Source organism: Nostocoides sp. (assembly GCF_037045025.1).
Classification (GTDB): Bacteria; Actinomycetota; Actinomycetes; order Actinomycetales; family Dermatophilaceae; genus Nostocoides_A.
The window spans coordinates 396148-450868 of sequence record NZ_JBAOHM010000016.1 but is presented as its reverse complement, the minus strand read 5'-3'; the positions used below and the strand labels follow the sequence as shown (position 1 = coordinate 450868).

Here is a 54721-nt window from a genome sequence, read left to right as displayed (position 1 = left end):
GCCCGCAGCTCGAAGCCGTCCGGGAAGTGCACGGATGTGGCGGCGTCGGTCGCGGTCAGCTCGCGGGTCATCTTGTGCAGCCGCCGGATGGGCACCAGGTGGTGCCGGGCGGCGAACGCTTGCGCCGCCGGCAGGTTCCCGTGCGCCCACACGGTGTCCGCGTGGGCGTCGCCGTCGCGGAGCAAATCCCGCAGCACCGTGGTTCCCAACCCGAGGCGCCGTCGGTTCGGCGCGACGACCAGTTCGATGGTCCCCTCGGGCAGACGAGCGCCGTATGCCGCGACCGCGCCGTCGGCCTCCCGGCGCGCCACCGTGCGTGCCTCGCCGGGATCGTCCACCAGCATGCGGAAGCGTTCGGAAAGCGGCGCGATGCCGTCGTGCGCGGCCGCCCGGTCGAGCAACTCGCGGATCTGCTCAGCGACGCAGTGGCGATCGGGCTGGTCAAGCGGGGACATCGGCCGAGGGGTCGTTGACGAATCGGTAGCCCACGTTGCGCACCGTCCCGATCAGCGTCTCGTGGTCTCCACCCAGCTTGGCTCGCAGCCGGCGCACATGCACATCCACGGTGCGGGTGCCGCCGAAGTAGTCATAGCCCCAGACTTCCTGGAGGAGCTGTGCCCGGGTGAACACCCGGCCCGGATGCTGGGCGAGGTACTTGAGCAACTCAAACTCCTTGTAGGTCAGATCGAGCGGGCGGCCACCCACCTTGGCGGAATAGCTCACCTCGTCGATCGTCACCTCCCCGGCGGTGATCGGCGCCTCGTCCTGTGGGTCGGCGACCTCCATTCGGCTCTGCGCCAGCCGCAGCCGGGCCTCCACCTCCGCCGGGCCGGCGGTGTCGAGCATCACCTCGTCCACACCCCAATCAGCGGTCAAACCGGCAAGCCCGCCCTCGGTGAGGACGGCGATCACCGGGATCGATGTCCCGGTCGCCCTCAGGATGCGACACAACGACTTGGCGGCGACCAATTCGCGGCGGGCGTCGACGAGAAGGGCGTCACCGGGTGGGGCGTTGACCAGCGCGGCGGCCTCGGCCGGCAACACGCGGACGCTGTGGGACAGTAGGCCGAGGGCGGGAAGCACCTCTGCGCTCGAGGCGAGCGCATTGGTCAGCAGCAGCAGCCGAGCCATAGGGGGCAGGATAGGCCGTGATGGAGAGCGAAGAGATGTCCGATCGGGCTGCGGACGCACCGGTCACGCTGCGCTATTGGGCGGGCGCGCGGGCGGCGGCAGGCGTCGAGAGCGATCGGCTCCCCGCCGGGCGGCTCGATGCCGTGCTCGACGCAGCGACGCGATTGCGGCCCGAGTTGGCGCCGATCGCCCCGCTGTGCTCGGTTCTGGTCGACGGGGTGAGCCTCGATGACGCGGCCGAGATCGCCCCGGGAGCAGTCGTCGAGCTGCTGCCCCCCTTTGCCGGGGGCTGATGGCAAGATGACCGCCGTGGCGCAGGTGGCGGCGGACGGGATGACCCGCGCGAGCGTTGCCGTCACCGTGGCCGGTGCGGCGCTGCTCGCGGTGGCGGGGCTGGCTGGTCTGCCGTATGTCGTGCTGGCGGTGGCCCTCGGCGGCTTTGTCATCGCCTTCGGGCTGGCCCCGATCATGGGCGCCACCAACCGGCACCGCTCGAGTCTCGTCTTGGCCCTGGCCACCTTCCTCGGGGCCGCCGCGGTGCTCACCGTGGAGTCCGAACCGGCGCTGCGGCTGCTTCCGGTGGCGGTCGCCGTCTCGGTGATCGTCATGTTCCTCGTGCAGCTCACTCGGGCGGACAACCGCCCGCGGCTAAGCGCCTGCCTCGCGTGCGACGCGCTGGGGATCGGCGTGATCACCTCCGGAATGACGTTCGCGCCGCTCGCGCACGCCGGCAGCGGCCGCTATCCCGTCACCTTGGCCATGGCCGCGATCGGGCTGTCCTGCCTGCTCGATCCGTTGTTAAAGCGTCCCCGGGCCCAGGGTCTGCTCTTCCCGGCGGCCGCCGTTGCCGGTGCGATGGGCGCCCTGGCCGCCAACGCCTGGGCTGCCGCGCCCGTGACGGCGGCGACGGCCGTCCTGATCGGCGCCGTGAGCGGCGGCATTGCCCACGCCATGCGGCGCACGCTGGCCGAGCAGGCGGTCGTGGAAGGTCGCGGGACGCTGACCGTCGCCGCCGCCGGCCTGCTCACGCCGGGTCTTGCCGTGTTCACGATCGCCCACTTGCTGGGGTGAGGCGTCCCGATTGCTGACCGGCCGTGGTCAGTAGACCAGCGCCTGAACATCGTCGTCGAGGATCTCCTCGACATAACTCGCACTCCCGCGGATCACCGCACCGGGACGCAATTGCTCGGCGGTCAGGTCGCGGCGGACCGCGCATTGGGTGCAGACCGTCACGTTCCCGGCGGCGGCGACCGAATCGATGAGCTCGGCCGCCGGCATCGCGTGCGGGAGCACGAGCTGTTCCGCCCCGCCGGGGGTGGCCAGCCACGACGCCTCGCCGGTCAGCCACAGGCTCACCTGGACCCCGCTGGCCAGCGCTGTGGCCGCCACCGTCAGCGCCTGGTTGGCGCGCTCGGGTGCCTCGAGGCCGGCGGTGAGCATGACAACGAGTCGGGTTCGGGCCACACCCGGAAGGCTACGGGACGCGCGCGTGCGGCATCCGGCATGAGTAGCATCGTGATGTGTTCGCTCTCGATGACACGATCCACCCCGATATCGCCGCACTGGCCTGGCTGGTCGGCCGGTGGGAGGGCGCCGGGGTCGTCGGCTATCCCTCGATGACGTCGCGCAACTTCGGCCAGGAGATCGTGGTCAGCCATGACGGGCGGCCATTCCTGGAGTGGCAGAGCCGGTCCTGGCTGCTGAACGAGGACGGGACCGTCGAGCGCAAAGCGGCCCGAGAGAGCGGCTTTTGGCGGGCGACCCCCGAGGGGGAAGCCGAACTCTTGCTTGTCCACCCGACCGGCATCCTGGAGCTCTACTACGGCACGATCGAGCCGGCCCGGATCACCCTGCAGACCGACGGCGTCATGCGCAGCCAGCACGCCCGCGAGTACAACGCCGCCAGCCGGCTCTACGGCCTGGTCCACGGGAACCTGATGTGGGCGATGGACATGGCGGCGGGCGGGCAGCCGCTGCAAAGCCACCTGTCGGCCGAACTCAAACGCGTCGAGTAGCCGACCAGCTCACGGGCCCGCGGCGACATAGCCGGCGAGGTCGTCCTTCTGCAGGGCCAGGCCCAACTGCTCCATCCGCGCCTCGTCGACCAGGTCGATCGCACCGCCGTCGGGCGCGGTGCCATAGCCGGTGAACGGCGCGGTGACAAAGACGATGTCGCCGCCGCGCACGTTGCGCATCGCCAGCGCCTCGGAGCGCATCAACTTCGGAGTGAGCCGCTTGTCGACGACGAGATTGTCGATCGCGGCGTCCATGAACGAGGTGAGCTTCATCGGGTTGAGCAGCACCCCGGGAGTGAGCGTCTTGACCAACAGCGCCTTGATGAACGCCATCTGCCGCCGCCCGCGCGAGATGTCCCCCTCGGACAGCGAGTAGCGCTCCCGGACAAAGAGCAGGGCCTGCGCACCGTCAAGGTCGTTCCAGCCCTTGGTGATCGTCAGCCCATTGGACGTGCTCGGCTCCTCGGCCCAGACCCGCACGCCCCCGACGGCGTCGGTCATCCGGGTAAAGCCCTCGAAGTCGATCTTGGCGGCGTGGTCGAATTTGACGCCGAGCATCGACTGCAGGGTTGCGGCGAGCAGGGGCGCGCCGCCGAAGGCGTAGGAGGCGTTGATCTTGTTCTTGCCGCGGCCGGGGATACTCACATAGAGGTCGCGGGGGAAGTGGATGAGATAGACCTTGTCCTTGGCCTTGGTGACGTGCGCGAAGATGATGACGTCGGAGCGGCTGAAGGTGTCGCCGGGACGGGCGTCGGAACCGATGACCAGGTAGTTCTCGCCCATGCCGGTCACCAGCGGCTTGGCCGGTTTGCCCGTCGAGTCGGAGCCTTCGGGTACGACTGCTGGGGCGTCGACGCCGAGCAGGTCGTCTTGGACGATGCCGTCGATCTTGTTGCTGAGGAACCACACATAGCCGCCGATAGCGAGCAGGGGCACCAGCAGCAGGGCGATGACCGTGACGAGGACACGCCGCCCGCGCCGTTTGCGTTTGGGCGCGTCGCCGGCAGCGTCCAGCTCGGTTTCGTCGGGGAATTGGTCCAGCACCGGCACAGTTTAAGTCGGTATGCCGCTTATTCCCTCTCCGCTGCTCGCCCGCCCTAGGGCGGTGGTCGGGGACGGGGCGGACGCCGCCGTGGCCGCCCACTATGGGGACCCGTTGCGGGAGCAGCGGATGCTCACCGAGGGCCTTGCCGTCGTGGATCTGAGCCACCGGGACGTGCTGACGATCGGCGGGCAGGACCGGTTGCGCTGGCTGCACTCGATGACCACCCAACAGCTGGCGGACCTGTCGCCGAACACCTCTCGCGAGTCGCTCGTGCTCAGTCCCAAGGGCCATATCGAGCACGCCCTGCACCTGGTCGACGACGGGACCCAGACCTGGATCACCGTCGAGCCCGGCACCGGGGTTTCTCTGCTCGACTGGCTCACTTCGATGCGGTTCATGCTGCGGGTCGAGCCGTTGTTGCGGACGCAGGAGTATGCCGTGCTCGGCGAACCGATCTCCGGCCAAACCAGCGCCGCCGATCCCACCGGGTGGCTGGCCTGGGTGGACCCGTGGCCGCAGCTGATCGGCGACACCGCGGCATACGGGCCGGTGGAGCATCCCGCGAACGGCCGGCGCTGGCGGGAGCTGATCGTGCCCCGGCGGCAGCTGGAGGAGGCGGTCGGCGACCGGCCGCTCGCCGGGATGTGGGCGGCCGAGGCGTTGCGGGTGGCCGCTTGGCGGCCCCGGCTCGGTTTCGAGAGCGACCACCGCACGATCGCCCACGAGGTCGACTGGCTGCGCACCGCCGTGCACTTGCACAAGGGCTGCTACCGCGGCCAGGAGACGATCGCCCGGGTGCACAATCTCGGTCGCCCGCCGCGACGACTGGCCTTCCTCCATCTCGACGGCTCGGGTCACGTGCTGCCTGCGCGGGGCGCGGCGGTGCTGGCCGGGGACCGCCAGGTGGGGCACCTCACCTCGGTGGCCCGTCACTTCGAGGATGGTCCGGTCGCGCTCGCGCTGCTCAAACGCACCACCCCGACCGACGCCCTCTTAAGCGCCGACGGCATCAGCGCCGCCCAGAGCGTCATCGTCGCTCCCTGAGGGCAAGACCGGGGCGGGCAGGCGCGATGATGGCGGTATGACCGCCACGTTGATCACCGTCGCGCCCACCGGCGCCGAGCACGAGAAGTCCGCCGTCCCCCACCTGCCGACGGCCCTGGACGAGCTCATCGAGACCGCCACCGCCTGTGCGGCCGCCGGGGCGGCGATGATTCACGTGCATCTGCGGGACGAGGAGCACCGCCCGACGCTCGATCCGGGCCGGCTCGGCGAGGCGGTTGCCGCCTTGCGCGAGGCGACCGACCTGATCGTTCAGCTCTCGACCGGCGGCTCGGTCCACGACCCGCTGGAGAGCCGGCTGCGGGTCTTGGACGCGGCCCCCGACTCGTGCAGCCTGACCTGCGGCACGCTGAACTTCGGCGACGACATCTTCATGAATCCGTTCGGCTTCATGAGCGACCTCTACGTCCTCGCTCAAGAGCGGCAGGTCGTGCCCGAGTTCGAGCTGTTCGACCTCGGCCACATCGGCGCCCTGTCCCGGCTGATCGACCGGCACGGGCTGCCGTTCGGCGGCAAGGTGCATGTCGACTTCGTCACCGGCGTTCCGGGCGGTATGCCGGCCACCCCCGCCGCGCTGCTCGCCGGCGTCGCGATGCTACCGCCTGAGGTCACCAGCTGGTCGGCGACCGGGATCGGCCGCGGCCACCTGCCCGTGCTCGCCACCACGCTGGCCGCCGGCGGGCACGCCCGGGTCGGCATGGAGGACAACACGATCTATGCCAAGGGCCAACCGGTCGAGCACAATTCCGAACTCGTCGTGCGGGCCGCCCGGCTGGCGACCGAGATGCAGCGCCCGCCGATGGCGACGACGTCGGCGCGGGAGTTCCTCGGTATCCGGGCCGGGTGAGTGCCGGCCGGGTCAGCCGACGGCGGTGTCGAGCAGGATCGTCACCGGCCCGTCGTTGACCAGCGTGACGGCCATGTCGGCGCCGAAGACGCCGGTCTGCACCGGCAGGCCGTAGCGGCGCAGGGCGACCGCGAGCGCCTCGATGAGCGGTTCGGCCACCGGCCCAGGTGTCGCCCCGTTCCAGGAGGGCCGCCGGCCCTTGCGGGTGTCGGCATACAGCGTGAACTGGCTGACGAGGATGACCGGGGCGCCCAGATCGGCGGCGCTGATTTCGTCGCGCATGATCCGCAGCTGGGCGATCTTGCGCGCCAGCCAGTTCACCTCGCGCGCCCCGTCGTCGTGGGTGACGCCGGCCAAGACGACCAGTCCCGGCTCGTCGAAGGCTGCCAGCTGCTCGCCGGCAACGTGCACCGCGGCCGACGTCGCCCGCTGGATCACGGCGCGCACGGCTACAACTCCACGGCGACGATTCCGCCGACCGGCTCGCCGTGGCCAAAAAGCGGCGCGTCCCGCAGCTTCTCGTATGCCGCGGACTCCACCCCGAGCTTCGCCAGCACGGCCGCGAGGATGACCGGCCGGGCCCGCTGCGCGCCGTCGGCGACCTTGAGCGCGATCCCGCGGCCGTCGGGCAGCCCGACGGCGTAGACCGCCTCGGCGCCGTCCTTGGCGATCGCCCCCGGCGTCCCGCGCATGACCGCGGTGACATCCCGGCCGGTCCCGCCGACATACTCTGGGTGGGCGCGCATCGCGTCCGCGATCTTTGCTTCGGCAGTCCCGGGTTCGGCCGCGGCAAGGCGGCCGAAGGCGCGGGCCAGGCCGCTCAGGCTGATCGCCATCACCGGGGCGCCGCAGCCATCCGGGGCCAGGGCCGCGATCGGTTCCCCGGTCAGCTCACTCAGCGTCTGGGCGATCGCCTGCTGAAGGGGATGCCCCGGGTCGCGATAGGTCTCCCGGTCCCAGCCCGCGGCCACGCAGGTCGCGAGCATCGCCGCGTGCTTGCCCGAGCAGTTCTGGTAGATGCTCGTGCGGGGCAGCCCGGCCCCCGCGATCCGGTCGCGCTCGGTCTCATCGAGCGGGTAGTCGGGGGTGTTTTGCAGCTCGGACTCCGCCACCCGGGCGCCCGCGAGGATGGCACGGACCCCCTCGAGGTGCAGCGGTTCGCCGCTGTGGCTGGCGCAGGCCAGGGCGAGCAGGTGTGCCGGCAGATCGAGACCGGAGCGGACCATGCCCAGTGCCTGGATCGGCTTGTTGGCCGAGCGGGGGAAGACCGGAGCGTCGATGCCGCCGAGGGCAAGGAGTCGCGTGCCTTCGCGGTCGAGGGCGACAGCCGAGGCACGGTGAGCGGATTCGCGGAAGCCGCCGCGAACGGCATACGCCAGGATGGGTGCCTCGGTCAATGCAGCGGAAGCGAGTGAGGCGTCGTCGGTGGTGGGATCGGTGGGCGGCACCAGAGCAATCTAGGGCGTGCGGCCCGAAGACGGGAACTGCCCCGTCGAGGCGAACCTCGACGGGGCAGTCACGACGGGCAGCGGGCCCGCGGGTCGGTCAGTCGCCGACCTTGGCACTGGCGTCCTTGGCGGCCTTGCTCGCCTTGGCGGCGGTCTTGCGGGCGCTGGTTGCGGTGGCCTTGGCGCGGCTGGTGGTGGTGGCGGCGCGCTTGCGGGTGGTGGTCGCGGTGCGCTTGGCCGCGGTGCGGGTGCGCTGGACGCTGTCGCGGACCTCGTCGCCGGCCTGCTTGGCCTCCTCGGAGAAGGTGTCGGCGATCCGCTCGGCGGTGTGCCGTGCCTCGTGAGCCGCGGTCTCGAAGGCGTTCTTGGCCGACTCTTCGACAGCGTGCAGCGACTTGCGTGCGCTGGTCGCGGCGCCCTTGGCCTGGGATCGGGTGTTGTCGACCTGGTGGAGCAGGTCCTTGGTGGACTGCTGGTTGCGGATCCGGTCGACGAGCTTCTCGCCGCGAGTCGCCAACTCCTCGTAGGTGTCCGCGAAGTTCTCGCCGGCCTCGCGCAGGGCGTCCCGGAGGGCGTCGGGGGCATCCTCGATCCGTACGCGAAGCTTCTCGACGGCGTCCTTGGCCTTGGCCGGGAGGTCGGCGAACTCCTGGCGGGTCTTGTCGGCGTTCTCGCTGGCCTTGGCTCCGGCCTCGCGGACCTTCTCCACGGCCAGGTCGGTGAAACCGAGGTAGGCGTAGAACGGGGTCCCGTGGGTGAGCGCGGCCTTGAAGTCGAAGTTCGGCTCGTGGTGGGTCTCGGTGACCCGGTGCTTGGTGGCGGTTGCCATTGCTCTCTCCTTCGTGCCCGCCGTGCTTGATCCGGTGGGCGTTGAATCTCACGAACTATTATGCTTGCTCTAGTTAGCGAATGCAAGCTGACGCAAGCAGCTGTGGTGCGAATCACTCCGCAGGCGACCCGCTGACGCACGAGGCCCGGGGATGATGATCTCCCGGGCCCCGCGCGTGTTCAGGGGATGTCCGGCCACGTCGCCGGAGGGGTCAGTCGCCGGTCAGTCGCCGATCTTCTCGGCGGCCTGCTTGGCGGCCGTCGTCGCCTTGGCTGCGCTCTTGCGCGTGCTCGTCGCCGTCGCCTTGACCTTGCTCGCGGTGCTCGCCGCCCGCTTGCGGGTCGTGGTCGCCGTCTTCTTGGCGGCCGTTCGAGTGCGTCGCGCGCTCGCCTTGACCTGCGTGGCGGTGGTTTCGGCGTGCTCTCCGGTCGAGTCGGCGATTGCGGTCGCGGCCTTGTCGGCCTCGGCGGCGGCCGTGTCGACCGTCGCGCGGACGGACTCCTCGACATCAGCCGCCGACTTCCGAGCGCTGGTGACCGCCCCCTTGGCCTGGGCCGTCGCGGTGTCGACCTGGTCGAGCAGATCCTGAGTGGACTGCTGGTTCTTGATCCGGTCGACGAGCTTTTCGCCGCGGGTGGCGAGGTCGTCGTAGGTCTCGGCCGCCCGGGTGGCGGCGTCGCGCAGGGCGCTGGGGGCGTGCTCGAGTTGTTCGCGGACCTTGGTGGCCGCGCGGCGGGCGCGACCGGGCAGGTCGGCCACGTCCTGCGCTCCGCGGTTCGCGCTCTCGCTGGCCTTGCTGCCCGGCCTCGCGGATCTTCTCGATCGCCAGGTCGGTGGCGCCGACCGAGGCATACAGCGGGGTGGGGTCGGTGATGGCCTTCTTCATGTCATTGGCGATGGGCATCGTCGGTGCTCCTTACGGTCCGGGTCGATCCCGGGTTGGGTTGGTGTCAGTCGGTATGGGGCTGGTTGGTCATTCGGGATCGGTTGTGGGCGCGTCCGTCGCCGCAGTTGCCGTCGGGTCGCTGGTCGGCGTCGCACTCTTCTTGGCGGCGGCCTTCTTGCCGACCCGGGCGGGTCGTGGCGGGATGGTCACGCCGAGGGCTTCCGCGGACGGGGTGTGCGTGGCGGGGGTCGCCCGCTTGGCGCCCGTCGCTGGGGCGGGGGCGTCGGCGGGCGCTCCACCGGCGACATAGCTGTCATAGACGGCGAGCAGGGACGCCTTCTGCTGGCTGCTCAGCCGTGGGTCGGACTTGATCGCCGCGCGCGTGCCGGGAAGGTCGCCCTCCTCGCCGTGCTCGCTCGGGTCGAGCAGCCCGGCGCGGACATACAGCGACTCGGCCGAGACCGACAGGCCCTTGGCGAGTTGCTGCAGGATCTCGGCGCTCGGCTTCTTCAGGCCGCGCTCGATCTGGGAGAGATAGGGATTGGAGACGCCGGCCATCTCGGACAGCTGACGCACCGACAGGCGGGCGTTCTCACGCTGCTCACGCAGATACTCGCCCAGGTTGTTGCCAAGGTCACCGAGTGGATTGCGGGTCATGGAGACCATTATGCTTGCCAAAGTTAGCAAATGCAAACCCACGCAAGCAGGAGGCGGTTTCCCAGGCCCACCACGTATCGTGTCCCCATGTTTGCGACGGTCCAAAGCAGCGTCGCGCTGATCCTCGGGATCGGCGCTCTCGGCCTCGAGGTCTTTGCCCTCGTCGACGCCCTGCGCCGTCGTCCCGACGCGTTCGTCGCGGCGAGCAAGAAGACCAAGCAGTTTTGGACCATCGTGCTCGCCGTCGCGGCGGCCGTGGGTTTCGTCTTCCTGTTCAGTCCGTTCAACCTCTTCGGTCTCCTGGCGATCATCGCCGGCGCCGTCTATCTGACCGACGTCCGCCCGGCGCTCGACCAGGTGCAAGGACGCGGCGGCGGAACCCACATGGGCCCCTACGGCCCCTGGTGACCTTGTGGGCCGGGTGACCACGCGTGTCCCGGTCGAGCGGCTGCGGCTGATCGCGGACGGCTGGGAGCGGGTGCGTCGGCCCGACACGCTCGCCGTCGAGGAACCCCTGGAGATCCGCGCCGCCGGCCAGGTCGTCACCGTCACCATGCGCACCCCCGGCGCCGACATCGACCTCGTCCACGGCTACTTCCTGGCCGAGGGCATCATCGCCGACGCGGCCGGGATCCGCAGCGCCCGCTATTGCGCGGGTGCGGTCGCCACCGGGCCGGACGGACGGGAGCAAAACACCTACAACGTCATCGACGTCGACCTCACCGAGCCCGCCCGCGCCGCGGCCGGGCTCTCCCGCACGGCGTTGAGCACGAGCGCGTGCGGAGTGTGCGGCAGCGCGAGCATCGACGCGATCCGCGACCGCCTCCCGCCGCCGCTGGCCGGTCCCCGGGCACAGGTGACCGCGGGCATCGTCGCCGACCTCATGCGCCGGGTTGGTGCCGGTCAGGAGAACTTCGAGCGCACCGGGGGCCTGCACGCCGCCGCCCTGGCCGACGCCGGCGGGAGCATCCACGCCCTCGCCGAGGACGTCGGGCGGCACAACGCCGTGGACAAGGTGATCGGTGCCGGGCTGCGCGCCGGGCTGCTGCCCCGCGCGGACGCCGTGCTGCTGGTCTCCTCGCGGGCCTCATTCGAGATCGTCCAGAAGGCCGCGATGGCCGGCATCTCGATAATCGCGGTCGTCTCGGCACCGAGTTCACTCGCCGTGGAGACGGCCGCCGCGCTTGGGCTGACGCTGATCGCCTTCGCCCGGGGCGATCGGTGCAATGTCTATTCCGGCTTCGACCGGGTCGCGGACTAAGCGGCGCACGGCCGCCAGATCGGCGGGGGTGTCGACGTCCCGGCTCACCCCGGCGCGGTCGGCGACCTCGACAACGGTCGCTGCGGCATACAGCGATCGCATCGATGAGCCGGCGGTGGCGAGCCGGCGGCGCAACGCCGCCCCATCCCAGACGGCGCACAGGAACTGCAGCTGACCATCCCGGACGTATGCCGCCGCCTCGCCGCCGCCGATCGCGGCGCAGAGCTGGTTGAGCGCCGCGGACGTGACGAACGGCTGGTCCCCGGCGAGCACGGCGACCCGTTCGGCCTCCTGCGGGAGCGCCAGGATGCCCGGCCCGTAGGCCGTTGACCGGTCCGAGAAAGGCCGGCTCGTCGGTGACGATCGGCACACCCGACGCCAGGTCGAGGTCCGCCGGGCCGACCACGACGGCGGTCCAGCCGGCGCACGCCGTGAGCACGCGGTTGACCAAGGCGGTGCCGCCGACGGACAGCTCGACCTTGCGGATCGCGCCGAGCCGGCGCCCGCGCCCGCCCGCGAGGATGATGGCCGCGCGCGTCATTCCGCCAGGGTATGGCGCTCGGCGCGGGTCGGCGCGCGCCTACCATCTGGGGCGGTCTGGCACAATAGCTGAGCTAATCGAGTCGCCCGAGGGAGATGCTGTTGTCCAGCCCGCAAGACCCACGCGCCGAGATGTTCACCGAGGTGCGGCCATGGGGTCAGTTCGAGCAATTCGTGGCCAACACTCCCGTCACGGTCAAGATCATCACGGTCTCTCCCGGTCATCGGCTCTCGCTGCAGGCGCACGATCGCCGCGGCGAGTTCTGGCAGGTGCTCGACGTGCCGCTCGATGTGCATGTCGACGGCCGCGATTGGAGCGCACAACCGGGTGAGCAGATCTGGATCCCGCAGGGTGCGGTGCACCGGATGGGCAACTCGGGGACCCGGCCCGGCCGGATCCTCGAGATCGCGCTCGGCGTCTTCGACGAGGACGACATTCACCGGCTCGAGGACGACTACGCCCGGATGTCCGACGCCGAGCGGGTCGGCTAACCGATCACTGCGCCGGGGCCTCGCGGCGCCACCGCCGCCCAGTCGATGGTCAGCTCGCCCAGGCGCCAGCGCGCCGCATCGCGCAGCGGCCACCCGTCGACCCGCAGCGCCGCTGCCGTCGCGATGAATCGTTGCCGCACGCCATAGCCGGCGTGTGCGGCGTGGCGGCGCCACTGGTCGTCGAGGGCGGCGAGGAAGGCGTGGACGGGTTCCCCGGGCAGGTTGCGGTGGATCAGCGCCTTGGGCAGGCGCTCGGCGATCTCGGACGGCGCGTCCAGCCCCCGCAGGCGCCAGGAGAGCGTCAGGGTCTGCGGGCCGGCCGGGGTCAGCCCGATCCAACTGGCGCGGCGCCCAATCTCATCGCAGGTGCCGTCGACGAAGAGCCCGCCCGCAGCAAGCCGGGAACAGACCAACGACCAGTGGGCCGGGACATCGGCCTCGGCATACTGGCGCAGGACGTTGAAGGCGCGCACGATCAGCGGCCGAGCGCCGCCGAGCAGCGGGATCTCGAAGCCGCCGCGCTGGAAGCGCAACCCGGGACCCGCCAGAGCGGCCGCCGCAGCCACCCGCTCGGGGTCGATCTCGATGCCGACGACCTCGACGTCGGGGCGCACCCGGCGCAGCCGGTCGCGCAGTTCCATCGCGGTCACCGGGCTGGCGCCATAGCCGAGATCCACGACGACCGGGGTCCCGGCATACCGGCGTAGTCGACCCGCCTGCGGCCCGGCGAGCCAACGGTCGCAGCGGCGCAGCCGGTTGGGCGCGGTGGTGCCGCGCGTGATCTCCCCAGTGATCCGGGTGGGGGACGGCGGGCGCGGAGGAACACGCGGGGGCGGAGGAACAGGCGGGGGCGGAGGAACTTCTGCTAGCACAAGTTAGTCGACCTCCCCATAGGCAGCACGGTATTGCCAAGCGGGTAACCCCTGTTAGCAGAAGTTACGCGAGGCGGGGACGGGTGCGGCGAGCGGCCGTAATCTGGGTCGGTGGTGAGCCGGCGCGAGGTGAGCAGGAGCATGGTGGTGTTCGCGGTCGCGTTGCTCGGCGTGATCGTGCTCGCGGGCATCACCTGGATCCCGCCGCTGCTCGGCAAGGACAGCGGCGTCCACGTGACCCGGCCTGGACTGCTCACCGTCACTCCGGAGGCCGACGGGGAGGTCATCCTCACCGAGGGAGCGAGTGTGACCCTGTATGGCAGCGGCTTCCGCCTGGAGGATGCCGGCGGGGTCCTGCTCGACACGGTGACCCGCGGCTCACCGGTCTCGGCGTTCACCGGCTCGGTCAGCGGCCGTGGCGGCCAGCGCCGCGAGGAACTGACGAAGGTCGCTTCCAACGTCGCGATCGCGCGCCGGCTCTCGACCGACACGTTGGCCCGCTACACCGGCTACGTCTATAACGACGACGAGACCATCAAATGGCCGCTGACGATCGATATCGCCGAGTCGAAGGGCCGCTTCCGGTTCATCGTCAACGTCGACGGGGCCGATGCGGTGGTCATCCACCTGCGCCACGACGCGGACACTCGGGGCTATCAGCCGAGCGTCCCCGACCACAACCTCGCCGGCCGCGCCTGGTGGCTGCGCAATGTGTGGTCGGCGTCCGCGCCGATCTTCACCACCTATCGCGGCGTCTCGGTCGCGATGGCGCCCGCGACCGTGAACCGGGCCCTCGATCTGCGCGAACTCGGCCGCAACGACGTCCACCTCTGGTCGGGTCGAGCCGAACTCGGCGTCACCCGGATCGCGCCGCCCATGCAAGACTCGGGGCCATGAGCGAGCCAGCCACGCGCGTCCGGCGGGTGGCGATGATCAGCCTGCATACCTCGCCGCTGGCCCAGCCCGGTGCGGGGGATGCCGGCGGGATCAACGTCTATGTCGCTCGAGACCGCCCGGCGGCTCGGGCGGCGCGGCGTCGCCGTCGAGATCTTCACCCGGGCCACTTCGTCGGCCGATGCGCCGCTCGTCGACCTCGGCGACGGCGTCGCTCGTGCGGCACGTCTGATCGCCGGCCCGTTCGAGGGGCTGGACAAGTTCGACCTGCCGGGACAGCTGTGCGCGTTCGCTGCCGGGCTGATGCGCGCCGCGGCGCACGCGCCCGAGGGCCACTATGACGTCATCCACTCGCACTACTGGCTCTCCGGGCAGGTCGGGTTGGCTCGCCGCCGAGCGATGGAGCGTCCCCCTCGTGCACACGATGCACACGATGGCCCGGGTCAAGAACACCCACCTCGCCGACGGCGACCGTCCCGAGCCGCCCGGGCGCGAGATCGGCGAGGCCCAGGTCGTCGAGGCCGCCGACCGCGCTCGTCGCCAACACCGGCGACCGAGGCTGCGCGAGCTGATCGAGCTGTATGCCGCCGACCCGGCTCGCGTCGTCGTCGTCCCGCCCGGTGTCGACCTGGACATCTTCACGCCCGGCGACCGCGCGGCCGCGCGCGCGCGCGCTGGGCCTGGATCCGCGGACTGCCGCTGCTCGCTTTTCGTCGGCCGGATCCAGCCGCTCAAGGGCGCCCGACGTCCTGATCCGGGCCGCCGCGCGAGCTGGCGCCGCGAATCACCGGAGGTCGCGGCAGCGGCTGCGCGTCGCCGTCCTCGGCGGCGCCAGCGGCACCGGGCTACGCATCACCCCGAGGGCCCCCGAGAGCTGGCGATCAGCCTCGGCATCGGCGACCAGGTCGACTTCCTGCCCCCGGTCGACCGGCCCACGCTCGCGCAGTGGTATCGCGCCGCCGACCTGGTGGTCGTGCCGTCCCGCAGCGAGAGCTTCGGGCTGGTCGCGATCGAGGCGCTCGCCTGTGGCACGCCGGTCGTGGCCGCCGACGTCGGTGGGCTGCCCGTGGCCGTCGGCGCCGGGGGAGTGCTGGTCCAGGGCCACGACCCCGGCGTGTGGGCGGCCGTCCTGGCCGAGTTGCTCACCGACCCGGCGCGGCGCGAGCGGCTCGGCCGCGCCGGCAAAACCCATGCGCAGAACTTCGGCTGGGAGGCCACCGTGGACAAGCTGCTCGACGTCTATACCCGGGCCGTCAGCGACCCGAGCCCGATCGTCATGCCCGAACCGACGGAGACCTTCGGCCAAGCCGTGGCGGTGCAGCCGTGAACCAGCCGCTGCACGACCTCGTCCTGGCCACCGTGCAGGACATGGAGCTGGAATGGGAGCCCGGCTTGCGGGACGGCGAGATCGTTATCAGCCTGCCCGGGGAGAAGAAACTCAAGACCGTCGTGTCCCTGTTGGCGAGCGATCAGACCCTGCTCGTGTCGGCGTTCGTCATCCGCAACCCCGACGAGAACCATCTCGAGGTTTACAAGGCGCTGCTGCGCCGCAACCTGCGCCTGCCCGGCATGGCCTACGCCATCGACAAGTCTGGCGACGTCTTCGTGACCGGGCGTGTGCCCGCGCGGCTGGTCGATGCGGCATACGTCGATCAACTGCTGGGTGTCGTGCTGGAAGCGGCGGACGGGCCGTTCAACGAACTGCTCGTGATGGGCTTCCTCACCTCGATGAAGAAGGAGTGGGCCTGGCGGGTCGCGCGCGGGGAGTCGCTGCGCAATCTGGAGGCCTTCCGCTCGCTGCTGGAGGGCAGCGAGCACGACGAGCGGTATGCCGTGCAGGACGACCCCGGTGGGGAGACGGCGGTCATATCGGCGCAGGGGGCGCCTCGGTAGGGTGGCGGTATGACGTACACCCTCATCCTGCTGCGCCACGGCGAGTCCGACTGGAACCAGAAGAACCTGTTCACCGGCTGGGTCGATGTCGACCTGACCGAGAAGGGCCGCGCCGAGGCCGTCCGCGGCGGGCAGCTGATGAAGGACGCCGGCCTGCTGCCCGACGTCGTGCACACCTCGGTGCTGCGGCGCGCGATCACCACGGCCAACCTCGCGCTCGATGCCTGCGACCGGCACTGGATCCCGGTGCACCGCAACTGGCGCCTCAACGAGCGCCACTACGGCGCCCTGCAGGGCCTGGACAAGGCGGCCACACGGGAGAAGTACGGCGACGAGCAGTTCATGCTGTGGCGGCGCAGCTTCGACACCCCGCCCCCGCCGATTGAGCCGGGCAGCGAGTTCGACCAGACCGGCGACCCGCGGTATGCCGGGGTCGACGTCCCGCTGACCGAGTGCCTCAAGGACGTCATCCCGCGGATGATGCCCTACTGGGAAGACGCGATCACCGACGACCTCAAGGGCGGCCTGACGGTCCTGGTCACCGCCCACGGCAACTCGCTGCGCGCCCTGGTCAAGCACCTCGACGGCATCTCCGACGACGACATTGCCGGCCTGAACATCCCGACCGGTATGCCGCTCGTCTACGAGCTTGGCGAGGACTTCATGCCCACCGGCCCGAGCCGCTATCTCGACCCGGAGGCCGCCGCCGCGGCCGCGCAAGCGGTCGCCAACCAGGGCAAGAAGTAGCCGACGCTCGGCCTTAGGCGGTGGGCGAGGCGGCCGCCAGGCGGTCTTCCTGCTCCTCGTGGTCTTCCAGGTCGTCCCACTCGCCGGTGACCAGATAGGTCACCCGCCGAGCGACCGAGACCGCGTGGTCGGCGAAGCGCTCGTAATAGCGCCCGACGAGGGTCAGGTCCACCGCCGCCTGCGTGCCGTGCTCCCACCGGCCGTCGACCATGTGGGCGAACAGCTGACGATGCAGCTCGTCCATCGCGTCGTCCTCCCGCTCCAGGGTGCGCGCCTCGTTGACGTCGCGGGAGGCAATGACCGAGCCGGTCTTGGCGACGATCCGCTCAGCGACCTGGCCCATCTGGACGATGATCGCGCGCAGCTCGGCCGGCACCGCGACGTCGGGGTAGCGCAGCCGCGCCACCTTGGCGACATGCCGGGCGAGGTCACCCATGCGCTCCAGGTCGGAACTCATCCGCATGGCGGTCACGACGACCCGCAGGTCGGTCGCGACCGGGTTTTGCCGGGCGAGCAAGTCGATTGCCTGGATGTCGAGGTTCTCGCGCGCGGCGTCGATGTCCAGGTCGGCGGCGATGACGCCGTCGGCGAGATGGACATCGCCATCCAGCAAGGCGGTGGTCGCGCGAGCGATGGCCGAGCCGGCGAGCCGGGTCATCTCGACGAGCGCGTCGGTGATTCGGTCGAGGTCCTCATGGAAGGCGGTGCGCATGACGTCCTAACGGCAAGGCAGCGGCAAGCCGACTCGGCGGCAGCCGTCCGGCCAGTGACGGGTGGAGAGTGACACGCGCGGGTTAACGCCTCCGGGACGAGAAGTGAACAACGACCGCACGTTACCGGAATCCGCCCGCCGCTCCGCGCGCACGCAACGCCGTACCGGCCCTGGCGCATACGCTGTCGCGTGTGGATGCGACGACTGCCGCGATCCTCGGCGGACTCGTGGGGATCGTGCTGGGGGCGATGTCCGTCGTGAGCCTGCGGTTGTCCGAGCGTGACCAACAGCGGATGCGCACCCCGCTCACGCCGCCGCCCATCCCCGACGGTGCCTCGGCGATCTTGTCCGTGTTGTCGTCCAGCGCGATCGTCCTCGACTCCACCGAGCGGGTCGTCAACAATTCTCCGACCGCCGTCGTGGACGGCTTCGTCAGCGGCAACCGGCTGACCCACTCGGAGTTGCTCGAGGTGAGTCGCGCCGTGCGCCGCGACGGTGTCATCCGCGAACTCGACCTCGAGCTGCCGCGCACCCGGATCGGCCTGCCGCCGGTGTTCGTCCATATCCGGGCCGCGCCGATCCTTGATGCGCACGTGCTGCTCCTGATCGACGACCGCACCCAGGCCCGTCGAGTCGAGGAGGTGCGCCGGGACTTCGTCGTCAACGTCTCGCACGAGCTGAAGACGCCGGTGGGCGGGTTGTCGCTGCTCGCCGAGGCGATCATCGACGCCCAGGGCGACCCTGAAGCTACCGAACGGTTCGCCCACCGGATGCAACTGGAATCGGCTCGGCTCAGCCGGCTGATCAAGGAGATCGTCGACCTCTCCCAGCTGCAGAGCCAGGATATCCTCGCCGGCGCCAAGCCGGCCCGGGTGGCCGAGGTCGTCAAGGAAGCGATCGACGTCAGCCAGATCGAGGCGGCGGCAAAGAACATCACGATCACCGACCGGTGCGAGCCGGATCTGGCCGTGCATGGCGACTTCGGGTTGCTCGTCACCGCCGTGCGGAATCTCGTCGGTAACGCGATCGCCTACTCCCCCGAGGGCACCGAGGTCGGCGTCGGGGCCCGGGCAGCCGACGGGCTGGCGACCATCACGGTGACCGACCGTGGCCGCGGCATACCGGCCGGCGAGCAGGAGCGGATCTTCGAACGCTTCTATCGCGGGGACGCCGCCCGCTCCCGCTCGACGGGGGGCACCGGGCTCGGCTTGGCTATCGTCAAGCACATCTGCGCCAACCACGGCGGGGAGGTCTCGGTCTGGAGCCAAGAGGGGCACGGCTCGACCTTTACGATCCGGCTGCCGCTCCTGACCGATGCCTCGCTCACCGAGTCACATCGCACCACCCACCCGGAAGGAACCGCTGCATGAGCGCCCCGCGCATTCTCCTCGTTGAGGATGAGCCCTCGTATTCCGAGCCGCTCACCTATGTGTTGCGGAAGGAGGGATACCAGGTCACCGTCGCCGAGACCGGTCCCGACGGGCTGACCGCTTTTGATCGCAGCGGCGCCGACCTCGTCCTTCTCGACGTCATGCTGCCCGGGATGAGCGGCATCGACGTATGCCGCTCGCTGCGCGGCAAGTCCAACGTGCCCGTCATCATGCTCACCGCCAAGGATGGCGAAATCGACAAGGTCGTCGGGTTGGAACTCGGTGCCGACGACTATGTCACCAAGCCCTATTCCTCCCGGGAGTTGCTTGCCCGGATCAAGGCGGTGCTGCGCCGCGGCGGCGACCCCGAGGAGCTCGTCGCCGCGACGGTCGCAGCCGGGCCGGTCGAGATCGACGTCGAGCGGCACGTCGTCACGGTGCGTGGGACACCGGTACCGTTGCCGCTCAAGGAGTTTGAGCTGCTGGAATTCCTCGTGCGCAATGCCGGCCGGGTCCTGACCCGCGGTCAGCTCATCGACCGCATCTGGGGCAGTGACTATGTCGGCGACACCAAGACCCTGGATGTCCACATCAAGCGGCTGCGCAAGAAGATCGAGCACACCCCCAAGGAGCCGGTGCACATCCTGACCGTGCGCGGACTGGGCTACAAGTTCGAGGAGTAGTTGCGGGAAGGCCCGGCGGGCACCCCCTGGGTCAGGAGGCGGCGAAGTCCTGGTAGTAGCCGGCGGCCGGGACGATCGGGACGCTGATGGGCGAGGTGCCGTCGCCGCCGCCGACCTGGAGCACGACCATGTCGCCGGGTTGCCCCGGGACCTTGTCGAGGGTGACCTTGGCCCCGTCCGTCGACAGGTTGGCGGTCCCGCGCGCGGGGATGGTCACCTCGGCGGGGGCACCGCCGTCACCGGCGGCGAAGGACAGTTTGGCCTGCTTGTCGCCGAGGTTGCCCACGGCCGCGCTGATGACGCCGGGACCGTCCTTCGTCGAACCGACCACCACGAGGTTGCGGACCTGCAGGTCACCGACGTCGATGGAGACGCCGTCGCCCGCGTCATACATCACGTCGGTCTGGCGAGGAGAGACGATTTGACAGCCCGAGAGCAGCACGCCGGCAGCCACGGCGGCCGGGAGCAGACGCGCCAGGTGGCGAGGGGTGCGGTGGGAGTTTCGGTGCGCCATCACGAGGGTCAGCCTAGCGGCTCCGGATCGTGCGGCGGCGGCCCCCGTCGGGGGCGCCTCGCGGGTGTCCCTGGCCTGGGGGTATGCGGATTTTTGACATTCCAAGTCCGTGGCCGTGCCGTGTTATCCTTGACGCCGCGAAAGGGGCTAACAACATATGGTTTTCAAGGTCGGCGAGACGGTCGTGTACCCCCACCACGGGGCCGCATTGATCGAGGAGATCAAGACTCGAGTTATCAAGGGAGAAGAGAAGCTCTATCTGAAACTCAAGGTGGCCCAAGGGGATCTGACGATCGAGGTGCCGGCCGAGAACTGCGATCTGGTCGGAGTCCGCGATGTCGTCGGGCAAGAGGGCCTCGACCGCGTCTTCGAGGTCTTGCGCGCCCCGCACACCGAGGAGCCGACCAACTGGTCGCGTCGCTACAAGGCCAACCTCGAGAAGCTCGCCTCCGGCGATGTGATCAAGGTGGCCGAGGTCGTGCGCGACCTGTGGCGCCGGGACAAGGACCGCGGACTGTCCGCGGGCGAGAAGCGGATGCTGTCCAAGGCCCGCCAGATCCTCGTCTCCGAGCTGGCCCTCGCCGAGAAGACCGACGAGGTTAAGGCCGAGTCCATTCTCGATGAGGTTCTCGCGTCCTGATCCCGGTCCTGCCGGTCCCACCACCCACGTGAGCGACGCCGACGCTGCCCCGCGCAGCGTCGGCGTCGTCGTCGTTGCGGCCGGTTCCGGCACGCGCCTTGGGGCAGCGGTCCCCAAGGCGTTCGTCGAACTCGCCGGCCGCTCCCTGCTCGATCACGCCGTATGCCGTGTCCTCGCCGTCCCCGGCGTGGTCCGGGTTGTCGTGGTCGTCCCAGCGGCCTACGTCGAGCGGGTGCAGCACACCGTGCTAGCTGCGCCCCGTCGAGGAAGTTCTGCTAGCAGAAGGTCCTCGACGGGGCCACAGGTCCTCGTCGTCGCCGGCGGGGCGGAACGGACCGACTCGGTGGCCGCTGGACTGGCGGCGCTAGGAAGCGATGTCGACCTCGTTCTGGTCCACGACGCTGCCCGCGCGTTGGCTCCGGTCGCTCTTTTCGAGCGGGTGATTGCCGCCCTCGACGCCGGCGCGGAGGCGGTCGTGCCGGGGCTCCCCCTGACCGACACGGTCAAGGTGGTCGACGCCGACGGCTACGTGCGCGACACCCCCGACCGCGCGCTGCTACGGGCGATTCAGACGCCGCAGGGCTTCACCCGTGCCGTGCTCACCCGTGCCCACGCCAGCGGGCTGCAGGCGACCGACGACGCCGCCCTCGCCGAGGCCTGCGGCATACCGGTGCTCGTCGTGCCGGGCGAGGAAGATGCCCTGAAAATCACGACCCGGGACGACCTGGCTCGGGCATCGCTGAGGTCTGCACTTTTGGGTGAGGTCTGATGCGCACGCGTGCGACCTCACCCCGAACGTACGACCTCGGGGTTGGGGCCGACTCCGGCCGGGCACGTGACTCGGCCACAATGGCCGGGTGAGCGCACTTCCTCGCGTCGGTATCGGTGTCGACGTCCATGCTTTTGCCCGCGAGGGCAGCGACCGGCAACTGTGGGTGGCCGGCCTGCACTGGCCGGGAGAGCGCGGCCTGGAGGGCCACTCCGACGCCGATGTCGCCTGCCACGCCGCCTGCGACGCGCTGTTCTCGGCCGCCGGGATCGGCGACCTGGGCGCGCACTTCGGCTCCGCACGTCCGGAGTATGCCGGGGCTCGCGGGCTGGTCCTGCTCGCCGAGGCCGCCCGCTTGGTCCGCGCCGCCGGTTTCGAGGTGGGCAATGTCGCCATTCAGGTGATCGGCAATCGCCCGAAGGTCGGCGCGCGTCGCCACGACGCAGAGGCCGCCATGGCGGCGGCTGTCGGTGCTCCCGTGGCGGTGAGTGGGACGACGACCGACGGGCTGGGATTGTGTGGTCGGGAGGAGGGTCTGGCGGCGATCGCGACGGCAGCCGTTGTGGCACAGGCCTTTGACCGATCCAACTAGGAGGTCCCGAATTTTACCCTGTAAATCCGGAGGATATGGTCAAGAAAGGGTAAGAATTCCGCTAGCATTGATCTGCGCAATAGTCGCGAATCGGGGTCTCACAGCAGGTGAGGCGGCGTGACGGCGCAGATCGGGGTAGTTGATGAATCGCCGCATTGTGCGCCTTGCCGCCGCAGCAGCCCTTGCCTTCGGGTCCGTCGGGGTGACCGCGACGACCGCGTTCGCCGACCCGGGCAACTCCCACTCCAACCAGGAGGACGGCTGCACGCACGGCAACTCGGGCCAGCCCTGCCGGCCGGACCCCCAGCCCAACCACGGCAAGGACTGTGACGTCCACGGCAACTGGGGTGGCGTCAACGAGGACCACTGCGACAACGGCGACTCCGAGCCGATCTGAGCCGCAGCCTCCTTCTCTGGCATAGTCTTTGGGGCCGCCCTGCTGGGCGGCCCCAAATGGTTTTGGTTGTCCTTCAGTCAGCCTCGCTCGAGTCACCGGCGTGGCTGGTCAGGCGTGGCTGGTCAACTGGCGGTGAGCTTCAGGTCTCCGCTGGTCAACGGGCCGGTGGTGTAGAACACCCGCGTTCCGGCGGAGTTGACCACCTTGATCGTGATCTTGTCCGGCAGGCCGGCGGCGGCGTTGTCGGTGCCGATGACCGTGTAGCGATAGCCGCTGGCGCCACCCCAGGTCGCCCGGCCCACCCCAGGTGATCGTCGACCCGCTCCGGGAGAACGAGCCGACCGTCGAGGAGGCCACGGTCACACCCCCGGGGGTCCGGACCGACAGCGAGCCACTTAGGGTCGTCCCGGACTTGGTGGCCGAGACCGTGAAGCTGGTCGTCTTCCCGCTGTAGGCGACCGCTCCGGAGCCGGCCATCGAGACGCTCGATCCGGCCTGGACGTTGAGGGTCAACGAGGTGCTCCGCTTGCCGCCGTCGCCGTCCTTGCCGACGACGATCACCGAGCACGGGCCGGCAACTTTGACCGCGTGCGTGGTGGCGTACGTGCCGTCGACGACCGGGCCCGACTGGCGGAAGCCGTCGCACCACTTGGCCTCGCCGATCAGGTCGTCATTCGAGCCCAGATCGGTGATTCCGACCGTCACGGTGACCGGGCTGCCGAGGGGCACGGTGGTTCCGCTCGCCGGTGATTTGAGGGTGACCGCGGCCTTGGCGTTCTCGACATAGAGCTGAGCAGTCGCCGTGGCCGTCTGGCCGTTGGGTCTCGTCGCGGTGAGGGTGAGCAGGAAGTTCCCGTCATCCGTGCACGTCACCGATGTGGCCCGAGCATTGGGATCGGCGATCGTGCACTGGGTGCCAGCATCCACCGGGCCATTCGGCGTGACCCGCCAGGCCCACCGCGCGAACTGGTCACCGACGGCCAGCGGGGAGCCGTCGATCGGCATGGCGACGCCCTCATAAACGCCATACGGGCCTCCAGCCGAGACACCGCCTGAGGCAACGACCGTGACCGGAGCGATGTTGGCGGTGCCGGTGACATCCGTGCGGGGGTCGGTTCCTGTGACGTCCACGGAATAGGCGCCCGGGCTTCCGGCGGTTGTCTCGAAGTGCAGGACCGGTTCGGCGGTGGTCTCGCCGGGGATGGTGAACGGTCCGCTCCACGTGGCGACCCGGCCGTTGATCGACGGGTCTGCCGTGGTTTTGCCGGTGGTCGATCCGGGCCGGTAGGTGAAGTCGGCCGGCAGGGTCACCGAGACCGTCGCCACCGGCGAGCCGTAGCGCCGGTTGTTGTCGGCAAGGACCGTCCAGCCGGTCTGGGCTCCGGGAACGACGAGCGCGTGGTCGGACGTGGCGCGCAGGGTGACTGCTTGCTCGTCGACGAAGGCGGAGTAGTCGCCACGTGCCTGCGGCCAGTCGGCGCCGGTTGCGATCACCTGCAGCGGCGAGACCGACGGGATGGTCGTCGTGGCGCGCACCGAGAACGAGAGGGTCACACTGCTGTTGGCGGCGATCGGGAACGGGCCGTCCCAGGTCAAGGCGGTACCGGTCGAGTTCCAGGGCGCCGCGGCCGGGTCATTCGAGGTGATGCCGGAGGTCGACCCGGCGATGTAATCGAAGCCGGCGGGAAGGTTGACCCGGATCCGGTCCAATGTGCCAGCCGCATCGGTGGCGTCGATGATCGTGGCCGTCAGCGGGAAGGCCTCGCCCGGCTTGAGGACATAGTCGGGTCCGGACAGGCGGGCGCGCAGGGCGTCGGTCACGGTGATGGTCGCGACCGGCGAGCGATAGGTGTAGGAGGAGGCGCGGATGGACAATTGGCCGGCCGTCCCCGGCATGACCGTGTCCCAGTGGAATCGCAGGGTCCCACCGGGAGCGATCGGGTCGAAGTCGAACGCGGCCTCGCAAGTGCGGGTGGCATCGTCGTGGCCGATGTCGGCCAGGCGGACTCCGGGGTTGCTGATCGGGGCCCAGGCAAGGCGCAGGCACTCGTCGGCGGTCATCGGCGAGAGGGTGACGACGACTTGCGTCATCCGGGCCTCGACATTGGTGAAGCTGACCGTGATGCCGTCAACCGAGTTGATCACCGCGCTCGCCCGGTCGGGGGTGACGGTGGCGACAACCGCGGCCGCTCCAGCGGGTGCGGCTCCTAAGCCGAGCAGGCTGATCGTGACGACGGCCAGCGTGGCGACGCATCGTCGCACCAGGTGGCGTGGGTAGGACAGCGGTGTCACTCGGGGCCCCTCCTCCAGGACGCGGCAGGCGGGAGGCACCCACGACCCTGCCCCCCGCGGCCACCATGGCGCGGCCGCGCGGGGACAGGCTACCTCCGCAGACGCGCGATAATGAGGTTTCCGGAAACGCCAATCTCGTTGGCGTGAACCGAATCCCATTACTGGATGCGCTCGGGCCGGCGTTCGTGGGTTCCAGGTGGCGCACGCGTTCGCGGGCGGGGCCTTGCGCCGAGCAGGTTGCACGGCGAGAGTTGCCATGTTCCGCAGCGTTCAGTCTCGCTCAGCCAGGCAGCATACGAAGGAGTCGCACATGCCGCAGACGGTCAAGGGTGTCATCGCCCGCGCCAAGGGCGCGCCGGTCGAGGTCGTCGACATCATCATCCCCGATCCCGGCCCAGGCGAGGCGGTCGTCCGGGTCCAGGCGTGCGGGGTGTGCCACACCGACCTGCACTATCGCGAGGGTGGCATCAACGACGACTTCCCGTTCCTGCTCGGCCACGAGGCCGCCGGGATCGTCGAGGCGGTCGGCGAGGCAGTCACCGACGTCGCGGCGGGCGACTTCGTCATCCTCAACTGGCGGGCCGTCTGCGGCGAATGCCGCGCCTGCCACAAGGGCAAGCCGCAGTACTGCTTCAACACTCACAACGCGTCCCAGAAGATGAGCCTGACCGACGGCACCGCGCTCTCGCCGGCCCTCGGCATCGGCGCGTTCGCCGAGAAGACCCTCGTCGCCGCCGGCCAGTGCACCAAGGTCGCGACGTCGGACCCGGCCGTCGTGGGGCTGCTGGGGTGCGGCGTGATGGCGGGCTTCGGTGCGGCGGTGAACACCGGCGGGGTGAAGCTGGGCGACTCGATCGCCGTCATCGGCTGCGGCGGCGTCGGCAATGCGGCGATCGCCGGCGCCAAGGTGGTCGGCGCGACGACGATCATCGCGGTCGACGTGGACGAGCGGAAACTGCAGTGGGCCAAGGAGTTCGGCGCCACGCACACGGTCAACTCCAAAACCGAGAACGCGGTCGAGAAGATCCGCGAGCTGACCGGGTCGTATGGCGCGGACGTCGTCGTCGAGGCGGTCGGCCGCCCGGAGACCTATCAGCAGGCCTTCTTCGCCCGTGATCTCGCCGGCACCGTCGTGCTCGTCGGCGTCCCGACGCCGGACTTGACACTGGAGTTGCCGCTCATCGAGATCTTTGGCCGCGGCGGGTCGCTCAAGAGCAGTTGGTATGGCGATTGCCTCCCCACCCGCGACTTCCCCACGCTCGTCGCGCTCTATCAGCAGGGCCGTTTCCCGCTCGATGCCTTCGTCTCCGAGCGCATCGGCCTCGGCGATATCGAGTCGGCCTTTACCAAGATGCACCACGGTGAGGTGCTGCGCTCGGTGGTGGAGCTGTGAGCATCGAGGTCGTCGCCACCAGCCCGGCCGGGGTCCGGGTCGAGCGCCTGATCACCTCGGGGCTCTTCCGTCTCGACGGGGGCGAATGGGATGTCGACAACAACGTCTGGATCCTCGGCGACGACAGCGAGTGCGTGGTGATCGATGCCGCCCACGACGGTCCGGCGATCATCGACGCGATCGGTGGGCGCACGCTGACCCGGATCATCAGCACCCACGCCCACAACGACCACATCAACGCCGCCCAGGAGGTGCACCGGCGGTTCGGGGCGCCGATCGCGCTGCACCCGGCAGACCAGGTGCTCTGGGAGCAGACCTTCCCCGACACCCCGCCCGACGAGCCGCTCGCCGACGGCCAGCACCTGACGATCGGCGACGTCGACCTGGAGGTGCGGCATACGCCCGGGCATGCGCCCGGCGCGGTTTGTCTGTATGCCGCTTCGCTCGGCCTGCTCTTCTCCGGAGACACACTGTTCAACGGTGGCCCGGGGGCGACCGGCCGCTCGTTCAGCGACCACCCGACGATCATCGCCTCGATCACCGAGCGACTGATGAGCCTGCCGCCCGAGACGGTCGTACTCACCGGACACGGCGACCCAACGACGATTGGCGCCGAGGCGGGCAATATCGCCTGAGCCTGGATCCGCCTCACATCCGGCGCGCATCGCCGGCCAGGTGCGCTAACCGCGTCCCGGCAGACACCGCCTGTCTTGCGTACACAGCCTCATCGGCATTCAGAGGCTTTCAGCTGAGGCGGTGATTTCGGGCTGTACGTCGTTGATGTGATCTGACGGGCGACGTCGCTCCTCGAGCCGCTGTCGAGTTTCGGTCAGTTGGCGTGTCTGATGAGCGCCTGGGCCAGCGCCGGTGGGTCGGCGGCGTGATAAGGGGCCTCGCTGGGCTCGATCTGCCGGAGGAAGCCGCCGAAGAGGTCGGCCGCGAGCCAGAGGCGCACCGGTTCGAGCAGGTGCAGGGCGGTCCGCCGCAACCCACCCGGCGGGCCGAACCAGTTGCCCGGGTGCAGGTCGCCGTGGACGATCGAGTCGGGGATGCCGCACTTGGCGAGCCGGTCGAGCCGGGTGCCGAGCGAGGCTCGTGCCTGGTCCAGCGCCCGGCGCTCCGCACCGTTTAGGCTCGGCGAGACGGCCGCGACCACCCGGTCTGCGGTCGCCAGGACTGCCTCGGCGCGCAGATCTCGTCCAATGGCAAGGAACTCCTGCACTCCTGGTGCGCAGGCCAGCTGCGCGGCGCTCCACCGGTCGACCATTTCTGCCAACACTTTCGGGTCGGACTCGCCGTGGTGATCCTCGGGCAGGTCGGGCATCACCATGATCCGCAGGGTCGGGTCGCGCGCCAGGACGGGCACGGCAACCCCCGGCGCGAACCGGCCGAGGAGGTCGACAGCACGTGGCTCGTCGCCGAGGAATGGCGCCGTCGCCTTGACGACGACCGCCCGACCACCCGCACGAGCAGCGACCACCTGCGACAGGTTCCAGGTCCGCAGTTGCCGCATCGACTCCGCGGCGACATCCATGCAGTGGATGGCAAGCCGCAAGGAGCCGCAGCACCCATACCGAGAGCCCGTAACGATGGTGGACGGCGGCGGCGATCGGTGGGATCTCCGGCCACCAGGGCACCTCGACCGACACCGGGCCGAGTGCGCCGAGCAAAGCGCCGGTGGGGTCGACCGGTACGAGCGTCACGACGCGGTCCACCGCCGTCTGCCGCATCAGCGGTGGACCGCAGGCGAGCCGGGGCCCCACTGCGGCGGCGGTGTCCGGCGCGCCTCCGGAGCCGGGAACGCCGGGTACTCCTGGACGCAGGCCTGCCCGGCGGGTGGCAGCGTCAGGTCATTGACATAGGCGACGACGTGGCCGAAGACGCAGCGGCTCAGGTCGGTGAGCGCGCCGTGCTGGTCCGCGTCGTAGGTGAGCAGGACGGCGTTGCCGAGATCAGCGGCGAAGAAGCGGCTGAACCCGAGTTCGTTGGCCGCGGCGAGTTCGCGCAGTGCGGCGCGCGGCTGGTTGACCCACCGGTCATTGTCGGTCGGGGAGCCGGAGGGCAACGCACCTGGTGGGCGCCCCGACCGAGGCGATCGGTCGAATCGAGCCGTGACCGACCGAGCGACACGCTCGCCCCGGATGGGTTCGAAGACTTTTTCACCGAGCTGCCCAACGAGTTCTGGCGACGGATGATCCCGCCCGAGCTGACGGCACGCGAGGTAACCGAACGATCGACCGTCTCGACCTCGCGCCCCGGGCGCGCATCGTCGGAAGTGATTGCGCCCGGCCTTTGAAGGTTTCCGCGCTGGGATAGTCGGGTTATCAGGGAGGCTCGGTTTGGGGTTGTCCACAGGCGACCGGCTCTCCGGATGCGCTCCGGTGCCGGCTGCCCTAGCGTGGTTCGTCAGGTGGTGGGCTTGCAGCGGGCGCCCACCGGGACGTGTGGGATGCACGGGAGGCGACATGGGCGCGAGACCTGGACGAGCGGTGTGTCGACCGGCGGGAAAGCGGGTGATCGCCGTGGCCGCCGGCGCTCTCGCTGCCGGTGGCCTGCTGGGCGACTGTTCCTCCGGCGAGGATGCCGCCGACAGCCCCTCGGGCGTGTCCACCACTTCAGCCTCCGGCAACGGCGCCGCAGCCGGCAGCGGCGCGCCCGCCGCCCCCAGCAGCTCCACACCCGCGCCTACGGCGGCCGAACTGCCAGTCATCGCCGCCCGCAAGGCGAGCGACGGCAAGACCCAGCTGGCCGTCGAGCTCAACAGCGTCCAGAGTTCCGGCAGGCTGATGACCGTCACCTGGTCGGTCCGCAACAACTCCAGCGACGACTGGGACGTCAACTACTTCTTCTGGGCCGGCACCTACCAGCACGGCCCGACAGATCCGCTCTCCTCCGAAACGGCCGGTGTGGCCGACGGTGTCTATGTCCTCGACCAGGCCAGCGCCCGTCGCTACCTGCCGGCCCGCGACAAGGAAGGCAATTGCGTGTGCACCGGCGGCACCGCCAGGCTCACGGTGGGGCCGGGTGCGAGCACCCCGCTGCAGGCCGTCTTCCAGGCGCCACCGGCCGAGGTCAGCGTGGTCGATGTCGCGATCCCGCACGCCGGGACCTTCACCGCTGTGCCCGTGACCCGCACATGATCCGGGCGCGCTATCGCGAGGCGTGGCGGCTGTGCCGGCTGACCCAGCCCACCCGGCTGCGGCAACTGCTCGCTTTTGCCGCGGTCCTTGCCGCCACCGCGTTCACCGTGATCCCTTCCAGCGCGGTGGCTGTCGCGGCAGACGGCTCCGGACCGCCGAGCGTGGCGATCACGACGGTCCCGGAGGTCTTCCCCGTCGAGGAGATCAGCGGCGCGGTGGACGACTTGGTGTTCACCGAGGCCAATCTCGACGGCTCGCTCATCGACGAGGGTGGCACCCGGTTCCGCCTGGACGCCAACGTCCTGTTCGCCTTCGACAAGGCCGACCTGACGCCCAAGGCCGGCGCCGTGCTCGACGATCTCGTCGCCCGGCTCACCAAGAACGGCGCCACCCGGCTGCGAGTCGACGGCTACACCGACAATGTGGGCGATGCGGCATACAACCTGAGCCTGTCCAAACGGCGCGCCGAGGCCGTGCGTGCCCGGCTCGCCGACGACCTCGGCGAGGAAGTCGCGGTGACCGCAGCCGGCCACGGCGAGGACGACCCGATCGCCGACAACGCGACCAAGGAGGGCCAGGCCAAGAACCGGCGGGTCACCGTCACCGTGCTGCCGTGACGTTGGCGGGCGGCGTCATTTCTGCGGGCGCGCCGTCCACTCGCTGGAGTCGACATACAGCGCGAAGTTCGTCAACCGCTTCTGCGCGGCGGCGATCTCGCGGACAGCCTGGGTGACGATGCTCCGGTCGATCGGCGACATCGCCTCGAATACCAACTCATCCGAGGCGGGCTGCCCGTCGCGCAGTTGCATCAGCTGATAACGCAGCCGCAGCCGCTGTAGCACCTCGAACACCTCCGCGAGCGAGGCCGCCTGCTCCGCAGGCAAGAACGCGGTGCCGCCGGCCGCCTGCAGTCGCTCGATCGTGCCGAGTTCGGGGCTGTGCACCATCAGCGCGCCCCACCGGGCGAGGTTGACCAGGGGTAGCAGCGCCGCACCCTTGATGTTGTAGCGGGCCGGCGAGCGCCACGGCGCGGTCTCCCGGAACGAACGCAGCCGCGCCCGCCGGGCCAGGGCATCCTCAAGCAGCAGGCGCATTGTGCCCGGGTGCTCCCGCAGATCGCTGAGCACGAGGTCGGCCGCGGCGGTGGTCACCGAGCCGACCAGCGGGCGGGCGTCGACGAGCAGGGAGGTCATGATCGCGCCCTTGTCGCCGACCGGGTCCACCAGCCAGCCGCGAGCCGCTTCACGCCACTGGGCGTTGGTCCGGGACAGCAACTCGTGCCGGCCGCTGACTCCGTGGGCGTCGCCCCGCAGGCCAGCCGCGGCCAGATCCAGGTCGACTCGGGTGAACACGGCCCGGTAGGCGTCCATCTCCTCCTCGCCCATGCCGTCGGCGAACGCCACGGCCGAGTCGATGTCCGAGGACGGCACCGCCTCCCGGCGGCCGTTGCTGCCCAACGCCAGCCAGGTGAACCGATCCAGCGCCAGCTCGGGGGAGGCCGCGAACTCCAGGTCGATGATCCGTCGGATCATCGTGTCGATGAGGCTCGAGTGCACGGCGATGACCTTGCCGGACGCCAGCCCGCGCTTGAGGAGCCGGCGAAGCGTTTTCGGCGCCTGGTTGGCCAGGGGGACGACATCCGCGACCGTCGGTGCCCGGCGCAACCGCTGGTGCAGGGCCATGTCGGCGGCCACGGGCGAGAGCGTGAACTCACGCAGCGTGACCACGCCGGTCAGTTGCCCGTCGGCGCCCACCACGACGGTGGCGTCGGCGTCGCTCTCCAACACCCGGATCAGCGCCTCGGCGCCCGAGTCGGACTCGCGGGACACCGGCGACTGCGGGGCGACCACCTCGCGGGCGGGGGCGCTCCCCGGGAGCCCGTCAACGAGGATGCGCTGCCGGAGCGAGGCGTCGGTCACGAGCGCATAACGTCCCGAGCCCAGGTCGACCACGGCGCACGGCTGCCCGGTCGCGCTCAGCTGGCGGGCGATGTCGGCCGCGGGCAAGCCCGGGTCGACGACCAGGGGATCGGTGTCCGCGAGTTCCCCCGCGGTTGCGTACTCGGGTGCCTTGGCGGCGGCGGCGGGATAGGCGGCCATTCGCTCCGCCAGGAAGCGCGCTCCGGCCGGGGTGACGAAGGCCGCGGTCGCCTCGGCGGCCGGGATCCGGGCCACCGCAGCCGGCCCGAGCGCGTGGACTCGCGGGCCGATCGACCGCTCGGTGAGCATGGCAGAGAAGCCGAACACCCCACCTGGCCCGAACACTTCGTCCGGCGGGCTGTCCAGGCGCCGGGCGTCCAACCAGGAGCCCACCTGCCCGGCGAGGACGACATAGACGGCCCGTGAGGGGGTGACGAACGCGTTCAGAACGAGTTCGCCGGCGGCATACCCCGTGATCTCGGCCGCGGCGACGATCCGATCGCGCACCTCGACCGGCGCCGAGCTGAACGGCAGCTGGGATTCCAGGAGCGCCCGCAGCCTCTCGGGGTCGCTCACCCGCCCACCGTCGGTGGATCGGGGATCTTGTAGCCGGACGGTTTGACGGTCTCGTCCAGAGCGTCCTTCCAGGCTCCCGAGGAGATGTATTCCTTGAGCGCGGCGTTGATCTTGCCGACCAGTTCGGTGTTGCCCTTCTTGACGCCGATCCCATAGGTCTCGTCGGTGAACCCCTTGCCGACCACCTTGAGCAATCCCTTGTATTCGGGGGTCGCGGCGAACCCGGCGAGGATCAGGTCGTCGGTCGTCACCGCGTCGACCGTGCTGTCGGCGAGGTTGCGCACGCACTCGGAGAAGGTCGGCACCTCCCGCAAGGTGATATCGCCCTTGAAATTGGCCTTGACGTAGGCCGCCGACGTCGTGCCCGTGACCGAGCAAAGCGTCTTGCCGTCGAGATACTCCGGCCCGCGCAGCTGCTCGTCGTTGCGCCGGATGAGCAGGTCCTGGTGGGCGACGAAGTAGGGGCCGGCGAAGTCGATCTTCTGCTTGCGTTCATCGGTGATGGACAAGGTGGCGACCACCATCTCGACCTCGCCGCTCTCCAAGGCGGTGATCCGGTCGGGCTGGTTGACCGGGACCCACTGCGGGGTCAGACCGAGCTTGCCGGCAACATATTCGGCCGTCTTGATGTCAAATCCGCTGTATGCCGAGCCCTGCTTGAGCGAAACCCCGGGCTCGTCGGTGGACACGCCGATGGTGATCGTCCCGGTTGCGCTCGGCATGGGGGTGGACGAACTCGGCGTGGAAGAGCCGGAATTGCATCCGGTCAGGCCCAGGGCCAGGCCGCCGGCAGCGGCCGCGATCAGGGTTCGGCGTTGCGTGGTCATGGCTAGCTTCCTTCGGCTCATTCGGTCGCGGCCGGCTGGCTCGGGCGGGAGTCGACGGCGGGACCGGTGTCGGTCCAGACCGCGCCGAGGTGGCCGCCGGTGTTGGCGACCACGCGCGGTTTGACGATCAGCCACCCGATCGTGAGCACCGCCGCGATGAGCGGAATCCCGATGACCACGACGATGAAGGTGACCTTGTGCCAGAAGTAGGGGTTGGACTGCCAGCCACTGACCGCCATCGCGATGACGACGAAGACGAGGAAGGCGAGCCCGAGATAACTGGTCCACGGGTAGCCGGGCGCCTGGAACGGGCTGGCCGGGATGATCCCGCGGTTGACCAGTTTGCGCAGCCGCAGCTGGCAGGCGAAGATCGTGCCCCAGGTGAACAGCACGCCGATCGCGGCGGCCTCCAGCGCGATCTCGAAGGCGTCGGGACGCAACGCGTTCAGGACCGATCCGAAGACATAGACGACCGAGGTCATCACGATCCCGGCCCACGGCACCCCGGAGGAACTCATTTTTAGGGTGAAGCCCGGTGCCTGTTTGGCCATTCCCAGGCTGCGCAGGATGCGTCCAGTCGAATAGAGGCCGGAGTTGAGCGAGGACATGGCCGCGACGATCAGGACGGCCTGAATGATGTTTCCCATCCAATCCATGCCCATGCGTCCGAAGACCGTGACGAACGGGCTGGTGCCCCCCTTGAACTCGCTGGTCGGGAGCATGGAGACGAGCAACAGGATCGAGCCGCAATAGAAGACCGCGATCCGGAAGATGACCGCGTTGACGGCCTTGGGGACTTCGTGCTCGGCGTCCTCCATCTCACCGGCGGCGACGCCGACCATCTCGATCGCGGAATAGGCGAAGACGACCCCGGACATGACCATGATCGGGCCATACCAGTGGAAACCGTCCCCGCTTGGCCAGAACCCGCCGGGGTTGGACCACAGGTTGTGGAACCCCGCCTGGTGGCCGCCGACATCCATCCTCATGACGACGACGACGATGCCAACGCATAGGAAGAGGATGATCGCGGCGACCTTGGCGACCGAAGCCCAGAACTCGAACTCCCCGAAGGCGCGCGCCGAGAGCAGGTTGATGGCGAGCACGACGGCCAGCGCGATGAGCACGGTCAGCCAGGTCGGCATCTGCGGCCACCAGTGCTGGATGTAGAGCCCGACCGCGGACAACTCGGCGATGCCGGTCAGGGCCCAGTTGAGCCAATACATCCAGCCCGTGACGAAGGCCCACTTCTCGCCGTAGAACTCGCGCATATAGGAGACAAAGGCCCCGGAGGTCGCGCGGTGCAAGACCAGCTCACCCAGCGACCGCATCAGGAAATAGGCGATCACGCCGACGAAGGCGTAGCTGAACAGCAGCGCCGGCCCGGTGCTGTTCAGGCGGGAGGCAGAACCGAGGAAGAGGCCGGTGCCGATGGCTCCGCCGATGGCGATCATCTGCACGTGCCGGCGGCCAAGGGACTGTTTGTAGCCAACCTGCTCGGCGTTCAAGGATGAGGCGTGACTGGCTTCGCTCACTGGGCTTCCCCTCGGTCGGTGGTGCTGAGGTGATGCTGGGGTCGTGCCTGGGCCGAACGCATGCTCCCACGCGGGAGGAGAACGCGCATCTCGAAGCGTCCTCCGAAGTTGGCCAGCTGTCCAGACTGGCGTTATCGCTTCGTTATACCCTGGGTTATCCGGTCGGGACGGGAGCCAGTCGCGGGTAGCCTTGGTGCGGTGAGCCTGCGCCTGTACGACTCCGCCGCCAAGGAGTTACGCGACTTCGTGCCCCTGCACCCGGGCAAGGTCGGCATTTACATCTGTGGGCTGACCACGCAGGCGCCGCCACACATCGGCCACGTCCGCTTCGCCGTCGCGTTCGACGTACTGCGCCGGTGGCTGACGCGCGGGCACGGCTATGACGTGACGCTGGTGCGCAATGTCACCGACGTCGACGACAAGATCCTCGCCAAGTCCGCCGAGGAGGGGCGGGCGTGGTTCGCCCTCTCCTATGCCAATGAGCGCGCGACCAGCGAGGCCCTCGACCTGCTGGGGGTGCTGCCCGCGACCTACGAGCCGCGCGCGACCGGGCACGTGCCGGAGATGGTCGAACTCATGGACATCCTCATCGAGAAGGGGCACGCCTATCCGGCCCCCGACGGCAGCGGCGATGTCTATTTCGACGTTCGCAGCTGGCCGGCCTATGGCGAGCTGACCCGTCAGCGCATCGACGACATGGCCGCCGCCGAGGACGCCGACCCGCGCGGCAAGCACGACCCGCGCGACTTCGCGTTGTGGAAGGGGTCCAAACCGGCCGAGCCGGCCAGCGCCAGCTGGCCGACGCCCTACGGCCGCGGGCGTCCCGGGTGGCACCTGGAGTGCTCGGCGATGGCGCGCAAATACCTCGGCGACGCCTTCGACATCCACGGCGGCGGCGTCGACCTGCGCTTCCCCCATCACGAGAACGAGCAGGCGCAGTCCCGCGCGGCCGGTCTCGACTTCGCGAACTTCTGGCTGCACAACGCCTGGGTGACCACCGGTGGCGAAAAGATGAGCAAGTCGCTCGGGAACTCGCTGTTGATCGGTGAGGTTACCAAGCAGGCCCGGCCCCTCGCCGTGCGCTACTACCTCACCGCCGCGCACTACCGCTCGACAATCGAATACCACCCGGGATCGCTGGCCGAGGCCGAGGCGGCCGTCGACCGGATCGAGAACTTCCTGCGCCGTGCCCTGCCCCGGCTGCGGACTCTCGAGGCGAGCGCCGAGGCCCCGCTGCCTGCGGACTTCGTCGCGGCCATGGACGACGACCTCGGGGTGTCCGGGGCGCTCGCCGTGATCCACGAGCAGGTGCGCCGCGGCAACACCCTGCTCGCCGAGGACGAGGCGGACGAGGCCGCCGGCGTCGCGCGGCAGGTGGTTGAGATGACCGACATCCTCGGCGTCAACCCGCTCGCCCCGCACTGGCACGCCGACGACGACAGCGGCGCCGAGGCGGCCACGGCCGCGCTCGATGCGCTCGTCCGGGCCCAGGTGGCGGCGCGGGCCTCGGCGCGGGCGGCCCGGGACTTCGCGACCGCCGACGCCATCCGCGACCAGCTCGCCGCCGCCGGCGTCCTTGTCGAGGACACCGCCTCGGGGGCGCGCTGGGGTCTGGCCCGCTCCGGCGGGGACGACTGATGGCCGGCAACGCGCCGCGACGCGGCGCCATCCGCAAGCCCGGCTCCAAGAAGGGCGCGGTCGTCGGGTCGGGCGGTCAGCGCCGCCGCGGCCTTCAGGGCAAGGGGCCGACCCCCAAGGCTGCCGACCGGCCCCACCACAAGGCCCATCGGGCCAACGACGGTCGCGGACCCGGCGGCTCGACGAGCGGCGGCCGGCGCGCTGGCGCCGCCAAGCGAGGCCAGAGCAGTGAAATGGTGGCCGGGCGCAACGCGGTGGTCGAGGCGCTGCGGGCCGAGGTCCCGGCCTCGGCCCTCTATCTGGCCGGCCGGATCGACGCCGACGACCGGGTCAAGGAGGCGATCACGATCGCCGGCCGGCGCGGCATACCGATGCTGGAGACCCCGCGGGGCGAACTCGACCGGCTGACCGACGGTGCGGTTCATCAGGGACTGGCGATCCAGGTCCCGCCCTATGACTATGCTCACCCGGGCGATCTGCTCGACCCCGAAGCCCATGGCATACCGCTGATCGTGGCGCTGGACGGCATCACCGATCCGCGCAACCTCGGGGCGATCATCCGCTCGGTCGGTGCGTTCGGCGGGCACGGTGTCGTTGTCCCGGCGCGGCGTTCGGCGGGGATGACCGCGGCGGCGTGGAAGACCTCGGCCGGCGCCGCAGCCCGCGTGCCCGTAGCGCAGGCCACCAACTTGACGCGGGCCATCGAGGACTACCGCGAGGCCGGCTGCTTCATCATCGGCCTCGACATGGACGGGGACGTCGAATTGCCCGGTCTCGAACTCGCCGACCGGCCACTGGTCATCGTTGTCGGTTCCGAAGGAAAGGGCATCTCCCGCCTGGTGCGCGAGCACTGCGACCAGATCGTCTCGATCCCGATGAGCGCGACCACAGAGTCGCTCAATGCCGGGATCGCGACGGGTGTGGCGCTGTATGAAGTGGCACGCCGGCGCCGAACTGGCTGATTGCCCGGCGCGGGGGATGCCCGAGCCCTAGGCTGCGATCGTGCGGCGCCGCGGTGGCGCCCCGTCCCTGGAGGGAATGACTCAATGTCCACGACGGACCCGACTTCGCCCGACTACGATCCCGAGGGCGAGGCCCAGCGGCCCTCGCCGCCCCCGCCGCCGAGCGGCTCGGGCAGCACGGCCTACCCGCCGCCGAACCAGTCGGCCGAGGCTTCGCCCCCAAGCAGTGGCGCACCGGCCTACCCGAGCTACGGGCCGCCGAGCCCGCCGCCAGTCGCCGATGCCCCTGCCTATCCGGGATATGCCCCGACCTCGGGATCACCCGCACCCGGCACCAGCCCGTATGCCGCGCCGCCGCCGCCCGCCTACGGGGCACCACCCGGCAATCCGTATGGCGCACCCGCCGCGCAAGTGGCCCTGCCGGGCGGCGGCCAGGTGCCCCCGATGACAACCCGGTTGCTGGCCCGCATCGTGGACTGGGTGATCATGGGCATCGTCTACACGATCGTGATGTTCATCGGCTTCGCCGGTCTTTTCGGCACGTCCGGATCGGACGGTGAGCCGAGCGGGCTCGCCCTCGGTGCGTTCTTCGTCATGATGCTCGTCCTGACCGTCATTGGCATCGTCTATGAGGTCGTGCTGATCGCGTTGCGCGGCGCGACGATCGGCAAGCAGGTCATGGGCATCAAGGTCGTCATGCAGGACAACGGCGCCATTCCCGGGTGGGGCCCGTCGCTGATCCGGTGGGGAATCCCCGCGATCGCCAACTTCATCTGCGGCCTCGGGATCGTTATCTACCTCTCCCCGTTCTGGGCGGACCCGACCGGGCGCCAGCGCGGCTACCACGACCTGGCCGCGAACACCGTCGTCGTCAGCGCTCGCTGACTCCCGGCCCGCGATGGTCCTCTGCCCGTTCGCTGCCCTGACCGGCCTGGCCTGCCCGGCCTGTGGGGGCCTGCGGATGGTGGCCGCCTTGGGGCACGGGGACTTCGCGGGCGCGTGGGCGCAGAACCCGTTGCTGATGGTCGGGCTGGCTCTAGCAGCGATCACGGGCGTGCTCCTCGGCACGCGCGCCCGGCCCCGAGTGCGTGCGTTGCTGGCGCGTCCGGAGCTGGCCTGGGCCGCGCTCGCCGTGGCGGTTGCCTTTGCGGTGGCGCGCAATCTGCCGGGTGTGACCGGGCTCGGACCGGTCTGACCCCGTGCCGGCACGTCCCATCATTGAGGGACGTGACGACGCCGTCGGCTGCCCCTACCGTCACGAGCATGGGCCTTCGATCACCGGTAGGACGGATCCTCACCGCTGTCCTTGGGGGCGCCCTGTTGTTCACCGCGTGTGGAGCGGGGCGCAGCCCGGAAGCGTTCTGCACGACCTACCAGGAGCAGAAACAGACCTTCCTCGACAAGTACGAGAAGGCCGAACGCGACCTGGCCAAGAACGACGACGCCGGTGCCGCCTTGTTCGGGAGCCTGGCGATGACGTTCGAGATGTTCGGGGACATCGTCGCGATCTTCGAGGCCCTGGACAAGGTCGCCCCGCAGGACATCGAGCCCGACGTCGCGACACTGCGGGACTTCTTCCAAAAGCAAATCGACGACGCCCCCGACGCGGTCAAGAACCCGGCCGGCGCCGCGCTTGGCGGGTTGGTGTCCGGGTTGGCCGTCGCCGGCCCCTGGAAGCGCGTCGGCGAGTACGTCACCACCCATTGCGGATCCTCGTGAAAAGAGGCGCTGAATGTACTGCGCGCGGTGCGGGCGACCCACCGATCCGGCCGACGCCTTCTGCCAAGGGTGCGGCCACGCGGTGGCGCCGAACCCTGTGCCGGGCTGGGAAGTCGGTCCACCCGGGGCCGCAGCGGCATACGACCCGGTCGCTGCGATGCGCCTTGGCTGGGATCGCTTCGTCAAGGATCCCGCCACGCTGCTCGTCCCGGTGATCGTGGGGAGCGTCCTGCAGGGCCTCGTCTTGACGCTCTTCTTCGTCGGCTTTGTGGCGGTCCTCCTGGTCGCCGTGGGCAACTCCGAGACGAGTTCTTCATCAGGGGTTGCCGACCGAACGATTGCGGTGGTCCTGGTCCTCGGGATCGCCTACGTGGTGGCCTTTGCCGCCTTCCAGATCGTCTATGCCGGCTGGATCAAGGGTGGGCTGGACATTGTTGCCGGCAAGCGACCGGCCTTCGCGGAACTGTATGCGGGCTGGAGCAAGGGCGCCGTGTTCGGCGCCGCACTCGTGCTCACCGCGCTCGTCTGGCTCGGCAGCTTCTTGTGGTGGCTGCCGTCACTAGCGGTGGTCTACTTCGGGCAGTTCGCTCTCCATTTCATGCTCGATCGGGGGGCGGGCGTGGTCGGGGCGTGCACCGGAAGCGCCCGCCTGGTGGCGCGCAACGCGGCCAAGGTGGCTCTTTTTGACCTGCTTGCCACGGCAGCGGTGCTCGCCGGGACCCTGGCGTTCGGCCTCGGCGCATTCGTCGCCGTCCCGGTCGTCATCATCGCGCAGGCACACACCTTCCGGGTGCTCGCCGGCTAGTTGACGGCCTCGGCTGGTCGCGTGGGGAGAGTCGGTGCGCGCTAGATCGGGACTCGCGTGACCGGTGTGGTTAGCTGGGAGTGACCCCGGCCGGCCAACTGTGCTGGTCAGCGACAAGAGGACGAGCACGATGTCGACCGGCGACCCCAACCAGCCCGCCCCGCAGGAATCGGTCCCTCCGCCCCCTCCGCCCGCGTCGCCTGGAGGGCCTGGCGCGCAGCCGGGCTACACGCCCGCACCAAGCTATAACGGTATGCCGTCCTACTCGGGTGGCCCCGGCGCCCCCGCGGTGCCGGCGACCCGGCCGCCAGCAATGGACATGGCGGTGCGACTGATGCAGCTTGGTGGTCTGCTGTCCCTGATCGGAGTGGCCTTGACCTTCGCGACCAAGGGTCAGATCGAGGATGAGGTCACCAAGCAGATGCGGGAGGCCAAGCCGGACGTCACCCAGTCGTCGATCGACGCCGCGATCACCTTCGGTTTGGTGTTCGCGGTCGTGCTCGGGCTGCTCGGCGTGGCCTTGTGGTTCTGGATGGCCTCGGCCAACGGCAAGGGGAAGTCCTGGGCCCGGATCGTCGCGACGGTCTTCTTCGTCCTGTCGTTGATTTCCTTCCTGCTCAGCTTTGCGCAGGCCGCGCCGCTGCTGTCGCGGATGCTCAGCATCGTCTCGATCCTGGTCGGCGCGGCCGCGGTCTTCCTGATGTACAAGAAGGAGTCGAGCGCGTTCTACGCGGCCAGTTCCGGGCGGATGTGATCCGGTGGCTGTGAGCGCGGCGTCAGAGCCCGCTTAGCGGGATCTCGTTGGTGTCGGCGGTGTCGGGGGCGAGGACGGCCTTCTCCTCCGGTTTGTCCGGAAGGACATTGGCGACATAGTCGACGGTGGCGTCCTCGATGCGGAAGTCGTGGCCGGCGACCTCTGCCATGTACCACCGGTGTTCGAGGATCTCGTGGAAGAGCTCCGCGGGTTCCAGCTTGCCGCGCAGGCTGGCTGGCACCGACCGGGTGATCGGTTCGTAGATGTGGGTCAGCCAGTCGTGCGCGACGAGTTCCTCGTCCTCGGCCTGGCGGTCGGTGGCGACCCGATACGAATCCAGGTCGTTGAGCAGACGACGGGCCTGGTTCTCCTCGACGTCGAGGCCGGTCAGCCGCATCAGCCGGCGGGAGTGATGGCCGGCATCGACGACTTTGGGTTGGATCCGGATCGAGGTGCCGCCGAGGTCGGTGACGATCGCGAGTTCGTCGATGTCGAAGCCGATGTCGTTCAGCCGCCGAATGCGCTCATCGACGCGCCACCGCTCGTCGGCGTCGAATTCCTCCTCCGCGGTCAGCTCGTTCCACAGGTCGTGATAGCGGACGAGCAACTGCTCGGAGGTCTCGATCGGGTCCTCTCCCCGCAGCCGTCCGCCGGCCTCGAGGTCCATGAGTTCGCCGGCAATGTTGATCCGGGCGATTTCAAGGTCGTGCTCGCGCTGGCCGTCCGAGAGCCGGTGGCGTAGTTCGCCGGTCTCGGCGTCGACGAGGTAGGCCGCGAACGCGCCCGCGTCGCGGACGAACAGCGTGTTGGAGAGCGAGACATCTCCCCACCAGAAGCCGGCCAGGTGCAGCCGCACGAGCAATACGGCGAGGGCGTCGATGAGACGGGCGGCGGTGTCCGGGCGCAGCGCCTGGCTGTAGAGGGCGCGGTAGGGGAGGGAGAACGGCAGATGCCGGGTGACCAGGCAGGCATCGAGTTGGCGCCCGGCGCCATCGACCCGTCCGCGCACGACGGCGAACGGCTCGACACACGGCAGGCCCAACCGGCCCAAGTTGCGCAGCAAGTGATACTCGCCGATGGCCAGCTCGGCCTTGATCTCCTTGACCGCGAGCACCCGCCCGGACAGTTTGACGAAGCGCACGACATGCCGCGAGATGCCCCGCGGCAGGGTGGCGAGTCGTTCCTTTGGCCAGTCCTCCAGCGGCAGGTCCCACGGGAGGTCGAGCAGCGCCGGGTCCGGCCGCGCCGCGATGATGTCCAGAGCCACGAGACAGAAAGCCTAAGCCCTCGTTCGGCCGACGATGGAGCGGGGCGGTGGGGACGACGTTCGGCCGACGATGGAGCGGGGCGGTGGGGACGGCGTTCGGCCGACGATGGAGCGGGGCGGTGGGGACGACGAAGTCGTGCCCGCCGCCCCGCGAAGGAGGAGACCGAACAAAAGAAATTAGTCGACGAGGCGCTCGCCGGTCTCGGCGTTGAACAGGTGGACGTGGCCCTCCTGCGGGGTGATGTAGAGAGTCGCGCCCTTCTCCGGGGGACGGCGGCCGTCGACGCGGGCGATGAACGGCTTCTCGACGCCCTCTTCCTTGGTGACCGAGCCGGCCTGGGGGGTGCCGTAGACGTAGGCGTCGGCGCCGAGTTCCTCGACGACCTCGATGGTGATCGGCAGGCCGTCACCCTGAGGGGCGACGTCGACGTCCTCGGGGCGGACCCCGACGATGACCTCGTTGCCGACATTGCCGAGCGAACCGCGCGGGACGGGGATGACCTTGGAGCCGAACTTCACGCCGCCGTCGGTGACCGGCATACCGATGAGGTTCATCGCGGGGGAGCCGATGAAGCCGGCGACGAAGAGGTTGTCCGGGTGGTCGTACATCCGGCGCGGGGTGTCGACCTGCTGGAGCAGGCCGTCCTTGAGGACCGCGACGCGGTCGCCCATCGTCATGGCCTCGGTCTGGTCGTGGGTGACGTAGCAGGTGGTGACGCCGAGGCGGCGCTGCAGTGAGGCGATCTGGGTGCGGGTCTGGACCCGCAGCTTGGCGTCGAGGTTGGACAGCGGCTCGTCCATCAGGAAGACCTGCGGGGAGCGGACGATCGCCCGGCCCATGGCAACACGCTGGCGCTGGCCACCGGAGAGGGCCTTGGGCTTGCGCTCGAGGTATTGGGTCAGGTCGAGGATCTTGGCGGCTTCCTTGACCCGCTGGTCGATCTCGGACTTGTTGACGCCGGCGATCTTGAGGGCGAAGCCCATGTTGTCGGCGACGGTCATGTGCGGGTAGAGCGCGTAGTTCTGGAAGACCATCGCCACGTCGCGGTCCTTGGGCGAAAGGTGGGTGACGTCGCGGTCACCGATCCAGATCTTGCCGCCGTTGACCTCTTCGAGTCCGGCGAGCATGCGCAGGCTGGTGGACTTGCCACAGCCCGAGGGGCCGACCAGGACGAGGAACTCGCCATCCGCGATGTCGATGTTGAGCTTGTCGACGGACGGGCGGGTCGCGCCGGGGTAGACCCGGGTGGCCTCGTCGAACTTCACTGTTGCCATGAGGCAGTGCTCCTTCACCGGCAGGAACGTGCCGGACGATCCGTTGTAAAGGTGGTACGCCGCCGGACCACGGTGGCCGGGGCACCGTACAGTGTGCCCGACATCGGGGTGTCGGCGCTAGTCGCCGCGCCCTCATCTTTTCTCGTTCAAACGCTGGGCGCCGTTGGCCTTGCAGGTTGGTGACCGTTACGCAACTGAGACATCTTGCGGCAGAAGCGCAACTACTTGCAGTGCGGTTGCGAGATCTTGCACGTACGCGCTAGAGTTCTCTCACTTCGCCAGGGATGCACAGTGGCTCCCTGCGTTCCATCTAGGAGAGTTCATGCACAAGCGTGCTTTCGGCGCCGCCGCTCTGACCGGAGCCTTGGCTCTGGTCCTGACCGGCTGCGGCAGCGAGTCCAGCACCAACTCCTCCTCGACGACCGGCACCGGCTCGATCAGCAGCGAGACCGCGACCGCCGGCGGCGAGAGTGGGAGCGCCACCGAGACCGCCGCGGCCCCGGCCGAGGTCGACGCCAAGGACCCCGCCCGAGCCGACGCCGATCTGGTCATCTGGTCCGACGCCGACCGTGCGCCCAACCTGACCAAGTTCGCCCAGCAGTTCGCCCAGGAAAACGGCGTTACCGTCGCCGTCCAGATCGCCGCCGAGACCCGCAAGCAGTTCGGTGACGCCACCAAGGTCGGCAAGGGCCCGGACATCGTCGTCGGCGCGCACGACTGGCTCGGCGAGCTCGTCCAAAACGGCACCGTCGCCCCGATCCAGCTCGATGAGGCCGTCGCTAGCACCTTTGCCCCCTCCGCCGTCGCGGCGAGCAAGTTCAATGGCCAGAACTACGGCGTGCCGTTCTCCGTCGAGAACATCGCCCTGGTGCGCAACACCGACATGGCCCCCGACGCCCCAGCCACGATGGACGACCTGCTCAAGGCCGCCAAGGCCGCCAAGGCCAAGGACTCCAAGATCACGACCCTGCTCGACCAGTCGGTCGGCAAGACCGGCAACGCCTACTACACCTACCCCTGGCTGTCGGCCTACGGCGGCGGCATCTTCGACGTCAAGGCCAACGGCGACTACGACCCCGACAAGGTGATCGTCAACAGCGCCGGTTCGCTCAAGGGCGCCGAGGAACTGGCCAAGATGGGCAAGGAGAAGGTCTTGTCCACCAACGTCGGCGACGACAACGCCGAGGGCATCTTCACCGGCGGCCAGGCCCCGTTCTTCATCACCGGCCCGTGGGCGATCCCCAACGTCAAGAAGGCCGGCATCAACTACGCGATCTCCTCCTTGCCCAGCCTCCCCGGCGGGGACGCCATGCAGCCCTTCCTCGGCGTGCAGCTCTTCTACGTCTCGGCCAAGGCCAAGAACGCGACGCTCGCCCAGGAGTTCGTCACCAGCTTCGTGCCGACCAAGGAGTTCCAGCTGGCCATGTTCGAGGCCGGCGGTCGGCCGCCGGCCCTGACCGAGGCCTACAACGAGGTCTCGGCGGCCGACCCCGACGTCAAGGCGTGGTATGAGGCTGGCAAGGACGGCAAGCCCATGCCCAACATTCCCGCGATGAACTCGGTCTGGGGCCCGCTCGGCCAGGCCGCCGCCGACGTCATCTCGGGCAAGGACCCGAAGGCCCGCTTCGACGCCGCGCAGAAGGAAATCGAAAAGGCCATCGCCAAGTCCTAAGTCTCCCCGGGCGGCCCTCTCGCTCTCGCGGGGGGCCGCCTGCCGGGTCACCTGACTGAAGACCCTGGCCGAGCCGGGCAACCAAGCCGGCTCGCAGCTGAGCTGCCCGCCTCGCCGGGGGCTCCATCGGAAGCTGCTCGCTTCCGGCTCCTCGACGCCGCCGTCACCAGCAGTGCCCGGCCGGCGATACCCGGACTTCCCGCCGCCCTCCCAGGGAGAACTGCATGGCTTCCGTCCCCGTCTCACCACTCGAGCCACTCCAGCTCGGCAAGGACACCACCCCGGCGTATACGCACGCGATCAAGTGGGGTCTGCTCGCCGTCGCGGCGCTGATCGCCGCATACGTGATCCAGAAGCTGGTCGCCGGCGGATCCTGGCTCGGCGTCGTCATCACTGGCTTCATCCTCCTGTGCATCCTCGCGGTCTATGCGACCCGGCGGGCGGTGCCGATGAAATACCTCCTTCCCGGCCTGGTCCTGCTCGTGACCTTGCAGATCTGGCCGATCGTCTACACGATCGCGACGGCGTTCACCAACTACGGCCAGGGCCACACCCTGACCAAGGACGAGGCGACCGACCGCAATGTCGCCAACTCCGTCAAAGAGGTCAAAGGCAGCGAACGTTACAAGCTGAGCATCGCCGTACCCGAAGGCGCCGACGTGGCCACGGGTGCGTTGACCTTCCTGCTCACCAAACCCGACGGCGCCATGCTCGCCGGGACAAAGGACGGGATCGAGGAACTGCCCGCCGAAGGCGTTGAGAAGACCGCAGCCGGCAAGATCACCAAGGCCGCGGGGTACACCATCCTGAACGCCCGCCAGTCGAATGATCGCAGTGAGGAACTCAAGGCCTTTGCCGTGCCGGTCTCGGACACGGCCGGGATCAAGTCGGTGGGCTTCAGCAGTGCCTTTGAAGGCGCCCCGACGCTGACTTACAACAAGAACGCCGACACCATCACCGACACCACGAAGAACATCGTCTACACCCCCAAGAACGCCTACTGGACCGCGCCAGACGGCCAAACCCTTCCGACCGGCTGGAAAGAGAATGTCGGAACCAAGAACTTCAGCACGCTGCTCACCAACGAAACGATCCGCGCCGGCTTTCTTAAAATCTTCTTGTGGAATGTCGCTTTCGCGGCGCTCTCGGTGATCTCGACGTTCATCCTCGGTATGCTGCTCGCGCTCCTCTTCAACGATGACAAGCTCAAGGGCAAGGGCTTCTATCGGTCGCTGTTGATCCTGCCCTATGCCATCCCCGGCTTCGTCACCGCGCTGGTGTGGGCCTCGATGTTCAACCAGGACTTCGGGCTGGTCAACAAACTGAGCCACCTCAACATCGACTGGCTCGGCAACGGCTGGTGGGCCAAGGTCGCGATCTTGATCACCAACCTGTGGCTCGGCTTCCCCTATATGTTTCTCGTCTGCACCGGTGCGCTGCAGTCGATCCCGGGAGATGTCCGCGAGGCCGCCAAGATCGACGGCGCCGGCCCCTTCCGCACGCTGCGCTCGATCATCATGCCGCTACTCCTCGTCGCCGTTGGGCCGCTGCTGATCGCCTCGTTCGCGTTCAACTTCAACAACTTCAGCCTGATCTTCCTGCTCACCAAGGGCGGCCCGTTCAACGCCAACGACACGACGATCGGCGAGACCGACCTGCTGATCACCTATGCCTTCCGGCTGGCGTTCGAGTCGGGCAGCCCCAATATCGGATTGGCTTCTGCCGTCTGTATTTTCATCTTCTTCATCGTCGCCGCGATGAGCTACTCCGGCTTCCGCCGCACCAAGTCCCTGGAAGAGGTGAACTGACTTGTCCAATGTCACCGACGCTGCGGCGGTCGCCATTCCCGAAGGCCGCACGGCCACCCGCCGAGCGCCGCGCTCCCCGGGGGGCTCGGTGTGGTGGAAACACGCCCTGGGGATCCTCGCGCTGCTCTGGGCGCTCTTCCCGATCGTCTTCCTCGTCTCGGCCGCGATCAACCCGGCCGGCTCACTGCAGACCAGTTCGCTGATCCCATCCTCGATATCACAGGCCAACTTCGACACGCTTTTCGCCGACGCTTCCCGACCGTATGTCAGCTGGTACAAGAATTCGATGATCATCAGCCTGGTCGGCTCGTTGGGATCGGTGTTCATCGGCTCGTGCGCGGCATACGCTTTCTCCCGGTTGCGGTTTGCCGGCCGGCGCCCCGGGCTGCTCGCGCTGCTGCTGTTGCAGATGTTCCCGGCGATGCTCACCTTCCCGGCGCTCTATTTGACCTTTGCCCGCTTCGGCGACATCATCCCGGCGCTCGGCCTGAACTCGATCTGGGCGCTGATCCTGTGCTACCTCGGCGGCGCCATGGGTGCCAACGTCTGGCTGCTCAAGGGCTACTTCGACACCATCCCCCGCGAGCTGGACGAGGCCGCCAAGGTTGACGGCGCGAGCCACGCGCGGATCTTCTTCACCATGACGCTGCGCCTAGTCATGCCGATCCTCGTGACGGTGTTCATGCTCAGCTTCGTCGGCCTGTTCAGCGAGTTCCTCCTGGCCAGCATCTTCCTGCGCGACGTCAACAGCCAGACCCTCGGTGTCGGCCTCTACAGCATGACGATCGGCAACGAGAAGAACCGGCTGTTCGGCCAGTTCGCGGCGGGTGCCCTGCTCGCCTCGTTGCCCGTCGTGCTGCTTTACCTCGGCTTCCAGAAATACCTTGTCGGCGGTATGACGCAGGGCTCGGTGAAGTGAGCCCCGCGGCTCACCTGCTCGACACGCCGCATCACGACGGTTCGATCCGCTACGTCTCCTCGCCGCACCCGCGGCGAGGAGATGTGGTGGACCTGCTCGTGCGCGTTCCGCACGCGGCCGCGGTCAGCAGCGTCCACCTGCGCTCGACGCTCGATTCGGAGCCGAAGTTCACGGCCGCCGTCACGGTCGAGCAGACGGCGCGCGACACGTGGTGGCGCGTGCCCCTGCGGGTGCACAACCCGGTGATGAACTACCGCTTCCTCCTCCAAGGGGGGCGGGTGGGCTATCAGTGGCTTAACGGGACCGGGCTGCACGAGCGGGACGTCCCCGACGCCGCCGACTTCCGGATGACGACCTTCCCCGCGCCGCCGGCGTGGAGCCAGGAGGCGATCGTCTACCAGGTCTTCCCCGACCGCTTCGCCCGCTCGGCAGCCGCTGACTCGCGGCCCCTGCCCAACTGGGCCGAAGCGGCGGCCTGGGACACCCCGGTGGCCGGGCGCGGCAGGCGCGCCGGGCGCCAGTTCTACGGGGGCGATCTCGACGGCATACGGGAGCATCTCGATCACATCGCCGACCTGGGGGCGACGACGATCTATCTCACCCCCGTCTTCCCGGCGCGCTCCAATCATCGGTATGACGCCACGACGTTCGACGTCGTCGACCCGCTGCTCGGTGGCGATGAGGCATTGCAGCGGCTGATCGCGGCGGCTCACGAGCGCGGGCTGCGTGTCCTCGGGGACATCACGACCAACCACACCGGCGTCGGGCACGAGTGGTTCCGCCGCGCCCAGGCCGATCCGGACAGCGAGGAGCGCGAGTTCTACTTCTTCGACGGCGAGCGGTATGCCGCCTGGCTGGACGTGCCCTCGCTGCCTAAGCTCAACTACGACTCGAAGGAGTTGGGCCGCCGGCTGTTCGACGATCCGCACGGTCCGATCCGCCGCTGGCTCAGCGGCACCGACGGTTTCGACGGCTGGCGCATCGATGTCGCCAACATGACCGGACGCCTGGGCGAGCAGGACCACTATGCGGCCGTCGCCCGGCGGATGCGGGCGGCGGCGACAGCGGCCCGCGCGGACGCGTTCTTGGTCGCCGAGCACTGCCACGACACCTCCCGCGACGCGCTCGGGGACGGCTGGCACGGCGTGATGAACTACGCCGGTTTCACCCGGCCACTGTGGACCTGGTTGCGTCACCCGGAGCAGGCTCCCGACTTCCTCGGGCTGCCCGTCGTTGTGCCGCGCCTGGGCGGGCGGGCGGTCATGGAGACGATGCGCGAGTTCGGGGCGCAGCTGCCCTGGGCCACGCGGACGCACAGCTTCAACATGGCCGGCTCCCACGACACCACCCGCGTGCGCAGCCTCGTCGGCGCCGACGACGCCCAGGTCGACGTGGCCGCCGGGCTCGTGATGACGATGCCGGGGATCCCGATGATCACCTATGGCGATGAGATTGGGATGCTCGGGGCGTTCGGCGAGGACGGCCGCCGCCCGATGCCGTGGGGGCACCCGCAAACCTGGGACGAGCGCATTCATGCGGTTTATCGCCGGTTGATCGCGGCGCGGCGTGCCCATCCTGCCTTGTCGGCCGGGGGCCTGCGCTGGGCCTACGCCGACGACGATGTGCTCGTCTATCTGCGCGAGCACCCCGAGCAGACCGCCCTGGTGCATCTGGCCCGCCTCGAGCACGATGTGATCCGGCTACCGCTGGCCGCGCTGCCCGGCGCGCAGGCGGCGCAGGCGGCATACGGCGATCCGCTGGAGATCGACGGCGACGAGGTCGTGCTGCACGCCGACCGCCCGACGGTGGAGGTGTGGACATGGCCGACAAACCCGTGAGAATCGGGCTGGCGCAGGTCGCGGCGCAGGCCGAAGTGAGCGAGGCGACGGTCAGCCGGGTGGTCAACAACAAGCCCGGCGTCTCCGAGAGCACCCGGGCCGCGGTGCTGACCGCGATCGACGTCCTCGGCTATGAGCTGCCCGCCCGGCTGCGTCCGCGGACCGGCTCGCTCGTCGGCCTGATCGTCCCCGAGCTGACCAACCCGATCTTCCCGGCGTTCGCGCAGACGATCGAGACCGGGCTGGCGATGCGCGGCTTCACTCCCGTCCTGTGCACCCAAACCCCGGGGGGCTTGCACGAAGACGTCTATGTCCGGATGCTGCTCGATCGTGGCGTGGCCGGCATCATCTGCGTCTCGGGGCAACACGCCGACACCGCCGAGAGCGTGGAGCGTTATGTCTCGCTGACCAATCAGGGCGTCCCGCTCGTGCTGGTCAACGGCCACCGCGACGGGGTGCGCGCGGCCTTCTTGTCCACCGACGACCAGGCCGCGGTCGAGCTGTCCGTCCGCCACCTGATCGAGCTCGGCCACCGGCGGATCGGGCTGGCGACCGGCCAGGAGAAGTATGTCCCGGTCCGCGAGAAGGTCACCGCCTTCCGGGCGATGCTCGCCGCCGAGCTGCCGGGGCTCGACCCGGACGAGATGATCGTGCACACGCTGTTCACCGTCGAGGGCGGGGGCCAGGCCGCCCGGATGTTGCTCGACCGCGGGGTCACTGGCATCATCTTCGGCTCGGACATCATGGCGCTCGGCGCGATCCGCCAGGCCGGCCGCATGGGTGTCTCGATCCCGCGCGATCTGTCGGTGGTCGGCTTCGACGACTCGCTGCTGATGGGCTTCACCGACCCGCCGTTGACCACGATCCGCCAGAGCGTCCAGGAGATCTCCGAGGTCGCCGTCCAGGCGCTGCTGGAGCAGATCAACGGCGGCAGCAGCATCCACCCCGAACTCGTCTTCCGCCCCGAACTCGTCGTCCGCGGCTCAACCGCCCGCGCCCCCAAGCTGGTCACCGAGGTCGCCACGACGGCCTAGCCGCCCGCCTCCAACCGACGGACTGCCAGCGTGGCGAGCAGGGCGGGGACGGCGTCCGGCCCGGGCAAACGGTATGCCGCGGCGCTCGCGCCGGCCCCGACCTTGACGCCCACGTCGGCCGGCCCGAGGCGGGTGAAGACGCTCTCGTCGGTCAGGTCGTCGCCGAGATAGCAGATCGCGTCCGCGCCGACGGAGGCGGCCAGGCCGAGGACGGCGCTGCCCTTGTCGGCGCGGGCGACGGCAAGCTCGACGACATCCTTGCCGTGCATGATCTCCACGCCTGGCCGGGCTTGGCCGACGGCCACCGCCGCGGCTTCGGCGCGGGCCGCGACGAGCGGGTCGATTCCCCGCGTGTGCAAGACGCTGGCCATCGGCTTGCGCTCCAGACGCGCGGGCGGGTTGTCGGCGACGACCTGTGCCAGCGCCGCCGTCACCTCCCGCAGGTCAGCTAGCTGTTGCCCGGTGAGCGCCACTCCGACGCCGGCAAGGCTGCCTTCGCCGCCGTGGCTGCCGAACAGGGCGATCGCCGAGCCGGGCGGCACTCCCGTCAGCTGCGCCAAGATCCCCAGGCCGCGACCGGAGACGAGGGCGACTGTCGTGCCGGGCAGCGTGCTCAGCTCCCGCAACGCCGCCATCGTTCCCGGCAGCGGCCGCGAACTCATCGGATCGTCCACCAACGGAGCGAGCACGCCGTCGAAATCGGACGCGACGACCACGCGGGGGAGCGCCGCGAACCGCGCCAAGGCCAGCATCAGCTCGTCGTCCCGGGCGGGCAGCGGGTCAGGTGTCATGGCCGCCCACCGGGTTGTCCGCGGTCGCCCCGTCCGGCTGGTCGAAGGGCCGGTCAGGGGGCTCGTCGCCGGGTCGCCGGGGCGCGTGCTCGAGAGCGTTGAGGAAGCGGTGCGCCCAGTTCTGGACGTCGTTGGCCCGGACGTTGCGTCGCAGCGTCCGCATCCGGCGTCGCCGCACCGGCGCGGGATCGGTGAGGGCGGTGGTGATGACTCGCTTCATACCCTCGATGTCGTGCGGGTTGCACACATAGGCCTGGCGCATCTCGTGATAGGCGCCGGTGAATTCGGACAACACCAGCGCCCCGTCACCGTCGAAGCGGCAGGTGACGTATTCCTTGGCGACCAGGTTCATCCCGTCGCGCAACGGTGTCACGAGCATGACATCGGCGGCGAGGAAGAGGGCGGCCATCTCCTCGCGGCCATACGAGTGGTGCAAGTATTCGACGGCGGAGAAGCCGATCGCGGCGAACTCGCCGTTGATCTGGCCGACGGTCCGCTCGACCTCGGTGCGCAACTCCCGGTAGGCGTCGACCCGCTCCCGAGACGGCGTGGCAACTTGGACGAAGACGACGTCGGGTGGGCGGATCACGTCGGCGCGGAGCAGCTCCTGATAGGCCTTGAGCCGGTGGCGGATGCCCTTGGTGTAGTCGAGCCGGTCGACGCCGAGCAGGACCTTCTTGGGGTTGCCGAGGGACTCGCGGATCTCGACGGCCCGCGCGCGCACCTCGGGGGTGCGGGCCAGGGTCTCCAGCCCGGCCACGTCGATCGATATGGGCACCGGTGCCGCCCGCACGGTCCGGGTGGTGCCGTCCTGCTCGGGCACTCGGACCTGCTCCCCCCTGGTCCCCAAGCTCATCAGCCGGCGACACGCACGCACGAAGTTCTCGGCGTCCGCCTTGCGCTGGAAGCCGAGGAAGTCGGCGCCGAGCAGGCCCATGAGGATGTCACCGCGCCAGGGGAGCTGCGCGAACAGCTCGACCGGCGGGAACGGGATGTGGTTGAACCAGCCGATCCGCACATCGGGTCGCCGGGCACGCACGAGGGCAGGGACCAACTGCAGTTGATAGTCGTGGATCCACACCGTCGCGCCGGGGGCCGCGACGTCGCAGACGGCCTCCGCGAACCGCTCGTTGACCCGCGAGTAGGCCTTCCACCAGTGCCGGTGGAAGGTCGCCGGCACGATCACATCGTGATAGATCGGCCAGAGCGTGTCGTTGCTGAACCCCTCATAGAAGTCGGCGATCTCTTGCGCGCTCAGCGCGACCGGGAAGAGCGCCATTCCGGTGTCCACGAAGGGCGGCGGCGCCTCCCCGGCGTCGCCGGCCCAGCCCACCCACGCGCCCTCCCGGTCGCGCATGACGGCATCCATCGCCGTGACCAGACCGCCCGGACTGCGCCGCCAGCTCGTGCTGCCGTCCGGTGCGGTGACCTTGTCCACCGGCAGCCGGTTGGCGGCGATCACCAGGTCGAAGCTGTCGCGTCCCATGACACCACCACCCTACGACGTCGCTGGTGTGGGCCTCATCCCGGGCGGTGCCCGAGCCCACCGGCTGATCCCGTATGCCGAACCGTGAGCGCCGCTGGCGAGTGGCCCGCCGAGCGACTACCGTCGCCCTATGAAAATCTCGGAGGTGGTCCGTCAAAAGGGCCAGACGGTCGTCACGATCATCCCCGACGCCAGCGTCGGCGAGTTGCTGGCTCTGCTGGCCGAGCACGGCATCGGCGCCGTCGTCGTCAGCTCCGATGGCACGGCGGTTGACGGCATCGTGAGCGAGCGCGACATCGTGCGCCACCTCAACAGCAGCGGCGCCGGAATCCTCGACGGCACCGTCGCCGCGATCATGACCGCCGACGTCCGCACGACCGATCCGGATCACGACATCGAGAGCCTCGAGTCCACGATGACCGAGCACCGCATCCGGCACGTGCCGGTGCTCGTCGACGGCCAGCTGCACGCGATCGTCAGCATCGGCGATGTCGTCAAGAACCGGATCAACAGCCTGCAGGCCGAGCGCGACCAGCTGGTCACCTACATCCAGCAGTGACGGCGCCGGCCGCTGCCGACCCTGAGGGAGCAGCCCTGGCCGGCCCGCCATGGGTCGACCAGGTCGTCGTACTCAGGTGGATCACGACGTCGATGACTTACCGTTGACTCATGACGGAGCTTGCGGTTGGGCGCGGCCACGGGCCTGACCCGTCGGACCCGCAGGCCTCGCCCGGGTTTGCGACGGTCGGGGGATACCGCCTCGTCCAATGCCTCGGCGAAGGCGGTATGGGCGTCGTTCACCTCGCCCTGGACCGCAGCGGGCGCGCCGTGGCCATCAAGGTTCTCAAGCCTCACATCGCCGCCGACGCTGCCGCCCGCGCCCGGCTGGCGCGTGAAGTCGAGACGCTGAGCCGCATCCGCCACCCCAACGTCGCCGGCATCATCGACCACGACGTCGAGGGCCCCAAGCCGTTTATCGTCACCCGTTATATCGCCGGTCCACCCCTCGATGCGGTCGTCGAGGAGACCGGAGCCCTCAGCGGACCTGCGCTGCTGCAACTCGGCCGTGGCCTCGCCGAGGCGTTGCGCGCGATTCACGGCGCCGGCGTCGTCCACCGCGACGTCAAACCCGGCAACGTCCTGCTGCTCGACGGAGAGCCGGTCCTTATCGACTTCGGGATCGCCCATATCGCCGATGACGAGCGATTGACCCGCACCGGCCTGGTGATGGGCACCCCCGGGTATCTCTCCCCGGAGATCATCGAGGGCGCCGAGGTCGCCGAGTCCACCGACTGGTGGGGCTGGGCGGTCACCCTCGGCTTCGCCGCCTCGGCGCGTCCGCCCTTTGGTCGCGGGTCGATGGAGAGCGTCCTGGCCCGGGTGGTTCGCGGCGACGCCGACCTGCGCGGCGTCGACCCGGCGCTGGCGCCGCTCCTGGAGGCGGCGCTCTCGCCGTATCCCGAGGATCGGCCCACCGACGCCGAGGTCCTCGCCGCCCTGCGCGCCTATGCCGAGGGCGGCCAGGTCACCGACGTGCTGCGGGCCCCGCCGACCCGCCCGCTGGCTGAGACTGCGGCGGCGCAGCCGGCCCCGACTGCGGTCCTGCCCCCGGTCGCGGCACCGCCACCGAGCCCGTCACGCCAACCGGCGACGTGGCAGCCGGCGGCGCGCCCGCCCGGCCCGCGGGTCCCGGCCAGACAAGCGCCGCCGCCGCGCCAACACACCGCCGATCCACCCGCGCAGCAAGACCCGCGCCCCGCCGCGGCCCGGTATCCCGTCGCCGCCCCGGGACAGTCGATCGAGGCGCCGGACCGGCCGGGACCGCCGCGCCCGGCGATGGCCGGCGATCCCCGCATCGGCCGACCGATGCGGACCGGGACCCTCGCGAGCCTCGGCGTTCTCCTGATCGCGGTGGCCGCGGCATACCCCGCCTTGGCGCTGCTGTTCGGGGGGCTGTGGTCGACGATCGCCCACACCGCCGACCGGTCGCTGACCGCGCTCGTGCTGCGGCGCCACCACAAGGGGGTGCGTTCGGGCGACACCGCCCGAGCGGTGGCCGCCGGACCGCTCCACCTCCTCCTCGGGCTGATCGGCGCGCTCGGCTCGGCGATCCTTCCGGCGATCGTCGGCTCCGCTGGCGTCGTCTCTTCGCTGCTGCTCACCCGGAGCGCGGCCGCCGGTATGGGCGAGTCGACGCACTATCAGATCGCGCTCGCCGCCGGCATGGCGCTGGTCTTGTTGACCAGTTGGTGGGGTCCGGGCGGCGCGAGCCTGCGCCGGGGGAGCCGCAGCCTCGCCCGCGGCATCGCACCCACCGAGGGGGCCGCTCAGATCGCCGCCGGGATCTTCGGGGCCGTCGCCGTCGGGCTGGTGGCCTGGATGCAACTGCGCACCGGGATGCCGATCTGGACCCCCCGCACCGGACCGCCACACTTCCTCGACTCCCTCGACCTCACCCGGTAAGCCGCCCGCGGCAGGCAGGATAGGCGCGTGGGCGTCGTCGACTGGGTGGATCGGCAGCAGCGGCGCCATGCCGTCCTCGGCTTCCCGATCGCGGTGATCTACAAGTTCTTCGACGACGCCGGCGGCTACCTCGCGGCCCTGCTGGCCTACTACGCCTTTGTTTCCATGTTCCCGCTGCTCCTGTTGCTGGCGACGATCTTGTCGATCGTGCTGCGCAATGATCCGGAACTGCAGGAGCGGATCATCAGCTCGGCACTGGCGCAGTTCCCGGTTATCGGTGACCAACTGGGCGATCCGCGCTCGCTCAGCGGC

General features: G+C 69.6%; 61 protein-coding genes and 1 pseudogene (2 of these 62 running past the window's edge). 38 read left to right on the top strand and 24 right to left on the bottom strand.

The window, feature by feature from the left end; all coding sequences use genetic code 11:
- Positions 1–455, bottom strand: partial view of a mycothiol synthase gene (gene mshD / locus V9G19_RS24785; RefSeq protein WP_462288052.1) — the 5' portion only. 466 nt of this gene lie to the left of the window's left edge; only the first 455 of its 921 coding nucleotides appear in the window; it begins with the start codon at positions 453–455; the stop codon falls past the left edge of the window.
- Entirely contained in the window at positions 442–1131 is a 690-nt protein-coding gene (locus tag V9G19_RS24780; protein WP_462288051.1) for a response regulator transcription factor, read from the bottom strand. The genes mshD and V9G19_RS24780 overlap by 14 nt, the downstream gene beginning before the upstream one ends.
- A 20-nt stretch (positions 1132–1151) precedes the next feature.
- Here V9G19_RS24780 and V9G19_RS24775 point away from each other — a divergent pair, with 20 nt between their 5' ends.
- Together V9G19_RS24775 and V9G19_RS24770 are read left to right on the top strand one after the other, a co-directional pair.
- The gene (locus tag V9G19_RS24775; protein ID WP_462288050.1) at positions 1152–1424 is read left to right on the top strand and encodes a MoaD/ThiS family protein; all 273 of its coding nucleotides are present in this window, start codon (positions 1152–1154) and stop codon (positions 1422–1424) included.
- A gap of 7 nt (positions 1425–1431) precedes the next feature.
- The gene (locus V9G19_RS24770) at positions 1432–2202 is read left to right on the top strand and encodes a hypothetical protein (protein WP_462288049.1); all 771 of its coding nucleotides are present in this window, start codon (positions 1432–1434) and stop codon (positions 2200–2202) included.
- A 27-nt stretch (positions 2203–2229) separates the two neighbouring features.
- Here the strand turns inward: V9G19_RS24770 and V9G19_RS24765 are convergent, their stop codons facing one another.
- Positions 2230–2595 (bottom strand): DsrE family protein, encoded by a 366-nt coding sequence (locus V9G19_RS24765; RefSeq protein WP_462288048.1) that lies wholly within the window; start codon positions 2593–2595, stop codon positions 2230–2232.
- 56 nt (positions 2596–2651) lie between these two features.
- Here V9G19_RS24765 and V9G19_RS24760 point away from each other — a divergent pair, with 56 nt between their 5' ends.
- A complete protein-coding gene (locus V9G19_RS24760; protein WP_462288047.1) occupies positions 2652–3146 on the top strand; it encodes a heme-binding beta-barrel domain-containing protein in 495 nt (164 codons plus the stop codon).
- Positions 3147–3155: 9 nt separating this feature from the next.
- Here V9G19_RS24760 and V9G19_RS24755 read toward each other — a convergent pair whose 3' ends face one another.
- Positions 3156–4190, bottom strand: coding sequence for an LCP family protein (locus tag V9G19_RS24755; protein ID WP_462288046.1), 1035 nt, complete (start codon positions 4188–4190; stop codon positions 3156–3158).
- Positions 4191–4209: 19 nt separating this feature from the next.
- Between V9G19_RS24755 and ygfZ the strand changes: the two genes are divergently transcribed.
- Together ygfZ and V9G19_RS24745 are read left to right on the top strand one after the other, a co-directional pair.
- Positions 4210–5235, top strand: coding sequence for a CAF17-like 4Fe-4S cluster assembly/insertion protein YgfZ (gene ygfZ, locus V9G19_RS24750; RefSeq protein ID WP_462288045.1), 1026 nt, complete (start codon positions 4210–4212; stop codon positions 5233–5235).
- A gap of 37 nt (positions 5236–5272) precedes the next feature.
- On the top strand, positions 5273–6100 hold the full coding sequence (locus tag V9G19_RS24745; protein ID WP_462288044.1) for a beta-keto acid cleavage family enzyme: 828 nt from the start codon (positions 5273–5275) through the stop codon (positions 6098–6100).
- Between the two features lie 12 nt (positions 6101–6112).
- Here V9G19_RS24745 and dtd read toward each other — a convergent pair whose 3' ends face one another.
- The 5 genes from dtd to V9G19_RS24720 all read right to left on the bottom strand — a co-directional run bounded on the left by dtd (position 6113) and on the right by V9G19_RS24720 (position 9920).
- A complete protein-coding gene (gene dtd, locus V9G19_RS24740; RefSeq protein ID WP_462288043.1) occupies positions 6113–6547 on the bottom strand; it encodes a D-aminoacyl-tRNA deacylase in 435 nt (144 codons plus the stop codon).
- Positions 6548–6549: 2 nt separating this feature from the next.
- Complete coding sequence (locus V9G19_RS24735) at positions 6550–7548, bottom strand: asparaginase (RefSeq protein WP_462288042.1); 999 nt, start codon at positions 7546–7548, stop codon at positions 6550–6552.
- A 97-nt stretch (positions 7549–7645) separates the two neighbouring features.
- The gene (locus V9G19_RS24730) at positions 7646–8377 is read right to left on the bottom strand and encodes a hypothetical protein (protein ID WP_462288041.1); all 732 of its coding nucleotides are present in this window, start codon (positions 8375–8377) and stop codon (positions 7646–7648) included.
- Positions 8378–8599: 222 nt separating this feature from the next.
- Entirely contained in the window at positions 8600–9136 is a 537-nt protein-coding gene (locus V9G19_RS24725; protein ID WP_462288040.1) for a hypothetical protein, read from the bottom strand.
- Positions 9137–9350: 214 nt separating this feature from the next.
- Positions 9351–9920 (bottom strand): helix-turn-helix domain-containing protein, encoded by a 570-nt coding sequence (locus V9G19_RS24720; protein ID WP_462288039.1) that lies wholly within the window; start codon positions 9918–9920, stop codon positions 9351–9353.
- A gap of 87 nt (positions 9921–10007) precedes the next feature.
- Here V9G19_RS24720 and V9G19_RS24715 point away from each other — a divergent pair, with 87 nt between their 5' ends.
- Entirely contained in the window at positions 10008–10328 is a 321-nt protein-coding gene (locus tag V9G19_RS24715) for a DUF2516 family protein (protein WP_462288038.1), read from the top strand.
- A gap of 13 nt (positions 10329–10341) precedes the next feature.
- The gene (fdhD, locus tag V9G19_RS24710; protein WP_462288037.1) at positions 10342–11181 is read left to right on the top strand and encodes a formate dehydrogenase accessory sulfurtransferase FdhD; all 840 of its coding nucleotides are present in this window, start codon (positions 10342–10344) and stop codon (positions 11179–11181) included.
- Here fdhD and mobA read toward each other — a convergent pair.
- Positions 11077–11553, bottom strand: a complete 477-nt coding sequence (gene mobA, locus V9G19_RS24705) for a molybdenum cofactor guanylyltransferase (protein WP_462288036.1) — start codon at positions 11551–11553, stop codon at positions 11077–11079. The genes fdhD and mobA overlap by 105 nt on opposite strands.
- Positions 11543–11722, bottom strand: a pseudogene (locus V9G19_RS24700) (NTP transferase domain-containing protein); the annotation flags it as partial. The pseudogene V9G19_RS24700 and the gene mobA, both read right to left, overlap by 11 nt.
- A 101-nt stretch (positions 11723–11823) precedes the next feature.
- On the opposite strand from V9G19_RS24700, the gene V9G19_RS24695 reads away from it, so the two are divergent.
- Entirely contained in the window at positions 11824–12213 is a 390-nt protein-coding gene (locus tag V9G19_RS24695; protein WP_462288035.1) for a phosphomannose isomerase type II C-terminal cupin domain, read from the top strand.
- Here the strand turns inward: V9G19_RS24695 and V9G19_RS24690 are convergent.
- Complete coding sequence (locus tag V9G19_RS24690) at positions 12210–13007, bottom strand: class I SAM-dependent methyltransferase (RefSeq protein ID WP_462288113.1); 798 nt, start codon at positions 13005–13007, stop codon at positions 12210–12212. The two genes, V9G19_RS24695 and V9G19_RS24690, sit on opposite strands and share 4 nt — an antisense overlap.
- Before the next feature lie 219 nt (positions 13008–13226).
- On the opposite strand from V9G19_RS24690, the gene V9G19_RS24685 reads away from it, so the two are divergent.
- From V9G19_RS24685 to V9G19_RS24665, 5 genes are all read left to right on the top strand, one after another.
- Positions 13227–13982, top strand: a complete 756-nt coding sequence (locus V9G19_RS24685) for a hypothetical protein (RefSeq protein ID WP_462288034.1) — start codon at positions 13227–13229, stop codon at positions 13980–13982.
- Positions 13983–14060: 78 nt separating this feature from the next.
- Positions 14061–14732, top strand: a complete 672-nt coding sequence (locus tag V9G19_RS24680) for a glycosyltransferase (RefSeq protein WP_462288033.1) — start codon at positions 14061–14063, stop codon at positions 14730–14732.
- Positions 14614–15306, top strand: a complete 693-nt coding sequence (locus V9G19_RS24675) for a glycosyltransferase (RefSeq protein WP_462288112.1) — start codon at positions 14614–14616, stop codon at positions 15304–15306. Before V9G19_RS24680 ends, V9G19_RS24675 begins: the two co-directional genes overlap by 119 nt.
- Positions 15303–15872 carry a type III secretion system chaperone family protein gene (locus V9G19_RS24670; RefSeq protein ID WP_462288032.1) on the top strand — a complete coding sequence of 190 codons (570 nt, stop codon included), beginning with the start codon at positions 15303–15305 and terminating at the stop codon, positions 15870–15872. The genes V9G19_RS24675 and V9G19_RS24670 overlap by 4 nt, the downstream gene beginning before the upstream one ends.
- Before the next feature lie 9 nt (positions 15873–15881).
- Entirely contained in the window at positions 15882–16619 is a 738-nt protein-coding gene (locus V9G19_RS24665) for a phosphoglyceromutase (protein ID WP_462288031.1), read from the top strand.
- A 13-nt stretch (positions 16620–16632) separates the two neighbouring features.
- Here V9G19_RS24665 and phoU read toward each other — a convergent pair whose 3' ends face one another.
- Positions 16633–17331, bottom strand: a complete 699-nt coding sequence (phoU, locus tag V9G19_RS24660; protein ID WP_462288030.1) for a phosphate signaling complex protein PhoU — start codon at positions 17329–17331, stop codon at positions 16633–16635.
- A 191-nt stretch (positions 17332–17522) separates the two neighbouring features.
- Here phoU and V9G19_RS24655 point away from each other — a divergent pair, with 191 nt between their 5' ends.
- Positions 17523–18701, top strand: coding sequence for a sensor histidine kinase (locus tag V9G19_RS24655; protein ID WP_462288029.1), 1179 nt, complete (start codon positions 17523–17525; stop codon positions 18699–18701).
- The gene (locus V9G19_RS24650; protein WP_462288028.1) at positions 18698–19384 is read left to right on the top strand and encodes a winged helix-turn-helix domain-containing protein; all 687 of its coding nucleotides are present in this window, start codon (positions 18698–18700) and stop codon (positions 19382–19384) included. The genes V9G19_RS24655 and V9G19_RS24650 overlap by 4 nt, the downstream gene beginning before the upstream one ends.
- Before the next feature lie 31 nt (positions 19385–19415).
- Here the strand turns inward: V9G19_RS24650 and V9G19_RS24645 are convergent, their stop codons facing one another.
- Complete coding sequence (locus V9G19_RS24645; protein WP_462288027.1) at positions 19416–19901, bottom strand: hypothetical protein; 486 nt, start codon at positions 19899–19901, stop codon at positions 19416–19418.
- 154 nt (positions 19902–20055) lie between these two features.
- Between V9G19_RS24645 and V9G19_RS24640 the strand changes: the two genes are divergently transcribed.
- The 4 genes from V9G19_RS24640 to V9G19_RS24625 all read left to right on the top strand — a co-directional run bounded on the left by V9G19_RS24640 (position 20056) and on the right by V9G19_RS24625 (position 22296).
- On the top strand, positions 20056–20538 hold the full coding sequence (locus V9G19_RS24640) for a CarD family transcriptional regulator (RefSeq protein WP_462288026.1): 483 nt from the start codon (positions 20056–20058) through the stop codon (positions 20536–20538).
- A gap of 28 nt (positions 20539–20566) precedes the next feature.
- Positions 20567–21307, top strand: a complete 741-nt coding sequence (gene ispD, locus V9G19_RS24635) for a 2-C-methyl-D-erythritol 4-phosphate cytidylyltransferase (protein WP_462288025.1) — start codon at positions 20567–20569, stop codon at positions 21305–21307.
- Positions 21308–21395: 88 nt separating this feature from the next.
- Positions 21396–21899, top strand: coding sequence for a 2-C-methyl-D-erythritol 2,4-cyclodiphosphate synthase (ispF, locus tag V9G19_RS24630; RefSeq protein WP_462288024.1), 504 nt, complete (start codon positions 21396–21398; stop codon positions 21897–21899).
- A gap of 142 nt (positions 21900–22041) precedes the next feature.
- Entirely contained in the window at positions 22042–22296 is a 255-nt protein-coding gene (locus tag V9G19_RS24625) for a hypothetical protein (RefSeq protein ID WP_462288023.1), read from the top strand.
- A gap of 108 nt (positions 22297–22404) precedes the next feature.
- On the opposite strand, the gene V9G19_RS24620 is transcribed toward V9G19_RS24625, so the two are convergent.
- Positions 22405–24588, bottom strand: a complete 2184-nt coding sequence (locus tag V9G19_RS24620) for a hypothetical protein (RefSeq protein WP_462288022.1) — start codon at positions 24586–24588, stop codon at positions 22405–22407.
- A gap of 310 nt (positions 24589–24898) precedes the next feature.
- On the opposite strand from V9G19_RS24620, the gene V9G19_RS24615 reads away from it, so the two are divergent.
- Together V9G19_RS24615 and V9G19_RS24610 are read left to right on the top strand one after the other, a co-directional pair.
- Positions 24899–25981 (top strand): S-(hydroxymethyl)mycothiol dehydrogenase, encoded by a 1083-nt coding sequence (locus V9G19_RS24615; protein WP_462288021.1) that lies wholly within the window; start codon positions 24899–24901, stop codon positions 25979–25981.
- A complete protein-coding gene (locus V9G19_RS24610) occupies positions 25978–26616 on the top strand; it encodes an MBL fold metallo-hydrolase (protein WP_462288020.1) in 639 nt (212 codons plus the stop codon). Before V9G19_RS24615 ends, V9G19_RS24610 begins: the two co-directional genes overlap by 4 nt.
- Before the next feature lie 194 nt (positions 26617–26810).
- Here the strand turns inward: V9G19_RS24610 and V9G19_RS24605 are convergent, their stop codons facing one another.
- Positions 26811–27515 carry a hypothetical protein gene (locus tag V9G19_RS24605; protein WP_462288019.1) on the bottom strand — a complete coding sequence of 235 codons (705 nt, stop codon included), beginning with the start codon at positions 27513–27515 and terminating at the stop codon, positions 26811–26813.
- 195 nt (positions 27516–27710) lie between these two features.
- The gene (locus tag V9G19_RS24600; RefSeq protein WP_462288018.1) at positions 27711–28046 is read right to left on the bottom strand and encodes an alpha/beta hydrolase; all 336 of its coding nucleotides are present in this window, start codon (positions 28044–28046) and stop codon (positions 27711–27713) included.
- 448 nt (positions 28047–28494) lie between these two features.
- Between V9G19_RS24600 and V9G19_RS24595 the strand changes: the two genes are divergently transcribed.
- Both V9G19_RS24595 and V9G19_RS24590 read left to right on the top strand, forming a co-directional pair.
- A complete protein-coding gene (locus V9G19_RS24595; RefSeq protein WP_462288017.1) occupies positions 28495–29121 on the top strand; it encodes a hypothetical protein in 627 nt (208 codons plus the stop codon).
- Complete coding sequence (locus V9G19_RS24590; protein ID WP_462288016.1) at positions 29118–29738, top strand: OmpA family protein; 621 nt, start codon at positions 29118–29120, stop codon at positions 29736–29738. Before V9G19_RS24595 ends, V9G19_RS24590 begins: the two co-directional genes overlap by 4 nt.
- Before the next feature lie 15 nt (positions 29739–29753).
- On the opposite strand, the gene V9G19_RS24585 is transcribed toward V9G19_RS24590, so the two are convergent.
- The 3 genes from V9G19_RS24585 to V9G19_RS24575 are packed head-to-tail and all read right to left on the bottom strand — an operon-like array spanning position 29754 to position 33978.
- Positions 29754–31616, bottom strand: a complete 1863-nt coding sequence (locus V9G19_RS24585) for a putative nucleotidyltransferase substrate binding domain-containing protein (protein ID WP_462288015.1) — start codon at positions 31614–31616, stop codon at positions 29754–29756.
- Positions 31613–32443, bottom strand: a complete 831-nt coding sequence (locus tag V9G19_RS24580) for a glutamate ABC transporter substrate-binding protein (RefSeq protein WP_462288014.1) — start codon at positions 32441–32443, stop codon at positions 31613–31615. The genes V9G19_RS24585 and V9G19_RS24580 overlap by 4 nt, the downstream gene beginning before the upstream one ends.
- Before the next feature lie 17 nt (positions 32444–32460).
- Complete coding sequence (locus V9G19_RS24575; RefSeq protein ID WP_462288013.1) at positions 32461–33978, bottom strand: amino acid permease; 1518 nt, start codon at positions 33976–33978, stop codon at positions 32461–32463.
- A gap of 198 nt (positions 33979–34176) precedes the next feature.
- On the opposite strand from V9G19_RS24575, the gene cysS reads away from it, so the two are divergent.
- The 7 genes from cysS to V9G19_RS24540 all read left to right on the top strand — a co-directional run bounded on the left by cysS (position 34177) and on the right by V9G19_RS24540 (position 39856).
- The gene (gene cysS, locus V9G19_RS24570) at positions 34177–35616 is read left to right on the top strand and encodes a cysteine--tRNA ligase (protein WP_462288012.1); all 1440 of its coding nucleotides are present in this window, start codon (positions 34177–34179) and stop codon (positions 35614–35616) included.
- Entirely contained in the window at positions 35616–36578 is a 963-nt protein-coding gene (rlmB, locus tag V9G19_RS24565) for a 23S rRNA (guanosine(2251)-2'-O)-methyltransferase RlmB (protein ID WP_462288011.1), read from the top strand. The genes cysS and rlmB overlap by 1 nt, the downstream gene beginning before the upstream one ends.
- An 84-nt stretch (positions 36579–36662) precedes the next feature.
- Positions 36663–37463: an RDD family protein gene (locus V9G19_RS24560; RefSeq protein WP_462288010.1), complete on the top strand. Its 801-nt coding sequence runs from the start codon at positions 36663–36665 to the stop codon at positions 37461–37463.
- A 13-nt stretch (positions 37464–37476) separates the two neighbouring features.
- Positions 37477–37773, top strand: a complete 297-nt coding sequence (locus V9G19_RS24555; RefSeq protein WP_462288009.1) for a DUF2752 domain-containing protein — start codon at positions 37477–37479, stop codon at positions 37771–37773.
- Between the two features lie 68 nt (positions 37774–37841).
- Complete coding sequence (locus V9G19_RS24550) at positions 37842–38297, top strand: hypothetical protein (protein ID WP_462288008.1); 456 nt, start codon at positions 37842–37844, stop codon at positions 38295–38297.
- Between the two features lie 82 nt (positions 38298–38379).
- Positions 38380–39102, top strand: coding sequence for a hypothetical protein (locus tag V9G19_RS24545; RefSeq protein ID WP_462288007.1), 723 nt, complete (start codon positions 38380–38382; stop codon positions 39100–39102).
- A gap of 253 nt (positions 39103–39355) precedes the next feature.
- Positions 39356–39856: a hypothetical protein gene (locus V9G19_RS24540; RefSeq protein WP_462288006.1), complete on the top strand. Its 501-nt coding sequence runs from the start codon at positions 39356–39358 to the stop codon at positions 39854–39856.
- A gap of 22 nt (positions 39857–39878) precedes the next feature.
- Here the strand turns inward: V9G19_RS24540 and V9G19_RS24535 are convergent, their stop codons facing one another.
- Positions 39879–41123 carry a DUF4032 domain-containing protein gene (locus V9G19_RS24535; RefSeq protein ID WP_462288005.1) on the bottom strand — a complete coding sequence of 415 codons (1245 nt, stop codon included), beginning with the start codon at positions 41121–41123 and terminating at the stop codon, positions 39879–39881.
- A gap of 177 nt (positions 41124–41300) precedes the next feature.
- Complete coding sequence (locus V9G19_RS24530; RefSeq protein ID WP_462288004.1) at positions 41301–42398, bottom strand: ABC transporter ATP-binding protein; 1098 nt, start codon at positions 42396–42398, stop codon at positions 41301–41303.
- 322 nt (positions 42399–42720) lie between these two features.
- On the opposite strand from V9G19_RS24530, the gene V9G19_RS24525 reads away from it, so the two are divergent.
- The 5 genes from V9G19_RS24525 (at position 42721) to V9G19_RS24505 (ending at position 49669) form a co-directional block, all read left to right on the top strand.
- Entirely contained in the window at positions 42721–44070 is a 1350-nt protein-coding gene (locus V9G19_RS24525) for a sugar ABC transporter substrate-binding protein (protein ID WP_462288003.1), read from the top strand.
- A 224-nt stretch (positions 44071–44294) separates the two neighbouring features.
- Positions 44295–45878 (top strand): ABC transporter permease subunit, encoded by a 1584-nt coding sequence (locus V9G19_RS24520; protein ID WP_462288002.1) that lies wholly within the window; start codon positions 44295–44297, stop codon positions 45876–45878.
- 1 nt (position 45879) lies between these two features.
- Positions 45880–46797: a sugar ABC transporter permease gene (locus V9G19_RS24515; protein ID WP_462288001.1), complete on the top strand. Its 918-nt coding sequence runs from the start codon at positions 45880–45882 to the stop codon at positions 46795–46797.
- On the top strand, positions 46794–48635 hold the full coding sequence (locus V9G19_RS24510) for a glycoside hydrolase family 13 protein (RefSeq protein WP_462288000.1): 1842 nt from the start codon (positions 46794–46796) through the stop codon (positions 48633–48635). The genes V9G19_RS24515 and V9G19_RS24510 overlap by 4 nt, the downstream gene beginning before the upstream one ends.
- Positions 48617–49669, top strand: coding sequence for a LacI family DNA-binding transcriptional regulator (locus V9G19_RS24505; RefSeq protein WP_462287999.1), 1053 nt, complete (start codon positions 48617–48619; stop codon positions 49667–49669). Before V9G19_RS24510 ends, V9G19_RS24505 begins: the two co-directional genes overlap by 19 nt.
- Here the strand turns inward: V9G19_RS24505 and otsB are convergent.
- Positions 49666–50460 (bottom strand): trehalose-phosphatase, encoded by a 795-nt coding sequence (gene otsB, locus V9G19_RS24500; RefSeq protein ID WP_462287998.1) that lies wholly within the window; start codon positions 50458–50460, stop codon positions 49666–49668. The genes V9G19_RS24505 and otsB overlap by 4 nt on opposite strands.
- Positions 50450–51946, bottom strand: coding sequence for an alpha,alpha-trehalose-phosphate synthase (UDP-forming) (locus tag V9G19_RS24495; protein WP_462287997.1), 1497 nt, complete (start codon positions 51944–51946; stop codon positions 50450–50452). Before V9G19_RS24495 ends, otsB begins: the two co-directional genes overlap by 11 nt.
- A 130-nt stretch (positions 51947–52076) precedes the next feature.
- Here V9G19_RS24495 and V9G19_RS24490 point away from each other — a divergent pair, with 130 nt between their 5' ends.
- The 3 genes from V9G19_RS24490 to V9G19_RS24480 form a co-directional block, all read left to right on the top strand.
- Complete coding sequence (locus tag V9G19_RS24490; RefSeq protein ID WP_462287996.1) at positions 52077–52505, top strand: CBS domain-containing protein; 429 nt, start codon at positions 52077–52079, stop codon at positions 52503–52505.
- A 110-nt stretch (positions 52506–52615) separates the two neighbouring features.
- Entirely contained in the window at positions 52616–54409 is a 1794-nt protein-coding gene (locus V9G19_RS24485; protein ID WP_462287995.1) for a serine/threonine-protein kinase, read from the top strand.
- A gap of 27 nt (positions 54410–54436) precedes the next feature.
- A protein-coding gene (locus V9G19_RS24480; protein ID WP_462287994.1) for a YihY/virulence factor BrkB family protein crosses the window boundary here: on the top strand, positions 54437–54721 show its 5' portion. The gene runs 789 nt beyond the window's last position; 285 of the gene's 1074 nt are visible here — the first part of the coding sequence; the start codon lies at positions 54437–54439; its stop codon lies off the right edge, out of view.

What these genes read in the sequence shown, in the direction of transcription:
- V9G19_RS24780 (WP_462288051.1), bottom strand. Translation starts at nt 1,131, where the DNA reads ATGGCTCGGCTGCTGCTGCTGACCAATGCGCTCGCCTCGAGCGCAGAG.
- V9G19_RS24775 (WP_462288050.1), top strand. Translation starts at nt 1,152, where the DNA reads ATGGAGAGCGAAGAGATGTCCGATCGGGCTGCGGACGCACCGGTCACG.
- V9G19_RS24770 (WP_462288049.1), top strand. Translation starts at nt 1,432, where the DNA reads ATGACCGCCGTGGCGCAGGTGGCGGCGGACGGGATGACCCGCGCGAGC.
- ygfZ (WP_462288045.1), top strand. Translation starts at nt 4,210, where the DNA reads ATGCCGCTTATTCCCTCTCCGCTGCTCGCCCGCCCTAGGGCGGTGGTC.
- V9G19_RS24745 (WP_462288044.1), top strand. Translation starts at nt 5,273, where the DNA reads ATGACCGCCACGTTGATCACCGTCGCGCCCACCGGCGCCGAGCACGAG.
- V9G19_RS24730 (WP_462288041.1), bottom strand. Translation starts at nt 8,377, where the DNA reads ATGGCAACCGCCACCAAGCACCGGGTCACCGAGACCCACCACGAGCCG.
- V9G19_RS24720 (WP_462288039.1), bottom strand. Translation starts at nt 9,920, where the DNA reads ATGACCCGCAATCCACTCGGTGACCTTGGCAACAACCTGGGCGAGTAT.
- V9G19_RS24715 (WP_462288038.1), top strand. Translation starts at nt 10,008, where the DNA reads ATGTTTGCGACGGTCCAAAGCAGCGTCGCGCTGATCCTCGGGATCGGC.
- V9G19_RS24685 (WP_462288034.1), top strand. Translation starts at nt 13,227, where the DNA reads ATGGTGGTGTTCGCGGTCGCGTTGCTCGGCGTGATCGTGCTCGCGGGC.
- V9G19_RS24680 (WP_462288033.1), top strand. Translation starts at nt 14,061, where the DNA reads ATGCCGGCGGGATCAACGTCTATGTCGCTCGAGACCGCCCGGCGGCTC.
- V9G19_RS24665 (WP_462288031.1), top strand. Translation starts at nt 15,882, where the DNA reads ATGACGTACACCCTCATCCTGCTGCGCCACGGCGAGTCCGACTGGAAC.
- phoU (WP_462288030.1), bottom strand. Translation starts at nt 17,331, where the DNA reads ATGCGCACCGCCTTCCATGAGGACCTCGACCGAATCACCGACGCGCTC.
- V9G19_RS24650 (WP_462288028.1), top strand. Translation starts at nt 18,698, where the DNA reads ATGAGCGCCCCGCGCATTCTCCTCGTTGAGGATGAGCCCTCGTATTCC.
- V9G19_RS24640 (WP_462288026.1), top strand. Translation starts at nt 20,056, where the DNA reads ATGGTTTTCAAGGTCGGCGAGACGGTCGTGTACCCCCACCACGGGGCC.
- V9G19_RS24625 (WP_462288023.1), top strand. Translation starts at nt 22,042, where the DNA reads ATGAATCGCCGCATTGTGCGCCTTGCCGCCGCAGCAGCCCTTGCCTTC.
- V9G19_RS24615 (WP_462288021.1), top strand. Translation starts at nt 24,899, where the DNA reads ATGCCGCAGACGGTCAAGGGTGTCATCGCCCGCGCCAAGGGCGCGCCG.
- V9G19_RS24605 (WP_462288019.1), bottom strand. Translation starts at nt 27,515, where the DNA reads ATGGATGTCGCCGCGGAGTCGATGCGGCAACTGCGGACCTGGAACCTG.
- V9G19_RS24590 (WP_462288016.1), top strand. Translation starts at nt 29,118, where the DNA reads ATGATCCGGGCGCGCTATCGCGAGGCGTGGCGGCTGTGCCGGCTGACC.
- V9G19_RS24580 (WP_462288014.1), bottom strand. Translation starts at nt 32,443, where the DNA reads ATGACCACGCAACGCCGAACCCTGATCGCGGCCGCTGCCGGCGGCCTG.
- rlmB (WP_462288011.1), top strand. Translation starts at nt 35,616, where the DNA reads ATGGCCGGCAACGCGCCGCGACGCGGCGCCATCCGCAAGCCCGGCTCC.
- V9G19_RS24560 (WP_462288010.1), top strand. Translation starts at nt 36,663, where the DNA reads ATGTCCACGACGGACCCGACTTCGCCCGACTACGATCCCGAGGGCGAG.
- V9G19_RS24555 (WP_462288009.1), top strand. Translation starts at nt 37,477, where the DNA reads ATGGTCCTCTGCCCGTTCGCTGCCCTGACCGGCCTGGCCTGCCCGGCC.
- V9G19_RS24550 (WP_462288008.1), top strand. Translation starts at nt 37,842, where the DNA reads ATGGGCCTTCGATCACCGGTAGGACGGATCCTCACCGCTGTCCTTGGG.
- V9G19_RS24540 (WP_462288006.1), top strand. Translation starts at nt 39,356, where the DNA reads ATGCCGTCCTACTCGGGTGGCCCCGGCGCCCCCGCGGTGCCGGCGACC.
- V9G19_RS24530 (WP_462288004.1), bottom strand. Translation starts at nt 42,398, where the DNA reads ATGGCAACAGTGAAGTTCGACGAGGCCACCCGGGTCTACCCCGGCGCG.
- V9G19_RS24525 (WP_462288003.1), top strand. Translation starts at nt 42,721, where the DNA reads ATGCACAAGCGTGCTTTCGGCGCCGCCGCTCTGACCGGAGCCTTGGCT.
- V9G19_RS24520 (WP_462288002.1), top strand. Translation starts at nt 44,295, where the DNA reads ATGGCTTCCGTCCCCGTCTCACCACTCGAGCCACTCCAGCTCGGCAAG.
- V9G19_RS24505 (WP_462287999.1), top strand. Translation starts at nt 48,617, where the DNA reads ATGGCCGACAAACCCGTGAGAATCGGGCTGGCGCAGGTCGCGGCGCAG.
- otsB (WP_462287998.1), bottom strand. Translation starts at nt 50,460, where the DNA reads ATGACACCTGACCCGCTGCCCGCCCGGGACGACGAGCTGATGCTGGCC.
- V9G19_RS24495 (WP_462287997.1), bottom strand. Translation starts at nt 51,946, where the DNA reads ATGGGACGCGACAGCTTCGACCTGGTGATCGCCGCCAACCGGCTGCCG.
- V9G19_RS24490 (WP_462287996.1), top strand. Translation starts at nt 52,077, where the DNA reads ATGAAAATCTCGGAGGTGGTCCGTCAAAAGGGCCAGACGGTCGTCACG.
- V9G19_RS24485 (WP_462287995.1), top strand. Translation starts at nt 52,616, where the DNA reads ATGACGGAGCTTGCGGTTGGGCGCGGCCACGGGCCTGACCCGTCGGAC.